This window comes from Streptomyces sp. NPDC042346 (assembly GCF_055581845.1).
In genome coordinates this window covers 761,569-803,957 of record NZ_JBVJEH010000004.1, presented here as the reverse complement: position 1 = coordinate 803,957, position 42,389 = coordinate 761,569, and the positions used below count along the sequence as shown (strand labels likewise).

The 42,389-nt window shown below is 74.0% G+C and carries 30 protein-coding genes, 2 tRNA genes, 1 pseudogene and 1 riboswitch; of the genes and pseudogenes, 12 read left to right on the top strand and 21 right to left on the bottom strand.

What is annotated here, in order from left to right:
• The coding region (locus ACZ6K0_RS21710) for a hypothetical protein (protein WP_469576685.1) at nt 1-279 on the top strand (279 nt) is incomplete at its 5' end.
• A 211-nt stretch (nt 280-490) separates the two neighbouring features.
• Here the strand turns inward: ACZ6K0_RS21710 and ACZ6K0_RS21705 are convergent.
• Nucleotides 491-1,057 (bottom strand): MarR family winged helix-turn-helix transcriptional regulator, encoded by a 567-nt coding sequence (locus tag ACZ6K0_RS21705; protein WP_376398402.1) that lies wholly within the window; start codon nt 1,055-1,057, stop codon nt 491-493.
• 154 nt (nt 1,058-1,211) lie between these two features.
• Between ACZ6K0_RS21705 and ACZ6K0_RS21700 the strand changes: the two genes are divergently transcribed.
• Nucleotides 1,212-2,498: an MFS transporter gene (locus ACZ6K0_RS21700; protein ID WP_469231469.1), complete on the top strand. Its 1,287-nt coding sequence runs from the start codon at nt 1,212-1,214 to the stop codon at nt 2,496-2,498.
• Here the strand turns inward: ACZ6K0_RS21700 and ACZ6K0_RS21695 are convergent.
• Together ACZ6K0_RS21695 and ACZ6K0_RS21690 are read right to left on the bottom strand one after the other, a co-directional pair.
• Nucleotides 2,495-4,165 carry an ATP-binding SpoIIE family protein phosphatase gene (locus ACZ6K0_RS21695; RefSeq protein WP_376398397.1) on the bottom strand — a complete coding sequence of 557 codons (1,671 nt, stop codon included), beginning with the start codon at nt 4,163-4,165 and terminating at the stop codon, nt 2,495-2,497. The two genes, ACZ6K0_RS21700 and ACZ6K0_RS21695, sit on opposite strands and share 4 nt — an antisense overlap.
• 106 nt (nt 4,166-4,271) lie before the next feature.
• Nucleotides 4,272-5,636, bottom strand: a complete 1,365-nt coding sequence (locus ACZ6K0_RS21690; RefSeq protein ID WP_469231468.1) for an NAD(P)/FAD-dependent oxidoreductase — start codon at nt 5,634-5,636, stop codon at nt 4,272-4,274.
• A 351-nt stretch (nt 5,637-5,987) separates the two neighbouring features.
• On the opposite strand from ACZ6K0_RS21690, the gene ACZ6K0_RS21685 reads away from it, so the two are divergent.
• Nucleotides 5,988-6,755: a TetR/AcrR family transcriptional regulator gene (locus tag ACZ6K0_RS21685; RefSeq protein ID WP_376398390.1), complete on the top strand. Its 768-nt coding sequence runs from the start codon at nt 5,988-5,990 to the stop codon at nt 6,753-6,755.
• A gap of 221 nt (nt 6,756-6,976) precedes the next feature.
• Complete coding sequence (locus tag ACZ6K0_RS21680) at nt 6,977-9,172, top strand: sigma-70 family RNA polymerase sigma factor (RefSeq protein ID WP_469231465.1); 2,196 nt, start codon at nt 6,977-6,979, stop codon at nt 9,170-9,172.
• Here ACZ6K0_RS21680 and ACZ6K0_RS21675 read toward each other — a convergent pair.
• The 3 genes from ACZ6K0_RS21675 to ACZ6K0_RS21665 all read right to left on the bottom strand — a co-directional run bounded on the left by ACZ6K0_RS21675 (nt 9,159) and on the right by ACZ6K0_RS21665 (nt 15,521).
• Entirely contained in the window at nt 9,159-12,539 is a 3,381-nt protein-coding gene (locus tag ACZ6K0_RS21675; protein ID WP_469231463.1) for an ATP-binding protein, read from the bottom strand. The two genes, ACZ6K0_RS21680 and ACZ6K0_RS21675, sit on opposite strands and share 14 nt — an antisense overlap.
• 72 nt (nt 12,540-12,611) lie before the next feature.
• On the bottom strand, nt 12,612-13,208 hold the full coding sequence (locus ACZ6K0_RS21670; protein WP_469231507.1) for a Uma2 family endonuclease: 597 nt from the start codon (nt 13,206-13,208) through the stop codon (nt 12,612-12,614).
• A gap of 126 nt (nt 13,209-13,334) precedes the next feature.
• Entirely contained in the window at nt 13,335-15,521 is a 2,187-nt protein-coding gene (locus tag ACZ6K0_RS21665; RefSeq protein WP_469231505.1) for an asparagine synthase-related protein, read from the bottom strand.
• 581 nt (nt 15,522-16,102) lie between these two features.
• Here ACZ6K0_RS21665 and ACZ6K0_RS21660 point away from each other — a divergent pair.
• The 4 genes from ACZ6K0_RS21660 to ACZ6K0_RS21645 all read left to right on the top strand — a co-directional run bounded on the left by ACZ6K0_RS21660 (nt 16,103) and on the right by ACZ6K0_RS21645 (nt 21,405).
• A complete protein-coding gene (locus ACZ6K0_RS21660; RefSeq protein WP_469231461.1) occupies nt 16,103-17,632 on the top strand; it encodes an MFS transporter in 1,530 nt (509 codons plus the stop codon).
• 166 nt (nt 17,633-17,798) lie between these two features.
• Complete coding sequence (gene lhgO / locus ACZ6K0_RS21655; protein ID WP_376398380.1) at nt 17,799-18,983, top strand: L-2-hydroxyglutarate oxidase; 1,185 nt, start codon at nt 17,799-17,801, stop codon at nt 18,981-18,983.
• 318 nt (nt 18,984-19,301) lie between these two features.
• Nucleotides 19,302-20,021 (top strand): tRNA (guanosine(46)-N7)-methyltransferase TrmB, encoded by a 720-nt coding sequence (gene trmB, locus ACZ6K0_RS21650; RefSeq protein ID WP_362252644.1) that lies wholly within the window; start codon nt 19,302-19,304, stop codon nt 20,019-20,021.
• A gap of 70 nt (nt 20,022-20,091) precedes the next feature.
• Nucleotides 20,092-21,405 carry a PrsW family intramembrane metalloprotease gene (locus ACZ6K0_RS21645; protein ID WP_376398377.1) on the top strand — a complete coding sequence of 438 codons (1,314 nt, stop codon included), beginning with the start codon at nt 20,092-20,094 and terminating at the stop codon, nt 21,403-21,405.
• Here ACZ6K0_RS21645 and ACZ6K0_RS21640 read toward each other — a convergent pair.
• The 9 genes from ACZ6K0_RS21640 to ACZ6K0_RS21600 form a co-directional block, all read right to left on the bottom strand.
• Entirely contained in the window at nt 21,402-22,352 is a 951-nt protein-coding gene (locus tag ACZ6K0_RS21640; protein WP_469231460.1) for an aldo/keto reductase, read from the bottom strand. The two genes, ACZ6K0_RS21645 and ACZ6K0_RS21640, sit on opposite strands and share 4 nt — an antisense overlap.
• 65 nt (nt 22,353-22,417) lie before the next feature.
• The gene (locus ACZ6K0_RS21635; RefSeq protein WP_376398371.1) at nt 22,418-23,611 is read right to left on the bottom strand and encodes a M23 family metallopeptidase; all 1,194 of its coding nucleotides are present in this window, start codon (nt 23,609-23,611) and stop codon (nt 22,418-22,420) included.
• 11 nt (nt 23,612-23,622) lie between these two features.
• Nucleotides 23,623-23,769, bottom strand: a riboswitch (cyclic di-AMP (ydaO/yuaA leader).
• Between the two features lie 201 nt (nt 23,770-23,970).
• Nucleotides 23,971-25,185 carry a PP2C family protein-serine/threonine phosphatase gene (locus ACZ6K0_RS21630; protein ID WP_376398368.1) on the bottom strand — a complete coding sequence of 405 codons (1,215 nt, stop codon included), beginning with the start codon at nt 25,183-25,185 and terminating at the stop codon, nt 23,971-23,973.
• A 123-nt stretch (nt 25,186-25,308) separates the two neighbouring features.
• Nucleotides 25,309-26,523, bottom strand: a complete 1,215-nt coding sequence (locus tag ACZ6K0_RS21625; protein WP_469231457.1) for an MFS transporter — start codon at nt 26,521-26,523, stop codon at nt 25,309-25,311.
• Nucleotides 26,520-27,620, bottom strand: coding sequence for a PLP-dependent cysteine synthase family protein (locus ACZ6K0_RS21620; protein WP_469231455.1), 1,101 nt, complete (start codon nt 27,618-27,620; stop codon nt 26,520-26,522). The genes ACZ6K0_RS21625 and ACZ6K0_RS21620 overlap by 4 nt, the downstream gene beginning before the upstream one ends.
• A gap of 74 nt (nt 27,621-27,694) precedes the next feature.
• Nucleotides 27,695-28,078 (bottom strand): hypothetical protein, encoded by a 384-nt coding sequence (locus ACZ6K0_RS21615; protein WP_376398359.1) that lies wholly within the window; start codon nt 28,076-28,078, stop codon nt 27,695-27,697.
• A gap of 123 nt (nt 28,079-28,201) precedes the next feature.
• On the bottom strand, nt 28,202-28,942 hold the full coding sequence (locus ACZ6K0_RS21610; RefSeq protein WP_376398356.1) for a MerR family transcriptional regulator: 741 nt from the start codon (nt 28,940-28,942) through the stop codon (nt 28,202-28,204).
• 128 nt (nt 28,943-29,070) lie between these two features.
• Nucleotides 29,071-29,144 (bottom strand) — tRNA-Met (locus tag ACZ6K0_RS21605).
• A gap of 51 nt (nt 29,145-29,195) precedes the next feature.
• Entirely contained in the window at nt 29,196-29,690 is a 495-nt protein-coding gene (locus ACZ6K0_RS21600; RefSeq protein ID WP_469231453.1) for a rhodanese-like domain-containing protein, read from the bottom strand.
• A 184-nt stretch (nt 29,691-29,874) separates the two neighbouring features.
• Here ACZ6K0_RS21600 and sigJ point away from each other — a divergent pair, with 184 nt between their 5' ends.
• The gene (sigJ, locus tag ACZ6K0_RS21595; protein WP_376398351.1) at nt 29,875-30,819 is read left to right on the top strand and encodes an RNA polymerase sigma factor SigJ; all 945 of its coding nucleotides are present in this window, start codon (nt 29,875-29,877) and stop codon (nt 30,817-30,819) included.
• Between the two features lie 103 nt (nt 30,820-30,922).
• Nucleotides 30,923-32,233 (top strand): DUF1254 domain-containing protein, encoded by a 1,311-nt coding sequence (locus ACZ6K0_RS21590; protein WP_469231451.1) that lies wholly within the window; start codon nt 30,923-30,925, stop codon nt 32,231-32,233.
• Between the two features lie 67 nt (nt 32,234-32,300).
• Here the strand turns inward: ACZ6K0_RS21590 and ACZ6K0_RS21585 are convergent, their stop codons facing one another.
• The 3 genes from ACZ6K0_RS21585 to ACZ6K0_RS21575 form a co-directional block, all read right to left on the bottom strand.
• Nucleotides 32,301-32,894 carry a phosphatase PAP2 family protein gene (locus ACZ6K0_RS21585; protein WP_376398345.1) on the bottom strand — a complete coding sequence of 198 codons (594 nt, stop codon included), beginning with the start codon at nt 32,892-32,894 and terminating at the stop codon, nt 32,301-32,303.
• A gap of 20 nt (nt 32,895-32,914) precedes the next feature.
• Nucleotides 32,915-34,336, bottom strand: a complete 1,422-nt coding sequence (locus ACZ6K0_RS21580; RefSeq protein ID WP_376398342.1) for a diacylglycerol/lipid kinase family protein — start codon at nt 34,334-34,336, stop codon at nt 32,915-32,917.
• Between the two features lie 182 nt (nt 34,337-34,518).
• The gene (locus ACZ6K0_RS21575) at nt 34,519-37,530 is read right to left on the bottom strand and encodes an ATP-binding protein (RefSeq protein ID WP_469231449.1); all 3,012 of its coding nucleotides are present in this window, start codon (nt 37,528-37,530) and stop codon (nt 34,519-34,521) included.
• Between the two features lie 157 nt (nt 37,531-37,687).
• Between ACZ6K0_RS21575 and ACZ6K0_RS21570 the strand changes: the two genes are divergently transcribed.
• On the top strand, nt 37,688-38,047 hold the full coding sequence (locus ACZ6K0_RS21570; RefSeq protein WP_376398336.1) for a VOC family protein: 360 nt from the start codon (nt 37,688-37,690) through the stop codon (nt 38,045-38,047).
• Nucleotides 38,048-38,057: 10 nt separating this feature from the next.
• Nucleotides 38,058-38,510, top strand: a complete 453-nt coding sequence (locus ACZ6K0_RS21565; protein ID WP_469231447.1) for a pyridoxamine 5'-phosphate oxidase family protein — start codon at nt 38,058-38,060, stop codon at nt 38,508-38,510.
• Nucleotides 38,511-38,577: 67 nt separating this feature from the next.
• On the opposite strand, the gene ACZ6K0_RS21560 is transcribed toward ACZ6K0_RS21565, so the two are convergent.
• The 3 genes and pseudogenes from ACZ6K0_RS21560 to ACZ6K0_RS21550 form a co-directional block, all read right to left on the bottom strand.
• Nucleotides 38,578-38,650, bottom strand: a tRNA-Lys gene (locus tag ACZ6K0_RS21560).
• 85 nt (nt 38,651-38,735) lie between these two features.
• The gene (locus ACZ6K0_RS21555; RefSeq protein WP_469231445.1) at nt 38,736-41,858 is read right to left on the bottom strand and encodes an FG-GAP-like repeat-containing protein; all 3,123 of its coding nucleotides are present in this window, start codon (nt 41,856-41,858) and stop codon (nt 38,736-38,738) included.
• Nucleotides 41,859-42,023: 165 nt separating this feature from the next.
• Nucleotides 42,024-42,389 (bottom strand): annotated as a pseudogene (locus ACZ6K0_RS21550) (DEAD/DEAH box helicase); the annotation flags it as partial.

The window sequence follows — 42,389 nt, the reverse complement described above, 5'->3', positions numbered from 1 at the left end:
TCAACTAATCTGGCGTTGATTTTTGGCACGCTGTTGAGTTCTCAAGGAACGGACGCTTCCTTTGTACTCACCCTCTCGGGCTTTCCTCCGGGCTTCCCTTCGTTCCGAAGCTTATCAGATCTTTCCGATCCGATTTCCTCGGTGCTTTCCGGTCCGTTTCGCTTTCGCGTCAGGCCCTTCCGGCGTTTCCGACTCTATCAGATCCTTTCGGCGTCTGACCCCCAGTCAGCGGGGTTTGTCTTTCCGGCTGTTGGGCCGTTCCGACGTCTCAAACTCTAGCGGATTTTCCCCGGCGACTCATAATCGAGTCTTTCGAATTGAATTTCGGCAGCCGAAATTCATCCCGGTGGGGAGATCGTGCTGAGAAGAGGTGCCGCATCAGCGGCGTGAGTGGTCGTCGAAGAACCGTTCCGGCTCCGTGACAACTCGGAGAACATTACGGAGCCGGTGGGGGCGTGTCAACCCCCGGCCGGTGACCGTGGCGGGTGGTTCAGTCCAGGTCCGTCAGGCGGCCGCCGGCGTCCGGCTGGGTGAGTTCCACACGGCGCAGGAGACGGATGAGGACCTCGCCGAGGACTCCCCTCTCTTCTGCCGTGAGGTCCTGGAGGAGCTCCTCCTCGAAGTCCGTGGCCATGCGCATGGCCTCCAGCCACTTCGAGCGGCCCTCGTCCGTGAGCTCGACGATCACGCGCACCCGGTTGTTCTCGTCGCGGTCGCGGGTGACCAGGCCCTCGCCCGCCATGCGGTCGATGCGGTGGGTCATCGCGGCCGGGGTGAGTCCCAGTCGCTTGGCGAGCTCGCCCGGGCCGAGGCGGTAGGGCGCTCCGGCGAGGACGAGGGTCTTGAGGACCTCCCACTCGGCGTTGCTGATGCCGAGGTCGGAGAGCTGGCGACCGTACGCCACGTTCATCCGGCGGTTCAGCCGGCCGAGGGCGGAGACGACCTTCTCGACCTGGGGGTCGAGGTCGCGGTACTCGCGCTGGTAGGCCGCGATCTGCTCGTCGAGGCTCGGCTCCTGCGGGGCCTGCGGGCCGGGTCGCTCGGGGGTGTCGGACATACGGCGAGTATCCCACGGACCTCGTTGGCGTTGAAGTCCTTCGGTGTGTACTGTTAAGGAGTTAACTTTAGGAGTTAAGTCTTCAAGGTTCAGAGCTACACCTCTGAACCTGCGACCGAAGTGGGTGAGTGTGACCAAGGCGAGGGGCGCTGCGATGCGCCGTATTCAGGCAGGCAGCGCGCTGAGCGCGTTCGGACTCGGCTTCACCGTGCCGTACCTCTATGTGTACGTCGCCCAGGTGCGGGATCTGGGCGCGGCGACCGCGGGCATCGTTCTCGCCGTCTTCGCCATGGCCGCACTCGTGGTGCTGCCCTTCAGCGGGCGGACCATCGACCGGCGCGGGCCCGTGCCGGTGCTCGTCGTGGCCTCGGTCGTCGCGGCCGTGGGTGCGGTGGCGATGGGCTTCGCGTCCAGCGTGCCGGCGGCCGTGGGGGCCGCGGCGCTGCTCGGCGCCGGTACGGCGGTGCTCCAGCCGGCGCTCGCCACGATGATCGTCTGGTGCTCGGAGCCGGTGGGCCGGACCCGGGCCTTCGCCATGCAGTTCTTCCTGCAGAACCTCGGCCTCGGTGTCGGTGGTCTGATCGGCGGCCTGCTCGTCGACACGAGCCGGCCGGGCAGCTTCATCCTGCTGTTCTCGATCGAGGCGGCGATGTTCCTCGTGCTCGGCGCGGTCGTCGGGACCGTCCGGATGCCGGGCTCGCCCGCGTTCCGGGGCACCCGTCCCGCCGAGGGCGGCAAGGGCGGCGGTGTCCGCGCGCTGCTCGGGCACAAGGCGATGGTGCAGCTGTGCGTCCTCGGCTTCGTCCTCTTCTTCGCCTGTTACGGACAGTTCGAGTCGGGTCTCGCCGCTTATGGCACCGAGGCCGCCGGGATCGAGCCGTCGACGCTCGGTATCGCGCTGGCCGCCAACACGGCGGTCATCGTGGCCGCCCAGTTCCTGGTGCTGAAGTTCGTCGAGCGCCGGAAGCGGACCCGGGTGATCGCGGCCGTCGGTCTGATCTGGACCGTGGCGTGGCTGATCGCCGGGTACGCGGGGCTCGGGCACGGCAGCCAGACCATGGCGACCGCGGCGTTCATCTCCACGTACGCGCTCTTCGGGCTCGGTGAGGCGATGCTGTCGCCGACCGTGGCGCCGCTGGTGGCCGATCTGGCGCCGGAGTCGATGGTCGGGCAGTACAACTCGGCCTTCGCGCTGGTCAAGCAGCTCGCGCTCGCCGTCGGTCCGGCCGTGGGCGGGCCCATGGGGGCCGCGCTGCACGGTCCGTACATCGTGACGTTCGTGCTCTTCTCGCTCGGCATCACGTTCCTCGCGGTCCGGCTCGGCCGACAGCTGACCCCCGAGCAGAACCAGCCGTCGCTCGCCGGCGCCAAGCCGTCGAAGGTCGTGGCGCGGCACCAGCCGAGCGAGCAGAGCGGGCGGAAGGTCGAGGCCTCGGCCTAGTTCTTCTCGCTCTTGCCGGGCTTGTTCGGCAGGGCGAACTCGCACCAGACCGCTTTGCCGCCGCCGGGTGTGCGGCGGCTCCCCCAGGACGAGGCGATCGTCGCGATGATCGAGATACCGCGACCCGCCTCGTCTTCCGTTTCCGCCCTGCGGCGGCGGGGCAGGTGGTCGTCCCCGTCCGTGACCTCGATGATCAGGCGGCGGTCCGTGCGGCGGAGGCGCAGCCGCATCGGCGGGGTGCCGTGCTGGAGGGAGTTCGCCACGAGCTCGCTGGTGGCGAGGACTCCCAGGTCGCGGAGCTCGACCGGGAAGCGCCAGCTCGACAGGACGCCGGAGGCGAAGGCACGCGCGCGGGGTGCGGCCTCCACCCCGCCGAGGAGCTCCAGGGCGGCGTTGTGGAAGAGCTCGGCGTCGGAGCCCTCGCGGGCGGGGTGCTGGACGACGAGGACGGCCACGTCGTCGTCGTGCTCGGCGGTGACGCCCAGGGCGCGGAGCAGCCGGTCGCAGACGACCTGCGGGGTGCCGCTCGCGCCGGAGAGGGCGCGGGCCAGGGCGGCGACGCCCTCGTCGATGTCCTCGCGGCGGCGCTCGACCAGGCCGTCGGTGTAGAGGACGGCGGTCGAGCCGGGCGGGAGGGCGATGGAGCCCGAGGCGTGCAGCCAGCCGCCGGTGCCGAGGGGCGGGCCCGTGGGGTCTTCGGCGCGGCGCACGGTGCCGTCCTCGTCCCGTACGAGGATCGGGAGATGGCCGGCCGACGCGTACACCAGCTTGCCTTCGCTGGGGTCGTGGATCGCGTAGACGCAGGTGGCGATCTGGCTGGCGTCGATCTCGGCGGCGAGGCCGTCGAGGAGCTGGAGCACCTCGTGCGGGGGCAGGTCCAGGCGGGCGTAGGCCCGGACAGCGGTGCGGAGCTGGCCCATGACGGCGGCGGCGCGCACGCCGCGGCCCATCACGTCGCCGATGACGAGCGCGGTGCGGCCCGCGCCGAGGGTGATCACGTCGTACCAGTCGCCGCCGACGGCCGCGTCCGTGCCGCCGGGCTGGTAGGTGGCGGCGATCCGCAGGTCGTCGGGCTGCTCCAGCTCCTGCGGGAGCAGGGAGCGCTGGAGGGTGACGGCGGTCTCGCGGTGGCGGCGCTCGCTGGCGCGGAGCCGCTCGGCGGCCTCGGCGTGGTCGGTGACGTCGGCGGCGTGGACGAGGACTCCGCCGTCGATGTGGGGGCTGTCGACGGGCAGGCACGTGACCGTGTACGAGCCGCCGTCCTGGGTGCGGCGGGACTTGACCGTGCGGGGCTTGCCGCTGCGCAGGACCTGGTCCATGAGGGGCAGCAGGCCGAGGTCCTCGGCCTCGGGGCAGGTGTCGGCGACGGTGGCGCCCGCGGGGCGGGGTCCGAAGGCGGCGGCGTAGGCGTCGTTGACGTAGGCGATGCGGTGGTCCGGGCCGTACACGAGGGCGACCAGGCCGGGGAGGCGGCCGAGGAGCTCCCGTACGGCGAAGTCCTCCAGGGCGGGTGCGTCGGCGGCGATGTCGGCCTCGGCGGTCTCGCTGCCGGGGTGCTCCAGCTGCTGCCCGTACTCACCGCGGGCGGCGGGCACGGAGCCTTCGGTCCCCCGCGCCGCGCGGCGCTGCGTGCCGGGGAGCCGGGCGCTCCAACGGGTGAAGTTCACGGATCTGTATGCCTCGTGGTGTCGGTGCCGTGCAGAGTCACGCTGTGCAGGTGTGAGCCCACCTATGGTCACACGTCCAGTGTGGACGAGTGCACTGACAGTGATGTCAGGACGACGGCTTGTCGCCGTGGTCGGGTGGCGGTGCGGCGGCGAGTTCGAATTCGGCACGCGGGTGTTCCAGCGAGCCGAGAGAGACGATTTCCCGCTTGAACAGGCCGGAAAGGGTCCATTCGGCGAGGACGCGGGCCTTGCGGTTGAAGGTGGGGACCCGGCTGAGGTGGTAGGCGCGGTGCATGAACCAGGCCGGGTAGCCCTTGAGTTTACGTCCGTAGACGTGGGCCACTCCCTTGTGGAGGCCGAGGGAGGCGACGGACCCCACGTACGCGTGCGCGTACTCCGTGAGCGGGCGGCCGCTCAGGGAGGCGGCGATGTTCTCCGCGAGGACCTTGGCCTGACGGACGGCGTGCTGGGCGTTGGGGGCGCATTCCTTGCCGGGTTCTCCGGAGGTGACGTCGGGGACGGCGGCCGCGTCGCCCGCCGCCCAGGCGTGCTCGACGCCTTCGACGGCGAGGTGGGCGGTGCAGCGGAGCCGGCCGCGTTCGTTCAGGGGCAGGTCGGTGGCGGCGAGGACGGGGGCGGGCTTCACGCCGGCGGTCCAGACGACGGTCCGGGTGGGCAGGCGGGTGCCGTCGCTGAGGACGGCGACCCGGTCCTCGCAGGATTCGAGGCGGGTCTCCAGGCGGACGTCGATGTTGCGGCCGCGGAGCTCGCGGATGGCGTACTTGCCCATCTCCGCGCCCACCTCGGGGAGGATCCGGTCCGAGGCCTCGACGAGGACCCATTTCAGGTCCTCGGGCTTGACGTTGTGGTAGTACCGCGACGTGTAGCGGGCCATGTCCTCCAGCTCGGCGAGGGCCTCCACGCCCGCGTAGCCGCCGCCGACGAAGACGAAGGTGAGGGCGGCGTCGCGGAGCCCGGGGTCACGGGTGGAGGACGCGATGTCCATCTGTTCGATGACGTGGTTGCGCAGGCCGATGGCCTCCTCGACGGTCTTGAAGCCGATGCCGTGGTCGGCGAGGCCGGGGACCGGGAGGGTGCGGGAGACGGAGCCGGGGGCGAGGACCAGCTCGTCGTAGGTGAGCTCGATGCCGCCGGTGCCCTCCTCCTCGGTGGCGAGGGTGGAGAGCGACGCCGTCCGCTTGGCGTGGTCGATCGAGCCGACCTCGCCGATGAGGATCCGGCAGCGGTCGAGGACCCGGCGGAGGGGGACGACGACATGGCGCGGGGAGATGGAGCCGGCCGCGGCCTCGGGCAGGAACGGCTGGTACGTCATGTACGGATCGGGGGTGACCACCACGATCTCGACGGTGCCGGCTCTGAGCTCGGCCCTGAGCTGCCGCTGGAGGCGCAGCGCGGTGTACATGCCGACGTATCCACCGCCGACCACGAGAATGCGCGCAGGTTCGGTCACTGTCCCATGACGCAACGCCGTCCGTTGTTTGTCCACAGGCTCGACAAATTGTGTGACCGGCGGGGTACGGAGGCGCGGGGTGGCGCGCGAGCGGGGTGCGGGGTCAACGGTGCAGGTCACCGTGGGTGTGACGGGTGTGCCGTGGGGTCGGAATCGGGAGTCTTCCGGGCCTTGCTCCGATCGGGGGGCGGACCGTACGGAACTCCCCCTTCTGAATTGACCCGGACTCAACTATGTTCGTACTTCATCGGGGTGGGACGGGAGCGCGTGGACCGAGGCGCTCACGGGCCGGAAGCCCCGTGTCAGGGCGGGGAGTCTCCGGGGGGAGACATCATGAGCGGGGGAACGCTTATGCAGATTCAGGATTCACGGTGGCAGTCGGTCGTCGGGACGGCGACCGCCGACGACGGCCAGGGTGCCGGGGCGCTGTCCCCGTTGGCGGGCGGCAGATCCGCGCCGCTGCGGGTGGACGCCCAGCGCAATCTGGAGCACGTGCTGCGCGCCGCGCGCGAGGTCTTCGGCGAGCTCGGTTACGGGGCGCCGATGGAGGACGTGGCGCGCCGCGCCCGGGTCGGCGTGGGCACGGTCTACCGGCGCTTCCCCAGCAAGGACGTGCTGGTGCGGCGGATAGCCGAGGAGGAGACCTCCCGGCTGACCGAGCAGGCGCGGGCCGCGCTGGGCCAGGAGGACGAGCCGTGGTCGGCGCTCTCCCGGTTCCTGCGGACCTCGGTGGCCTCGGGTGCCGGGCGGCTGCTGCCGCCGCAGGTGCTGCGGGTGGGCGTGGACGACCCCGCGGGGCCGCTCGTCGCCGACGCCGGTGAGGACGCGGCCCGGGTGCCGTCCCAGCGGGGCGTCGCCGATCCCGACACGCGGGTGGTCGCGCCGCGCGCGGTGCCGGCGGAGGAGCGGGACGACGCGGGGGCGGCGGAGCTGCTCGACGTCGTCGGCCGGCTCGTCGACCGGGCGCGTGAGGCGGGTGAGCTGCGGACCGACGTGACCGTGGCCGACGTGCTGCTCGTCATCGCCACGGCGGCTCCGGCCCTGCCGGACGCGGCGCAGCAGGCGGCTGCCTCGACGCGGCTCCTCGACATCCTTCTTGAGGGGCTGCGCTCCCGGTAGGAGTTCCCGGTAGGGAGTTCCCGGTAGGAGACCCGTAGCGAGAAGTTCTTTTGTGGTCCGGGCGGACCAATGAGCATCACACGAACGTGTGAGCGGTTACGCCCGGATACAGGAAGTCGCCCCGGACGAGTGGTAAGTGGACGCGGCGCTTCGGCGTGCCCGCGCTCTGTGGCAGTCTTGGCCGGTGTTCTGGTCTGGGCGTGCGTACGGGGGCTTCCGCGATGAGCGGTGACGGTCGGGACGATCCGCTGGGCAGCGGCGGCGCCGCGGAGACCGGAGGTCCGCCTCCCCGGCAGGTGCCGAGCCAGGGCGGCCCGGGAAGTCTCTCCGGTGGGCCCGCGAGCGGGGCGCCGGGTGCGCCGGCGAGCGCGGCCGGGACGGTCGAGGCGAGCGTCCCGCAGCAGCGTGAGGGCAAGACGGGTGCCGCGTCGGGTGCCGGGGCCGGGGTCGTCGCGGGGGCGACCCACGCCGCGGCGGACCACAACGGGGACGGGGACGGGCTGGGCGACGAGGCCGAGGGGGTCCTTCCGCCGGCCGTCGAACTGCCGCCCTCCGACGCCGAACTCGTCCAGCTCATGCGCGACGGCGACGACTCCGCGTACGAGGAGCTGTTCCGGCGCCACTCCGAGGCCGTCCGCCGGTACGCGCGTACCTGCTGCCGCGACGCGCACACCGCCGACGACCTCACCGCCGAGGTCTTCGCCCGCACCCTCCAGGCCGTACGCGGCGGGGCCGGGCCCGAACAGGCCGTGCGCGCCTACCTCATGACCACCGTCCGGCGGGTCGCGGCGAACTGGGCCAGGACGCAGAAGCGGGAGCACCTCGTCGAGGACTTCGCCGTGTTCGCGGCGGACGCCTCCCGCTCCTCCGATGTCTCCGATCAAGACACCATGGACCTCGGCGCCGACGTACGGGCCATGCACGAGGCCGAGCAGTCGCTCGCCATGCAGGCCTTCCGCTCGCTGCCCGAGCGCTGGCAGGCCGTGCTGTGGCACACCACCGTCGAGGAGGAGTCGCCGAGCGACGTCGCCCCCCTCTTCGGGCTGACCGCCAACGCCACGGCCGTGCTCGCCAGCCGGGCCCGCGAGGGCCTCAAGCAGGCCTATCTCCAGGCCCACGTCAGCCAGTCCCTCACCTCGGGCGGCGACTGCGCCCGGTACGCGGACCGGCTCGGCGCCTACGCGCGCGGCGGGCTGCGGATGCGGGCCGAGCGCGGGCTGCGCAAGCACCTGGAGGAGTGCGCGAAGTGCCGGCTCGCCGCCGGTGAGCTGGCCCATGTGAACGCCGGGATCCCCGCGCTGCTGCCGATCGCCGTCATCGGCTGGTTCGCCGCCGGGTACTCGCTCAAGGCCGCCGGTGTCGTCGCGGGCGGTGCCGTCGGCGCCGCCGGCGCGGGCGCGGCGGCCGCGGCCTCGGGTGCTTCCGGGGGCGCGGCGGGAGGCGCGACCGGGGGTGCCGCAGGCGCGGCCGGGGGCGCTTCCGGGGGCGCTTCCGGGGGCGCGGGTTCGGGTGGTGCCGTCGGCGAGGGGCTCGGCATGCCCGCGAAGGCCGGCATCGCGGCCGGACTGGCCGTCGCCGCGGCCGCCGGGCTCGTCTGGGCCATGGCCGGGGACCCGCAGCCCGTCGCCGCGCCCAAGCCCCCGCAGCCGGTCGTCACCCCCGTCGTCCCGGAGGAGCCCGCTCCCCCGGCGAAGCCGACGCCGACGCCCGAACCGCCGCCTCCGCCCGTACCGTCCGATCCGCCGAAGCCCACGCCGAAGCCGACCCCGACGCCCACACCCACACCCACACCCACACCCAGCCCGGAGAAGCCCTCTCCGCAGCCGAGCCCCACGCCGACGCCCACACCCACGCCCTCGGCGACGCCGACGCCGAGTCCCGAGCCGACGCCCACGCCCACCCCGACGCCGAAGCCGACGCCCAGCTCCGAGAAGCCCTCCCCGAAGCCGACCCCCACCCCGCCGCCGCCCGCTCCGGCCGCCGTCTACCAGGTCGACGAGCTGGAGTACGGGATCTTCGGCGACGGCACCAAGCCCGAGGTGTCCCTCTCCGACAGCAGCTGGATGTGGCCGCGCAACGGCCTCTCGATCAGCGACACCTCGTACGCCCACGGGGTCAGCGTGCACGCGCCGTCCTCGCTGCTCATCAACCTCAACCGGCAGTGCACGAGTTACGACGCGGTCGTCGGCATCGACGACATGAGCGCCCTGTTCGGCCAGGGCGGCGTCCGCTTCTCCGTCTACGGGGACGGCGAACGGCTCTGGCGCTCCGACGTGGTCCGGGCGGGCGACCCGCCGGTCCCGGTGCACGTCGACATCGCGGGCCGCTCCACGATCCGGCTCGTGGTCGAGGAGCACACGCCCTTCGGCCGGGCCGCGGTCGCCGACTGGGCGCAGTCCCGGATCAGCTGCTCCTGACCCGCCCGGGCCGCCCCGGCGGCTCCGGCGGCTCCGGTCGCTCCGGCCGCTCCGGACTCGTACTGATGTAGGCGTCGACGAGGGCCAGGACGTCGTCGAGGGCGAGGCCCGCGCCGGTGGCGCGGGCGGCGGCGAGGCCGGACGCGCCGAGGACGGCGAGCGACCGCGCCGTCACCTCCTCGAGCTCCTTCAGCTCCGGGACCGACCGGGGCAGCCCGCCGCGCCAGGAGTCGACGGCGGCCAGCACCGTCATCGCGAGGGCCGTCTCGTCCGCCTCGGCCAGCGTGACCGCGAGCCCCTCGGCGAGCGCCGCCACGATGAGGTCCGCGCACTGGGCGTCCCGCGCGGCGCGCAGCGCGTCGGCGGCGGCGGCCACGGCGGCGGCGCCCCCGCCCTCGTACGCCTCGACGCGGGCGGCGAGCCCGGCCATCACGGCCGCGAAGTGCGGCGGTGCGGGACCGGTGTCGACCAGGCCGCCCGCCGTCTCCAACCGGGCGCGGGCCGCCGCGATGTCGCCGAGGTGGAAGGCGATGGCGGCGCCCAGGAAGCACACGAACACCTGGGTGTCCCGCACGTGGTAGCGCTCGGCCTCCCGCGAGGCCTCGTCGAGCCCCTTCCGGGCGGTCTCCATGTCACCGGCGCGGTAGGAGAGTTCGGCGAGCCGGGCGATGAGGAACGGGGTCTCGGCGTGGGCGCCGACCTCGCGGGCCAGCCGGAGGGCCTCCTCGTACGCCTCCCCCGCGGCTTCGTGGCGGCCGCGCATCATGTTCGCCTCGGCCGCGGCGCTCGCGATCTGGGCGCCCATCCAGCGGTCGCCGACGCGGCGGGAGAGGATGCGGAGTTCCGCCAGGTCCTCGTCGACGCCGGACATGCCGTCGGACAGGCCGCCGGGCATGTCGACGACCAGGTGCGTACGGAACATCAGGCTGACGCCGACCTCCCAGTCGCCACCGTGGCGGCGGCAGTTGGCGACGGAGGCGTCGAGGAGGGCGCGGATGCGCACCGGCTCCTCGGTGAGGTACGCCGTGAACGGCCACAGCAGGCCCGGGAAGCGGGCGGCCTCGGGGCCGGGCTCGGAGCCGAACGCGGCGCGCACCCGGGCGACCAGGGCGACGGTGTCGGGATCGTCGCGGAACTGGGCGGCCGTGTGGTTCTCGACGGCGAGGAAGAAATGGAGCATGCGGAGGTGCATGCGAGGCCAGTACCGGGGGTCGGCCGGGGCGGTCGGGTCGGTCGGGTCGGTCGGGGCGGCGGGGGCGGTCGGGTCGGCGGGGGCGGTCGGGTCGGCGGGGTCCTCGCCGAGGTCGAGCGCGCGCTCGACCCATGCCAGGCCCTCGGGGCGGTAGTTGCGCAGCCACCAGAACCAGCCCATGGCGAAGACGAGACGGTGGGCGGCGGCCTCGTCGGGGGCGGTGAGGAGGACGCGGTGCAGCGCGGCGCGGATGTTGTCGAGGTCCCGCTCGATCCGGTCGATCCAGGGCAGCTGCTCCCCGGACCGCAGCTTGGGCTCGGCCTCCTCGGCGAGGGCCGTGAAGTGGGCGGTGTGGGCGGCGGCGGTGGCGGCGAGGAGCTCGGGGGTCTCGGTGGCGCGCTCGACGGCGTACTCGTGGATGGTCTCCAGGAGGCGGTAGCGCATCTCGCCCTCGTCGGTGGGCGTGGCCACGACCAGCGACTTGTCGACGAGCGCGCCGAGGGTGTCGGCCGCGCCGGGGGCCAGTGCCTCGGCAGCGGCGAGGTCCCAGCCGCCGGCGAAGACGGAGACCTGGCGGAGCAGGGTGCGCTCGGCGGGTTCGAGCAGGTCCCAGGACCAGTCGACGACGGCGCGGAGGGTCTGCTGGCGGGGGAGGACCGTGCGGGAGCCGGAGGTGAGGAGCCGGAACCGGTCGTCGAGACGGTCGGCGATCTGGCGCGGGGAGAGCAGCCGGAGGCGGGCGGCGGCCAGTTCGATGGCGAGCGGCAGGCCGTCGAGGCGGCGGCAGATCTCGTCGACGGTGGCGGCGTCCGCGGTGGGGTCGAAGGAGGGGCGTACGGCGCGGGCGCGCTCGGCGAAGAGGCGGTGGGCCGGGTCCGGCGGGAGGGGCTCGACGGGGCGGACCGATTCGCCGGGGACGCCGAGGGGTTCGCGGCTGGTGGCGAGGATGCGGAGCTGCGGGCAGTGGGTGAGGAGGGTCTCGGCGAGGGCGGCGGCCGCGTCGATCACGTGCTCGCAGTTGTCGAGGACGAGAAGGAACGGGCGGCGGGCGAGGTGCTCCACGAGGTGGGCGGTCGGGTCGTCCTGGAGGGGCAGGCCGTCGCGGTTGAGCAGGTTGATCTCGCGGAGGCGGAGCGCGGAGAGCACGGCGCCGGGGAGCGCCTCGGGGTCGTCGAGCGGGGCGAGCTCGGCGATCCAGGCGGCGGGGCCCGCGGCGCGCAGCGCGGTCACTTCGGCGAGGCGGGTCTTGCCGGAGCCGCCCGGGCCGGTGAGGGTCACGAGGCGGGAGTGGGTCAGGTCGCCCTGGAGCGCGGCGATCTCGGGCTCGCGGCCGACGAAGGAGGTGAGGCGGGGGCGGATGTTGCCGGGGGCGTGTGGCGTCTCGGACGCGGGATCGGCCTCGGACGCGGGCGCGGGATCCGACTTGGGCTCGGGCTCCGACGCGGGCGCGGGCTCCGGGGCGTACGTGAGGAGTTCGCGGTGGAGGGCGGCGAGTTCGGGGCCCGGGTCGGCGCCGAGGGCGTCCGCGAGGGCGCGGCGGGCCGAGTCGTACGCGGCGAGGGCGTCGGCGTGGCGGCCCTCGGCCCGCAGGGCGCGGATGAGGTGGGCGTGGAAGGCCTCGTCGTACGGGTACGTGGTGGTGAGCTCGGTCAGCTCGGGTACGAGTCCGTCGGTGGCGCCCCGGCGCAGGTCGGCCTCGACGCGGCGGCGCAGGGCCGCGAGCCGCTGGGCCTCGGGCCGGACGCCCGCCGGTTCGGGGAGGTCGGCGAGGGCGGGGCCGCGGAAGAGGGCGAGGGCCTCCCGGAGGAGGGCGGCGGCGGTCTCGGGGTCGTCGGCGTCGAGGCGGGCTCCGGCGTCCCTGACGCGGCGCTCGAACACGTACAGGTCGATGTCGTCGGGACCGGCGACGAGCCGGTAGCCGGGGCCGGGGGTCGAGGCGACGGCCTCCGCGCCGAGGACCCGGCGGAGGCGGCCGACGAGGGCCTGGAGGGCGGCGGGCGCGTCCTGCGGCGGGTCGTCCCCGTACACGTCGTCGGCGAGCTCGGAGGTGGAGGCGGCCCGTCCACCGCGCAGCGCGAGCGCGGCGAGAAGCGCGCGCAGGCGGGCGCCGCCGAGGGGAAGGGGGGTGCCGCGGGGGTCGAGGGCCTCGGTGGTCCCGAGGATGAGATACCGCACCGGCTCATTGTGTCCGGTGGCGTACGGGTACGCCTCGGGGTTTACCCGGGTGGGACCCTGAGGGCGCGACGGTCAGAACTCCGAGGTGTCGAGCTCGAAGCCGAGCGGGTAGGGAAGCGGGACGACTGCCCCCAGCTTGTGGATGGACTTGTGGCCGAAGTCGTCCCCGGAAGGCTCGGAGCACACAACGGTCTCGCCGGCCTCGCGGTCGATCAGGAGGTAGACGGGGATGCCTGCCCGGGCGTAGGCCCGGATCTTCTGGACGCGATCGCGGCTCGCGGTGGAAGTAGAGGTCACCTCGGCAACGAGAAGGACGGCGTCGGGGACGTGCCACTCGTGCTGGTCGTCGAAGCTGCCCTTCGGGGCGATCACGAGGTCGGGAATGACCCGCGCGGTGTCCGTGGCTCCGGGAACGTGCAGGCCGATGCCTGTGAAGTTGCGCAGTTCCTTGTCGACACGACGGGCGATGACCTGTTCGACTACTTCGGTCACGATCGCCTCGTGCTCACCATTGGCCGGAGGTACCACGCAGATCTCCCCTTCGATCAGCTCCACGCGCCAGCCCTTCGGGGCCATTGCGCTGAACAGCTCGAAGGTCTCCTGCACACTCGCGCCCTCACGGTCGGGCATGCCCTCGGAGAACGCATCCTCCGGTGCCGGCGGCGCCATCGCCATGGCAGACCTCCTTCGCTCGGTGAGACGTTCTCAGCGTAGGCCCAACGTGCCGGCAGATCAGGGAGTCGTTCACTCGAACAAGCGTGCTGTGACGTTTCATCCGAAGGCCGCGGCCCAGCCTCACGCCGGCAGTGACCGCGATGCCGGGATCAGGGGGCCCTGGACCGCTCGGTGGGCGCGGGGTTCCGTGGTGTTCGTCCAGCAGGAGCCTCGGCGGGCGAGGAGGCGGTGGAGCCAGAGTTCGGTGGAGACCAGGTCGGCGAGGCCGTCCAGGGGGATCGGGGCGCCGTCGGCCGCCGCGCGCAGGGCCTCGCGGACGACGCGGGCCTCGATCAGGCCCGCGTCCGCGAGGAGCGGGGCGTCGAAGAGGGCCAGGAGGTGGGGGAGGGCGGCGCGCAGGCCCGCGCGGGTGGCGGCGGGCGGGACCGCCGGGTGGGGGGCGCCCCAGCCCGGGGGGAGGTCGTGGACTCCGGCGCCCGCGAGGACCGTGCGCAGGATGGTCGCCCGGGCGTCCGGCTGGACCCTGAGTGATTCGGGGAGGCCGCGGCAGGCCCGTACCACCTGGTTGTCGAGGAACGGGGCGTGGAGGCGCTGGCCGCGGATCTCGGCGGCCTGCTCCAGGACCCGGTGGTCGGCCGCCGCGCGGGCGAGGGCGGCACGCGCGCGTGCTTCGCCCGGGCGCTGGACGGAGGCCGGCAGGGTCGCCGCACGGTTCAGGCGAACCGATACTTCAGCCAGTGCCTCCCCCGTCATCCAGCGCGCCGCCGGCCCCGGACGCGACCAGGTGAGGGCGGAGAGCGAGGCCTCCAGGGGGCCGAAGCCGTCGGGGGGCGTGCGGTTCGCCTCCTGGACGCGGCGGGCCGCCGCCTCCAGACCGGTGCGGTACGGGGTACGGGCCAGCCTCCGCGCCGCCCTGTACACGGTCAGCGGCACCAGGAGCGCGCCCGCCGACGCACCCGACGCCTTGGCGAGCGCCGCCACCGGGCGCACCAGCGAGCGGCGCCTGCGGTCCATCAGGAGGTCGGCGAGGCGCGCCGGGTGCGCGTCCAGGACCTGCTTGGCGCCCATCCCCGTGAAGTGGTCGGCGCTGCCGCCCGCGAGGCGCCTGCGGTGGCGTTCCGCGGTGACGAGCGCGGGGCCCGGTTCGTCGGTGAGCGGCCCGTCGAGGGCGGCGTACGGGAGCGCATCCTCGCCGGCCGCGACGACCACGTGGTGCAGGCGCGGGTCGGCCGCGAGCTCCCCGGCCCGTTTCAGCTCGTCCTCCCGGTCCGCGCCGGTCCGGGTCGCCAGGTCGTTGAAGGTGACCGCGAGCAGCCGCTCCCCCGCGCCCGCCCCGTGGCCGAGGATCGTGCCCGGCCGCCCCGGCAGCCCCGCCGCGAGGAGGGCGAGCGTGCCGGAGGCGCTGCCGCCGGACAGGTCGGCGCCGATGCCGGGCGCCGGGCCGCCGCCCCGGGCCGCGCGCCGGTCGGCGGGCCCCATCCCGGGGACCGGGCCCGGGTCGGGCAGCGGGGCCTCGGGCGCGTGCCGGGGCGCGGTGAGCCGGGCCCGTACGGCCTCGACCAGCGCGTCCCGCACCCCTTCGACGGCCTGCCGGGCGTCGGACTCGGGCGCCGCGACCGCGAGCGAGGCCACCGCCTCGTACCCGGCGATCTCCCGCGAGCCCTCCCGCAGGATCAGCGCGTGGCCGGGCGGCACCCGCCGCACCCCTTCGTACGGGGTGGAGTCGCGGAGCGCCTCAGGGGTCTCGGGGCAGGCGAGCAGGGCGCCGAGGTGGCCGATGTCGAGCTGGGCCTCGACGAGGTCGGCGAGCGGCAGGGCGGCGGTCGCGTAGGCGGTGCCGCCGGCCCACGGAGTGTGGAACACCGGCCGGGCGCCCGCGAGATCACCGGTGACGGTGACGCGGCGGCCGGCCTTGACGACGACGGTGTAACTGCCGGGCCACGCCGTCAGATGCCGCAGTGCGCCCCCGCGCGCGGTGAGCAGGCCGACCCGCAGCTCCTCGTCGGTGGCGGCGCAGCAGCCGAGCACGGCGAGGCGGGTGTGGTCGTCGACGGCCACCACCCGCACCTCGTCGGGGCGCCAGTCGCCGACCGCCCACAGCGGATCGGGGTCGCCCCAGAGGAGTTGCGCGCCCACCGGTTGCACGGTGTGCACCGTGTGCCTGTCAGCCCCCGGGGCATGGCCCGTGCCGTAGCCCGGGTCGTACCCCGCCGTGGAGTCGTAGCCGCCGTTCACCGCTCCCGCCCGGCCCCCCGCGGTCGTTGCGAAGCTCGCGGCGACGCTGCTCCAGCCCACCAGCCATCGCATCGGCGCCTCCACGTCCGTTTCGGTGGAGGCCATGCTGCCACGACAACGGCGCACGGGGCGGAGTCCGGGTGCACGCGTGCGAAAGGTGAATGCGCCCCTGGCATGGGCCAGTTGGGTACCGGCGTCATTCGGCCAAATATCGACCCTCCCCGGAGGGTCGGAGGGGCGTCCGGGGGTCCGGGCGTCCGCCCGGCTCGCCCCCCGTCCTCATGCGTCACCGGCAGCCCGGGAGGCGCTCCCGCCTCCCGGCGCCGTCCGCCGCCCGCGGGGAGCTGAGCGGCGGTGTCCCCCAGCCCACTGGTCCGGGACACCGTTCCCGGCCGAGCGGGCCGACCCACGCACCGTCCATGGAAGCGCTCCCCCCGCCACCCGGACGAGAGCGCACGGCCGGGCGCACGGCCACACGGCGGGAGCACGGGGCGGGCGGGCACCCCCTTCCGCCGACCGGTCACACAACAATCTCGCCATACGGAACACCGCCCCTTAACGGTAGGGATGCGGCGAACTACGCTGTGTTTACGAATGCCGCACGCCTATGCCCGGCGTCGTGGCGGCCGTCTGGGTTGTCGAGGGGTGGCGTGATGTCCAGGGAGCAACGCGGGCCGAACGAAAAGCTCGGCACGGTTCTCGCCCTCGCGGGAATCAGCAACGCCGGGCTCGCCCGGCGCGTCAACGACCTCGGCGCACAACGGGGACTGACGCTTCGTTACGACAAGACGTCGGTCGCCCGGTGGGTGTCGAAGGGCATGGTGCCGCAGGGCGCCGCGCCGCACCTGATCGCCGCCGCGATCGGCCAGAAGCTCGGCCGGCCCGTGCCGCTGCACGAGATCGGGCTCGCGGACGCCGACCCGGCGCCCGAGGTGGGGCTCGCCTTCCCGCGTGACGTGGGCGAGGCGGTCCGCTCGGCCACCGACCTGTACCGGCTGGATCTCGCCGGGCGGCGGGCCGGCGGTGGCGGCATCTGGCAGTCGCTGGCCGGCTCCTTCGCCGTGAGCGCGTACGCGACGCCCGCCTCCCGCTGGCTGATAACCCCCGCCGACCCGTCGGTGGAGCGCGAGGCGCCCCGCCCCGGCGGCGGCCCCGGCTCCGGGACCGGGTCAGGTACTGGCTCCGGGTCCGGGACTGGCTCCGGGTCCGGGTCCGGGTCCGGCGGGTTGGACCCGGGCTCCGCCGCCGCGGTCGCCGCGGAGCACGTGCGCGTGGGCCACAGCGACGTCGCCAAGCTCCGTGAGGCCGCCGAGGACGCGCGCCGCTGGGACTCCAAGTACGGCGGCGGGGACTGGCGTTCGTCGATGGTGCCCGAGTGCTTACGCGTGGACGCGGCGCCGCTGCTGCTCGGCTCGTACTCGGACGAGGTCGGCCGCGCCCTCTTCGGGGCGACCGCCGAGCTCACGCGCCTGGCCGGCTGGATGGCCTTCGACACCGGCCAGCAGGAGGCCGCCCAGCGCTACTACATCCAGGCCCTGCGGCTCGCCCGCGCCGCCGCCGACGTGCCCCTCGGCGGCTACGTCCTCGCCTCCATGTCCCTCCAGGCCACCTACCGGGGCTTCGCCGACGAGGGCGTCGACCTCGCCCAGGCCGCGCTCGAACGGAACCGGGGGCTCGCCACCGCCCGCACCATGTCCTTCTTCCGGCTCGTCGAGGCCCGCGCGCACGCCAAGGCCGGCGACGGGCCGGCCGCGGCGGCCGCGCTGAAGGCCGCCGAGGGGTGGCTGGAGCGGTCCCGGGCGGGCGACGCCGACCCGACGTGGCTGGGCTTCTACTCGTACGACCGGTTCTGCGCCGACGCCGCCGAGTGCTACCGGGACCTGAAGGCGCCCCGCGAGGTGCGCCGCTTCACCGAGCAGGCGCTGTCCCGGCCGACCGAGGAGTTCGTCCGCTCGCACGGACTGCGGCTCGTCGTCTCCGCCGTCGCCGAGCTGGAGTCGGGCAATCTGGACGCGGCCTGCGCGGCGGGCACGCGCGCGGTGGAGGTGGCGGGGCGGATCTCCTCGGCGCGGACGACCGAGTACGTACGGGATCTGCTGCACCGGCTGGAGCCGTACGGGGACGAGCCGCGCGTCGTGGAGCTGAGGGAGCGGGCCCGGCCGCTGCTCGTCGCGCCGGTGTGAGGTCCGGTCGCCGTGTCCGGAGCCGGAGCCGGAGCCGTACGACTGCGACTGCGGCCCGGCGCCGCCCGGATCCGCGTGACCTGCGTCTCGTGCGGTCCCGTGAGGTTTCGCGGGATTGTCAGTGGGCCAGTGCACTATCGGGGGTGGGAGGTGACAGGTGGCGCCGGTGTTTGACTGTGACGTGCTGGTGATCGGCGGCGGGATCGTCGGTCTGTCGACGGCGTACGCGCTGACGCGTGCCGCGCCCGGCACCCGGGTCACCGTCCTGGAGAAGGAGCATGCCCCCGCGCGGCACCAGACCGGGCGCAACAGCGGGGTGATCCACAGCGGGATCTACTACCGGCCCGGCTCGCTCAAGGCGCGGTTCGCGGTCGAGGGCGCGGCCGAAATGGTCAAGTTCTGCGCGGAGTGGGGCATTCCGTACGAGGTGACGGGGAAGCTCGTCGTCGCCACCTCGCGCGACGAGCTGCCCCGGCTGCACGCGCTCGTGCAGCGCGGCAGGGAGAACGGCATCCCGGTGCGGGAGCTCGGCCCGGCGCAGATCAGCGAGTACGAGCCGCGGGTGCGGGGGCTGGCCGCGATCCATGTCGGCACGACCGGCATCTGCGACTACACGGCGGTCGCCGGGCGGCTCGCGGAGCTCTCGGAGGCGCGGATCCTGTACGGGGCCGAGGTCACCGTGATCGACCGGCGCCCGTGGGGTGTCGCCGTGCGGACGGCGGACGGGCGGGTCGTGCGGGCGCGGGTCCTGGTGAACTGCGCGGGGCTGCACTGCGACCGGATCGCGCGGCTCGCGGGCGACGACCCGGGGATGCGGATCGTCCCCTTCCGGGGGGAGTACTACGAGCTGGCGGACCCCTCGCTCGTGCGGGGTCTGGTCTATCCGGTCCCCGACCCGGCGTTCCCGTTCCTCGGGGTGCATCTGACGCGGGGCATCGACGGCGGCGTCCACATCGGGCCCAACGCGGTGCCTGCGCTCGCCCGGGAGGGATACGGCTGGTCCGTCGTCCACCCGCGCGAACTGGCCGCCACGCTGGCCTGGCCCGGGTCGTGGGCGATAGCGCGCCAGCACTGGCGGTACGGGGCGGGTGAGCTGCGGCGCTCCGTGTCGAAGCGGGCCTTCACGGAGGCCGTACGGAGACTGCTGCCGGTGGTGGAGGAGTCCGACCTGCGGCGCGCGGCGCCGGGGGTGCGGGCGCAGGCGGTGCTGCGGGACGGGACGCTGGTCGACGACTTCCTGATCCGGGAGGCGGCCCGGACGGTCCACGTGCTGAACGCACCTTCGCCGGCGGCGACGGCTTCGCTGCCGATCGGGCGCGAGGTGGCGCGGCGGGCGCTGGCGCGGTTGTAGCTCCGCGGGTGGGGGGTGCCGAGCGGTTCGTCTCCCCCACCCCGCCCCTTCCCGAAACCCTGCCGGGGGCTGGTGGGGGGCAGGGGGGAGTTCTTCTTCTCCGGGGGCTGCGCCCCCGGACCCCCGCGGCGGCGGCTTCGCGCCGCGGGGCATCACAGACACCACCGGCACCTGGGTCCGCGACCCTTCCCTCTCCCCCGGCGGACCCCGGTAGTCGTGGGGCGATCGTAGGATTGGGGCATTGTGTCTGAGCAGCCAGAGAACAGCCCGCGTTCCGTCGCCGACCCCGTCCAGCCCGTCGCGCGGCGGGGCAGTCGGATGTTCGCCCCCGGTGAGGGGCCCCTGCCCGATCCCGCCGGGGCTCATCACGAGCGGCGGATCCGGAGCTTCCAGCCGCGCCGCAGCCGTGTCACGTACGGGCAGGCCGAGGCCATGCTGAAGCGGTGGCCCGACTGGGGCCTCGACATCGACGGCAAGCGGGTCCTCGACCTGGGCGAGATGTTCGACGGGCTCCCGGTCGTCCTGGAGATCGGCTTCGGCATGGGCGAGGCGACCGCGCAGATGGCCGCCGCCGACCCCGGCACCGGCATCCTCGCCGTCGACGTCCACACCCCCGGCCAGGGCAATCTGCTGGGCCTCGCCGACCGGAACGGCCTGACCAACGTCCGGGTCGCCAACGGCGACGCGATCATCCTGCTCCGCGAGATGCTCGTCACCGACTCCCTCGACGGCTGCCGGGTCTACTTCCCCGACCCCTGGCCCAAGGCCCGCCACCACAAGCGGCGGCTCATCCAGCCCGAGTTCCTCAGCCTGCTCGCGACCCGGCTCAAGCCCGGCGGCGTCCTGCACTGCGCCACCGACTGGGAGTCGTACGCCGAGCAGATGCTGGAGGTCCTCTCCGCGCATCCGGACTTCGAGAACACCCGCGAGGACGGCGGCTTCGCTCCCCGCCCGGACTTCCGGCCCGTCACCCGCTTCGAGGGTCAGGGTCTGGACAAGGGGCACGTCGTGCACGACCTTCTTTTCCGGAGGAAGTGACCCGGAGGAAGTGACAGGGAGTTCGTTACTCCTTCGCCCGGTGTCGGTGCGGGTCGTTAGGGTCGCTGACGTGTCGAACCCCGTCCTCGCCCCCGTCCCGCACCGGGACACCGAAGAGCCGGCCTTCCCTGTCGCCGCCGACCGGTCCCAGTGGCGCTACCGGCCGCGCCGCGCCTTCTGGCGCAGCCGGCTGGTCCGGGCCGTCGCCGTGATCACCCTGCTCGCGCTCTGCGCCCTGGTCATCCTGGCGCTGGTCCGCGAGCAGACCGGCACCCAGGGCTTCCTCGTCGGCCTGGGCCTCGCGGTGCTTCCCGTACCGCTGCTCATGGCCGCGTTCCGCTGGCTCGACCGGGTCGAGCCTGGCCCCTGGAAGAACCTGCTCTTCGCCTTCGCGTGGGGCGCCTTCGCCGCCGCGCTCGTCGCGATCCTGGCGAACTCCTTCGCGGTCCGCTGGATCGCGACGGCCACCGCCGACCCGGACTCGGCGGACACCCTCGGCGCCACGGTGATCGCGCCGGTCGTGGAGGAGAGCGCGAAGGCCGCCGCGATCCTGCTGCTCTTCCTCTTCCGCCGACGGCACTTCGGCGGGCTCGTCGACGGGGTCGTCGTCGCCGGTTTCACGGCGACCGGCTTCGCCTTCACCGAGAACATCCTCTACCTCGGCAACGCCTTCGGGGAGGACCAGCAGGTCGGCTCCACCGGCATCGGGATGGTGACCGCCGGAACGTTCTTCGTCCGGGTCGTGATGTCGCCGTTCGCGCATCCGCTCTTCACCGTGCTCACCGGCATCGGCTTCGGCTTCGCCGCGCTCGCGCCGCGCGGGAAGCGGCTCCGGCGGGTGCTGCTGCCGATCGTCGGACTGCTCCTCGCGATGGGCATGCACGCCGCCTGGAACGGCGCCGCCACCTTCGGCGGCCCCCTGGCCTTCTACGCCGTGTACGGCGGCTTCATGGTCCCCGCCTTCGGTCTGCTGACCTGGCTCGCGGTGTGGAGCCGGCAGCGCGAGCTGCGCACGATATCCGGGGAGCTCCCGGCGTACGCGGCGGCCGGCTGGCTCTCCCCCGCCGAGCCGCTCGCGCTCTCCTCGATGCGCGCCCGCCAGCTGGCCCGCGCCTTCGCCGCCCGGACGTACGGTCCTCCGGCGGCGCAGGCCGTCGGCGAGTACGAGTCCTTCGCGACGACCCTCGCGTTCCTCCGGGACCGGGCCCGGCGCGGTACGGCCGGGCCCGACTTCCCGGCCCGGGAGGAGGAGCTCCTGCACCACCTCTGGCAGCGCCGGGCGGTCGCCTCCCCCGCGCTCACGTACGCGGCGCGGGCGACGGGCCGGGTGTGGGCGCCGCCGCAGTACCTGGACTACGGCGGCTACAACCCGTACCGAAGCTAGGCGGTGGCCGAGGCCTCCGTGAGGAGCGCCAGGTCGGCCTCCGTCAGGGTGAGGTCCGCGGACGCGACGAGGGCCGGGAGCTGCTCGACCGTACGGGCGGAGGCGATCGGCGCGGCGACGGTCGGCCGGGAGGCGAGCCAGGCGAGGGCGACGGTGGCGAGCTCGGCCTCGTGCGCCTCGGCGACCGCGTCGAGCGCGGAGAGCACGGCCCGGCCCCGCTCGGTGTCCAGGTGGCCGCCGGCCCCGGAGGCGCGGACGCTGTCGACTTCGGCGCCGGGGCGGTACTTGCCCGTGAGGAAGCCGGCGGCGAGACCGTAGTACGGGACGGCGGCGATTCCGGCGCTCTCGACGGTCTCCAGGAGCGGGCCCTCGTAGGTGTCGCGCGAGACCAGGTTGTAGTGCGGCTGGAGCGCGACGTACCGGGCGAGGCCCTCGGCCTCCGCGAAGTCGAGGGAGGCGCGCAGCCGCTCCGGGGAGATGTTGGAGGCGGCGACGGCGCGCACCTTGCCGTCCTTCACGAGCTGGTCGAGGGCGGTGACGATCTCCTCGACGGGGACGGTCTCGTCGTCGAAGTGCGTGTAGTACAGGTCGATGTGGTCGGTGCCGAGGCGGCGCAGCGACTCCTCGGCGCCCGCCTTGATGGTGGTGGCGGAGAGCCCCTTGAAGTGGGGGTGGGCGCCGACCTTGGTGGCGACGACGATGTCGTCGCGGTTGCCGCGGGAGGCGAGCCAGCGGCCGATGACGGTCTCGGACTCGCCGCCTTCGTTGCCCTCGGCCCAGGCGGAGTAGACGTCCGCGGAGTCGACGAAGTTTCCGCCGGCGGCGGCGTAGGCGTCGAGGACGGCGAAGGACTGTGCCTCGTCGGCGGTCCAGCCGAAGACGTTGCCGCCCAGGGCGAGCGGGAAGACGTGCAGGTCGGAAGAGCCCAGCGTGCGGAGAGAAGTCATGGGGTGATCAACCCTCCGCGCCACCGGGCGTATTCCGCTTGGGACGTCCCGAGGCCTTCAGGGCCTCAGACCGGCAGGCCCTTGGAGCGGAGCCAGGCCGCCGGGTCGATGCCGTCGCCGCCCGAGGTGTGGACCTCCATGTGGAGGTGGGCGCCGGTGACGTTGCCGGTGGCGCCGACGCGGCCGATCGTCTCGCCGGTGGTCACGGTCTGGCCCGCGGCGACCGTCATGGAGGAGAGGTGGGCGTACCAGATCTCGGTGCCGTCCTCCATCTCCAGGACGACGCGGTAGCCGTAGGAGCCGGACCAGCCCGCCGACTTGACGGTGCCGCTGTGGACGGCCTTCAGCGGGGTGCCCGTGGGGGCGGCGAAGTCGAGACCGGTGTGGTAGCCGGAGGACCACATCGAGCCGGACTGCATGTAGGTGGCGCTGAGGGAGTACGAGGAGAGGGGCATCGAGTAGCTGGCGGCGAGCTGGGCGAGGCGCTCGGCCTCGGCGGCCGCGGCCTTCCGCTCGGCCTCCGCCTTGGCTTCCGCCTCCGCCTTCGCCTTGGCCTCCGCTTCGGCCTTGGCCTTCGCCTCGGCGGCCGCCTTCTCCGCCGCTTCGGCCTTGGCCGCGGCCTCGGCCGCCGCCTTCTCGGCCGCCGCCTTCTCCGCTGCGGCCTTCTCGGCGGCGTCGGCGGAGGCCTGCTGCTGCTCGGCCTGCTGGAGGATGCGGGCGCGGAGGACCTCGCCGGCGTCGGCGACATCGGCGGCCGTGGCCGTCCCTGCCTGCGGGGTGTACGTGGCCTGGGCGGTCCGGGCGGTCGTCCCGGTCCCGGCCGTCGTGTCGGCTGCCGGGGTGACGTACGTGGCGGCGGTGAGCGGGTGCGCGTTCCCGCCGGTCGCCTCGATGGTGTCGCGGATCTGCTCGTCGGCGTCGTCGGCGAACAGCTCGCCGACGCCGGGGAGGTCCTCGGCGGCCGGGAGGTTCAGGTCGGCGAGGTCCGGGAGGTCGGGGAGCGATATCGCGACCGGCGGCTTCTCCTGCGCGGTGGCGAGGCCGCCCGCGCCGACGGCCGCGATGACGCCGACGCCGAGGACGGTGGAGGAGCGGGCGAAGTTGGAGCGCTGCTTGACGACCCGGTGCCGGCCGCCGGAGCGGCTCTCGGCGCGGAGGGAGCCCTCGGTGGGATTCCACTCGGTGTCCGGAGCGGCAGGACCCGCACCACCACCGAAGGCATCGAAGGGGGCTTCGGGTGCGGGAGTGTTGGACGCCACGGAGGCGCGCTCCTTTCCTTCCTTCTCGCCTACCGGGTTAGCTGACGGGTTCGGAGCAGGAAGGTCTCCTACGGGCACGGTCGCACGGGTGCGAAGGGCCCGATTCACCCCAAGTAGTGGTTCCCCGGTTCCTTTTCAGGATTCGGCGCGTGCGCACGGTGCCGTCTCTTGCGACGGTTGTGACGACCGCGCTGCGTTATCGAACGTTAATAGACAGGGGGGTCCGATTCCAAGCTGTTCCCGGTGATCATTCATTGAATTGGTCGGGAATCGCCCGAGTTGACCCCCCTTCAGAAAGGCGCCGCCAAACCCCCACGATCTGACGTTATGTCAATTGTTATCGGAGTGACACTCCTCGACTACGCCTGGTGACCGGTCCGGTCCGGCGGCACCGGCGGCACCACCGGCATCGTCCTGCGCCTCTCCTGCTGCCCCGCCGCCGGCCGGCTCAGCGCGAGCAGCGCCATGTCGTCCGTCGACGCGCCGCCCGTGTGGAGCCGTACGTCGTCCACGAGCGCGTCGAGCAGCTCCTCGGGCCCCGGGAAGATGCGCCCGGCGAGGCGGGACGCCGGGTCGTAGAAGACGCCCGCCGTGTTCCGCGCCTCCGAGAGGCCGTCCGTGTAGAACAGCAGCGTCGCGCCGGGCGGGTACGGCCGCTCCTCGGCCCGGTCCGGCCACGCCGCCAGCTCGCCCATGCCGAGCGGCAGCGCCGGCTCCGCCGGATCCAGCACGTCCAGGCTGCCGTCCACGTACAGCAACAGCGGTGGCGGATGGCCCCGGTTGACGACCCGTACGGTCCCGGCGCCGCCCTCGCGGACGCGCGGGATCTCCGCCAGGACGGCCGTCGTGAACCCCTCGAAGGCGTCGAGCCCGTCCCTGCGGGTCCCCTCCCGGGTCAGCGCCCGCTCCAGCCGCTGCGCCACCCCCTCCAGGCTCCGCTCCTGCTCGGCCGCCTCCCGGAACGCCCCGATCACCACGGCGACGGCCTCGACCGCGTCCATCCCCTTGCCCCGGACGTCCCCGACGACGAGCCGCACCCCGTGCGGGGTCTCCTGCACGGCGAACAGGTCGCCGCCGATGAACGCGTCGGCCTGCGCCGCCTCGTAACGGGCCGCGCACTGCAGCCCGTCGATCCGCTCGGCGGGCGTCGGCAGCACCGCCTTCTGCGCGGTCTCCGCGATGACCCGCGCGGAGGCCAGCCGTTCGCCGCTGCGCCGCACGACCCGGTTGATGAGGAGCGCGAGCGCGGAGACGGTGACGACGGTGAGGGCCTCGGTGAGGGCCGGGATGCCCGCCGCGGTGTCGTTGTAGAGGTGGAGCCCGACGGAGGCGAGGACGGCGGCGAGCCCGGTGAGCAGGGTCGTGAGCATCGAGAAGAACGGCGCGGCGATCAGCGGGGCGGCGGAGAAGAGCGGCGCGGCGGTGTACGCGGGCGGCGTCAGCACGTCGAAGACGACACCGCCCACGATGATCAGCGGGGGCAGCGCGCGGAGGAAGCGCCGGGCCCCGCCGTACGGGCCGCGGCCCTCGCCGCCCCGCCGCCCGCGACCCGCTGCTCCTAGGGGGTGCCCCACCTGTGCTCTCCTGCCCGGTCCGTACCGGCCACGGTGATCCGTACCGCGCCCTCCCAGGGTGGCCGCCGCCGCACCCGGCGGCGACCTCCACGGGGCCGACTGGCGTACGCCCCCGGACACCCCCTAGGGGGTGTCCGGGGGCGCCGCGAGGCGGCCGCCGCGGGCGAGGAGGGCGACCGCCGCCGCGCACACCAGGCCCACCGCGCACAGCGTCAGCCACGGCACCGCCGACCAGCCGGTGACGTCGAGCAGCGCGCCCGTGCCCAGGTTCCCGAGGGTGATCCCGATCCCGCAGACCGTGTTGTAGAGCCCGTAGTGGGTGGCCACCCAGCGCCCCCGGGAGAGGGCGACGACGGTGTCCATCTCGTACGGGTAGAGCACGGCGTTCGCCACGGCCAGGACCGCCGCGCACAGCAGCAGCCCGGCCACGCCCCGGCCCAGGGCCACCGGGACCAGGAAGGCCCCGCCCATCAGCGCGAGCCCGAGGACCAGACACCGCTCGCGGTCGAGGCGGCGCCGGCACCAGGCCGTGATCCGCAGCTGCCCTGCGAGCGCGACCAGCGCCGACACGACGAACAGCGCCGTCGTGAGCCCCGTGCCCTCCGCCGCGAGCGGCAGCGCCAGATAGACCTGGAAGGACAGCACGTACGAGCCGGTCATGGCGAGCGAGAAGAGCCAGAAGGTCCGGTGGGAGAGGACCGTACGGAACTGCCCCCGCTCCCCCCGGCCCCCGGACACGCCCCGTACGGGCAGATGCCGGAGCTGCACGAGGGTCAGGCCGGCGAACAGGACCGCCGCCACCGTGCACGTCAGCCGGAACGACACCCCGGTGAGCGCCACCCCGACGAGCGGCCCGAGCAGGATGCCCGCCTGGTAGTACGCGTTGAACAGCGCGAAGGCCTGTACGCGCCGCTCCTCCCCGGCCTCGGCCGCGAGGCAGGCCCGGACCGCCGGGTTGAACAGCGCCCCCGCGAGCCCGGTCGCGAGCGAGGCGGCGATCAGCATCGGCAGCGACTGCGCGAAGGCGAGCGCCCCGAAGCCGACGGTCCGCAGCGCGCAGCCGGCCACGATCAGCGGTTTGAAGCCGAGCCGGTCGGCGAGCGCCCCGCCGACCAGGAACATGCCCTGCTGGGAGAGGTTCCGGGCGCCGAGGACGAGCCCGACCGCCCAGGCCGCCATGCCGAGCCCGTCCGCGAGGTGCGCGGCCAGGAACGGCATGAGCATGTAGAAGCCGAGGTTGATGGTGAGCTGGTTGAGGAAGAGCAGCCGTACGGCCGGATCGAAGGTACGGCTCTGCTTCCAGAGGCCTCCCTGCGGAGGCGCGGTCGCGATGCTCACCGGCCCAGCCCCGCCCGGTGCGCGGCCTCGGGGCCCATGACGTCACGGCCCGTGGCCGTACGGCCCGTGGCCTCGCGGTCCAGGACCTTGCGGGTCCAGCCGTCGACGGGCGTGTCCGCCGCGTACGCGACCGGGTCCTCCCGCACCGGCCCGTCGAGGAGCCCGTGCGCCGCGCAGAACTCGTCGTTGAAGACGGTGTCGAAGTACCGCTGCGGCCCGTCGGGGAAGACGGCCGCGATCCGGGTCCCGCGCGGCCGGGTGCGGGCCAGCCATCCGGCGACGAGCGCGACCGCGCCCACGCTCCAGCCGCCGGTGGCGAACTGACGGGAGGCCAGGCGGCGGGCCGCCCGTACCGCCTCGGCGGGCGCCACCCAGTGGACCTCGTCGAACGCCCCGTGGTCCACGTTGGCCGGGTGGATGGAGGAGCCGAGGCCGCGCATCAGCCGCTCCCCGGCAGGCAGGCCGAAGACGGTGGAGCCGACCGAGTCCACGCCGACCAGTTCGAGCGCGGGGCTGCCGGTGGCGCGCAGCGCGCGGGCGATCCCGGCCGAGTGCCCGCCGGTGCCGACCGCGCAGACGAGGACGTCGATCCGGTCGAGCTGCTCGGACAGCTCGGCGGCGAGCCCGGTGTAGGCGTCGCAGTTGTCGGGGTTCCCGTACTGGTTGGGCCACCAGGCCCCGTCGAGGCGCACGAGCAGCTCGGCGACCAGGTCCATCCGGGCCTGCTGCCAGCCGCCCAGCGGGCTGGGCTCGGCGGCGACGTGGACCTGTGCGCCGTGGGCGACGAGCATCCGCTCGACGATCGGTTCGAGGCCGGGGTCGGTGACGACGTGCACGGGGTGGCCGTGCAGCACGCCGGCGAGGGCGAGTCCGAGGCCGAGCGTCCCGGAGGTCGACTCGACGATCGGGGCGCCGGGCCGCAGCTCACCGCGGCGGCGGGCCTGCTCGACCATGTAGAGGGCGGCGCGGTCCTTGATGCCGCCGAAGTTGAAGCCTTCGAGCTTGGCCCAGTAGCCGTCGTCGGTCCGGAGCACCGGGGTGTTGCCGACGGTCGGGACGGCGACGGGCAGGGTCGTGCCGGAGAGCGGATTGCGCATGGGAGATACGTCCTTGAGGTGGTACGCCGGAAGGAACCTGGTCACGCGGGTGCGAGGGCACCCGTGGACCCGGCTCAGTTCCGGTCCACTCCGAGGGCGATCAGCAGACGGCCCGGCTCGGGGCCGGGTCCCGCTCTGCCCCGGACGCAGCGCGCGCGGGGGTCGGTGCGGAGGTCCGCCGCGTACGAGGACGGGGTGACGGCCCCGGCTGAGACGTACGGCGCGGCGAGCTGCGGGGCGACGGTCTGCGCGGGCAGGTGGGCGTCGAAGGACCAGGCCTCCCCGGGCTGGTCGCAGCCGTGCGGCAGGGCGGGGGCGGAGACGACCGCCGTGCCGGAGGCGGGCAGGACGTGCCCGTGCGCTCCGTGGCAGACGCTCATCAGGAGGGCGAGGAGCGCGAGCAGGACGAGGACGGCGGGCGCCCGCCGTCGTACGTCACGCACAGACTCGTCACTCATGGTGTGCGCGAGACTACGGTGGGGTGTCGCGCACCGGCAAAGCGACGGGCGCGGTTTTGGCCACCGTTTACTTCCGACTACTTCGGATTACTTCCGGCTCTCCGAGCACTTCCGGCGCGGTGGCTACAGGTTCCGCTCCGCGTAGACCGCCATCGCGTCCCGCACGAGGAGCGCGGTGCCCTCGCCGTGCTTGTCGTAGTTCGCGGTGAAGCGCGGGTCGTCGACGTACATGCGGCCGAGCCCGATCACGTACTCCTTGGTCGGGGTCGAGGTGGCCGACAGCCAGGCGATCTGGCGCCGCGTGATCGCCTGCACCTCGTCACTGTCGGCGGCCAGGCCGTCCCGTGCCGCCTGCCCGAAGTCGCGGGCGATGCCGGCCTGCTCGTCGAGGAAGGCCTTCCTCCCCTCCGCGTCGAGCGAGCGCCACCAGCGGTCGCCCTTCTCGTACGCCGCGCGGCCCCAGCGTTCGGTGACCTCCTCCTCGTACCGCGTGTGGTCGAAGCCGTCGAAGACTTCCTCTGCCATGAGCTCTTCTCCCTTCTCGGTCTTGTGGAGAGTGGTGCGGACGGCCTCGATCTGCCGGCCGATGCGCTCCCGCTCCTGCTCCAGGAGGAGCAGATGGGTGCGGAGCGCGGCGGACGGGTCGCTCTGCCCCTTCAGGACCTCGGCGATCGCGGGCAGCGAGAGCCCCAGCTCGCGCAGCAGCAGGATGCGCTGCAGACGCACGAGCGCCGCCTGGTCGTAGTACCGGTAACCGTTCGCGCCGATCCGGCTCGGCTCCAGCAGTCCCCGCTCGCCGTAGTGGCGGAGGGTGCGGCTGGTGGTGCCGGCCTTCTTGGCGATCTCCTGGATCGACCACTCCATGCCGACCACGCTAAATCTTGACGTCGCGTCAAGGTCAAGCGGAGAAGTGCGGGGGCGCAGGCGCGCATGTCCGCGGGAACGACGAAGGCCCGGATCCACAAGGATCCGGGCCTTCGTTTGCTACTGAGTAGCGGGGACAGGATTTGAACCTGCGACCTCTGGGTTATGAGCCCAGCGAGCTACCGAGCTGCTCCACCCCGCGTCGGTAAACACGACTCTACGTCATGACCGGGGCAAACACGAAATCGGTTTCTCAGCAGCCGCAGTCGTCGGAGTCCACCGGCGCCGTGAGCGGGTCCGCGGTCTTCTCCGCGGGCCCTTCCCACGTCTCGTACGCAAAGCCCTCGCGCACCCAGTACTCGAAACCGCCGAGCATCTCCTTCACCTGGAAGCCCAGCTGGGCGAGGGCCAGCGCGGCGCGCGTGGCGCCGTTGCAGCCGGGGCCCCAGCAGTACGTGACGACCGGCACGGACTTGTCGAGCAGCTGCTCGGCCTGCTCGGGGATGAGCGCGGTCGGCAGGTGGAGCGCGCCGGGGACGTGCCCCTGGTCCCAGGAGGCGGTGGAGCGCGAGTCGATCACGACGAAGCCCGGGTCCGTGCCCTCGGCGGTCGCGGTGGCCAGCGCGGAGGCCACGTCGGAGACGTCGGCGTGGAAGGCGAGGCTGGCGGAGAAGTACGCGGCAGCGGCGGCGGGGGTGGCCGGCGGGGTGCGGAGTACGGGGTTGACCTGCGTCGTTGTCGTCGTCATGGTGATCAATCTACGGACGAGGATCATGGTCCTGAAGTGGTGATTCACGGTGGTCGGGGGGCTCGGCCGGGGAATCCCGGGCGTTCGCCACGGGGCGGCGGGGATCTCACGCAACGAGACCGTTCGGGCCGCCGGAGCGCCGCGGATCGTGTCACATCGGCAGGGTTCCATCCGTCATGACGACATGACGGGACGCGAAGGGGGAGATCGACGAGTGAACGCCGAACTGGACCACGGCAAGGAAGCACTGGCCCGGCGGTTCGAGGCCGACCGCGGCCACCTGCGGGCCGTGGCCTACCGGATGCTCGGCTCGCTGAGCGAGGCGGAGGACGCCGTCCAGGAGGCCTGGTTCAAGCTCAGCCGCACCGACGTCAGCGCGGTGGAGAACCTCAGCGGCTGGCTGACCACCGTCGTCGGCCGCGTCTGCCTCGACATGCTGCGCTCGCGCGGCTCGCGCCGCGAGGACCCGCTGGAGTACTACGTCCCCGACCCCGTCGTCCGTCCCCACGACGCCACCGACCCCGAGCACACGGCGGAGCTGACCGAGTCCGTCGGTCTCGCGCTCCTCGTCGTCCTGGAGACGCTGTCGCCGGCCGAGCGGCTCGCGTTCGTCCTCCACGACATGTTCGCCGTCTCCTTCGACGAGATCGCGCGGATCGTGGACCGCACCCCGGCCGCCACCCGCCAGCTCGCCAGCCGGGCCCGCCGCCGGGTGCAGGACGCCTCGCCCGCCGCGGGGCCGGACGCGCGCCGCCAGCGGGAGATCGCCGACGCCTTCCTCGCCGCCGCGAACGGCGGCGACTTCGAGGGCCTGCTCGCCGTCCTCGACCCCGACGTGGTGCTGCGGGCGGACGGCGGCCGGATCCTCGCGGCCGCGTCCAAGGTGGTGCGGGGCGCCGAGGCCGTCATCTCGCAGGCGCTCCTGTACGCGAAGTTCCGGCAGGCGTCGCTGCCGGTCGTGGCCAACGGCTCGCCCGCGTTCGTCGCGGTCGTCGACGGCCGCCCCACCGTCCTCATGGCGTTCACGATCGCCGAGGACCGGATCGTCGGTCTCCAGATCCTGGCGGACCCGGAGCGGCTCGCCGCGCTCGGCCTCTCGGAGGAGGACCTGGCCCGCGCGACGTTCTGAGCCGGGAGCCCCGCTCGGGGCACACGGCATGCGGGAGGGGATCTTTCGTGCGATTTTGTACGAGTTGATCCCCTCCCGTCCGCCGACCGCGAAGGTGGCCGCTGTGCAACCGACCCCCGAGGAGGCCCGCCGGACGGCGGCCGACGCCTGGATCTGGGGCTACCCGGTCCTCGAGAACTACCGCACGATGTACCCGCAGGCGATCGACGCCGACGACCCCCGGTACGTGGGCGGCTTCGGGCGCTTCCGGCACTACTCGGAGCCGTTCACCGCGGCCAACACCGACGTCGTGACCCCGAACAACGACACCCCGTACTCCTGGGCCTGGCTCGATCTGCGCGCCGAGCCCGTCGTGATCTCCGTCCCGGCCGTCGACCGCTACTACGTCCTGCCGTTCCACGACCTCGACACCGCGTACGTCGGCTACGTCGGCGCCCGGACGACCGGCCAGGAGGCGGGCGACCACCTCCTCGCCGGACCCGGCTGGAACGGCACGGTCCCCGAGGGCATCACGAGCGTGCTGCGCGCCGACACCTTCCTCGTCGGCGTCGTCGGCCGCACCTACCTGTCCGGCCCCGAGGACGTCCCCGCCCTGCGCGCGATCCAGGAGCGGTACCTGCTGCGCCCCCTCTCCACGTACACGGACACGGCCGCGCCGCACCCCGCCGACGAGCCGGTCTGGCCGGTCTGGCGCGAGGAGGACCTGGAGAACATCGAGTTCTTCACGCTCCTCGACTTCCTGCTCCAGTTCTTCCCCGCCCTGGACGCGGACCGCGAGCTGCGCACCCGGCTCGCGGCGCTCGGGGTCTCCGGCACGGGCGAGTTCGAGCCGTCCGCGCTGAGCCCCGAGCTGCGCACGGCCGTCGAGCAGGGCATCGCCGACGCCCGGGCCCGTCTGGAGGAGGCCGAGAGCACCACGACGGACTCCACCAGCCTCTTCGGCACGCGGGCGGAGCTCGGCGACGACCACCTCGGGCGGGCGGTCGCCGCGGCCATGGGGCTGTACGGGCTCCCCGCGGCCGAGGCCTGGTACGGCGGCTGGGTGGCGGACGACCGCCACAACCGGCCGCCGAACGCCGCCGAGCACGACCACGTCATCCACTTCCCGGCGGGCCACCTGCCCCCGGCCCGCTTCTTCTGGTCGGCCACGATGTACCGGCTGCCCGACCGGCTCCTCGTCGACAACGAGATCGACCGGTACTCGATCGGCGACCGCACCCCCGGGCTCGTGTACGACGACGACGGCGGCCTCACCCTGTACGTACGGAAGGACCGCCCGGCCGAACCCGAGCAGGCCGCGAACTGGCTGCCCGCGCCCGACGGGCCCTTCACCGTCGTCGTCCGGATGTACGGCCCCGATCCGTCGGTCCTGGACGGCGGCTGGCATCTCCCGCCCCTCACCGTCGCGGACTGACGCCGGGCCGCCTCACCCGGGGGCCGCCTCGCCCGAGGCCCTCACCCCCGGGTCGCCTCGCCCGGGGTCACTTCTCCTTGGCGGTCAGCCAGTTCGTGACCGTCAGGGAGACGGCCGCGCTGGCGACGCCGAGGACGGCGCCCGCGACGACGTCACCCGGGTAGTGCACCCCGGTGTGCACCCGGGAGTAGCCCACGGCCGCCGCCAGCGCCCCGAGCGGCACGGCGACGCCGGGCAGCACCACCCCCACGGCGGCGGCGAACGCGACCGCCGACGCGGTGTGCCCGGACGGGAACGAGGCCGAGTCGGGCATGCGGACGTGCCGGCTCACCACCACCCGGGCCGCCTCCCGGTCCGGCCTCGGCCGGTGGACGAGCCGCTTGCCCAGGAGGTTGGCCGAGGCCGAGGCCACGGCGATCGCCCCGGCGCCCGCGATCGCCGCCCGGCGCGGCCGGCCGGGGACGAGGGCGAGCGCGGCGGCGACGGTGAGCGAGATCTTGGAGTGGTTCGCCGCGGTGGAGAGCCGGCGCAGGCTCGTGTCGAGCGTGGGCGTGGGCGTGGCGGCCACGGCGGCGTACACGGCGCCGTCGACGGCCCGGAGGTCGCGCAGGACCGCCCGGAGGGTCTCGGGCTCCGCCGTCTCCGCTGTCATGTCCGTCATGCGCCGCTCCTTGGGGAGGTTCAGGGGGTACCAGGGGTGGGGAAGGCGAGCGTGGTGATCCGCCGCCAGTCGAGGGGCGGCAGGGGAGGCACGGTCCCCGGCCGGTCGCGGGGGACGAGGACCCGCAGGGCGCCGGGGCGGAGCGTGCAGACGACGGGGGTGGGCAGGGTCAGCGCCTCGCCGTCGACGGCGACGGCGATGGTGCCGGCACTGCCGCCATGGCCGCTGCCGCTTCCGTTGGAGCTTCCGTTGGGGCTTCCGGGGTTTCCCACGACCTCGACCCTACGGGCCGTCAGCACGTTCAGGCCGGCCGCCTGGGTCCCCCGTACCGCCAGCTCGGCGGCCTGCGCCGCGCCGTCCACGCGGACGCCGATCACCCCGAGCTCGCCCCGGTCGAGGCGCGGCCGGTGAGCGGAGGCGACGCCGAAGGGGTCGGGCGCCGCGTAGGCGTTGTTGCTGACGAGGAGCGCCTGCTGCGCCGCGAGCCGGACGGTGTCGACGGTCGCGTCGAGGCGCGCGCCCTCGCCGCCCTGGAGCAGATCGGGCAGGACGTCGACCGCGGTGCCGGCCTTCGCGTCGCGGTACTCGGGGCGCTGGACGACGTCCGCGTACACCCCGAAGGAGACGGTGTTGACGAAGGGCCGCCCGGCGACCGAGCCCAGGTCGACCCGGAGCTCCTCGCCGTCGGTCAGCGCCTTCAGGCAGGTCGCCGGGTCGGTGCGGTCGAGGCCCAGGTCCATGGCGAAGTGGTTGCGGGTGCCCGCCGAGATGACGAGGAACGGCAGGTCGTGCTCGGCCGCCACGGCGGCGACCAGCGCCTGGGTGCCGTCGCCGCCGGCCACCCCGAGGAGGTCGGCGCCGTCGGCCACGGCCTTGCGGGCGAGCGCGGTGACGTCGGTCTCCGCGGACAGGTCGAGCAGGACGACCCGGGCGCCCAGCGCCTCCGCGCGCGCGACGAGCCCGAAGCGGCCGACCTTCCCGCCGCCGGACTTCGGGTTCATGATCAGGACGGGCCGCCGGGGACGGGGCACGCGTACGCCGCGCATCAGCGCGTTCCGCTCGTGGTCGGGGCGGCGCAGGGCGGTCCGCGCGCAGCCGAGCGCCACGCCCCAGAAGGCGAGGGCCACGAGCGCGTTGCCCCAGACGCCGCCGACGACGTACAGGACGAGGACGGCGATCGGCGCGCCCACGGCGAGCAGCGCGCCGAGCACGCGCACCGGCCCGCGGTGGGCGAGGAACCACCAGACGCCCATGGCCGCGGCGGCGAGCCCCACGAGCCCGGTCAGGAGGATCAGGATGCCGCCCGTCAGCGCGGTCAGGAGCGCCACGACCGCCGCGGCGGCCGCCGCCAGCGCGCACCGGGCCAGCCGCCGGGCCGTCTCCGCCGGATCACCGGAACCGCTCGCCGCCACCGACTCCACCTCCACGCTCCGGATCCACATTCCCTCACGCTCCCCCATCTCGCGCCCCGGAAGGACCCGTTCGAAGGAAAAAGATCACGGCGGACGATCAAGGATCGAGACCAAGGATCGGATCGAGGATCGGATCGAGGATCGGATCGAGGATCGGATCGAGGATCGGGATCAAGGATGAAGACCTTCGAACGGGCGCCGCGGTTGCTCCCTCACTGCCCCGGACGCAGGCCGAGACCGGTGAGTTCCGCCCGGCCGGCGGCGGCGTGCTCGCCACCGGCGAGCAGCAGCGTGCGCGCCGACTGGTAGCGGCTGCCGGCCGCGCCGAACGCCCGTGCCGCGGCGAGGAGTCGTGGCAGGTCGCCGTCGAGCAGGGCCTCGGCCCGGTCCACCTGGGCGGTGGCGACCGGGTTGCCGGCGACCAGGGTCCGGGCGGCGGCCGTCCGGGCCCGGGCGTCCGGGTGCCCGGCGAGCACGGACGCCTCCGCCCTGAGGGCCACGTACCAGTGCAGCCAGATCCAGGTGACCCACTTCCACACCCGCTCCGGCTCCGGTGCGACCCGGTCGAGGGCCTCGGCGGCGTCCCCGTCGTGGAGCAGGACCATGGCGTCGAGGATCGCGCCGTAGCCGTGGCGGTACTCCTCCGCCGTGCCCGCCCGGTCGACGATCGCGAGCCACTCCGCCCGGGCCGCGCGGTCGCCGCGCAGGCCGTGGACCATGGCGACCGAGGCGGCCGCGGGGCCGAGGGAGAAGGACTGCTGACGGCCGCTCCGCTCCCACGCGTCGAGGAACCGCGCGCTGCCGGTGAGCACCTCGTCGACCCGGCCGGCGAACGCGTCCGCGACCAGGAGCCAGGACGTGGCGTGGTGGCCCACCTCGGCGAGCAGCGGATGCCCGGCGAGCTGCCCGCCCCAGCGGCGGGCCTCCGACAGCCTGCCCGCGCCGAGGGCGGTCCCGGAGGCCATGGCGAGGGCGTCGAGGAGTTCGTGCGTCCGCGCGGGGGTCGGCGGCAGGGGGGTCAGGAGGTCGATCCGGCGGCGCGCGGCGGCCGCGGCGGCGAAGGTGTCACCGGCCCAGCTGCGGGCGCCGGAAAGCGCGTCGAGGGCGGCGGACTCCGCCACCGGGTCCCCCGCACGCAGGGCGAGCGCGACGGCCCGCTCGGCGAGGGCGACGGTCTCCTCCACGGTGTTGTCGGTGGCCCCCTGAACGGCCCCGAAGGCATCCGCAAGCACGGCGGCCTCGGCCAGCGCGACGGCGGCGGAGGCGGCGGGGTCGGCGGCAGCAGCAGCAGCACCGGGGCCGGAGGCGGAAGCGGCGGGGCCGGAGACGGCACGGTCGGAGGCGGCGGGGCCGGAGACGGCAGGGTCGGAGGCGGCGGGGTCGGAGGCGGAGGCGGCAGCGCCGGGGGCCGCCGGGGCGGTGTCCGACAGTCGGCGGGCCTCCGTGAGCAGCGTCGCCGTCTCCTCCACCGCCGGGATCCGCGTGAACTCGCTGGAGAAGCGGTACGCGACGGTGGCGGCGGCCGCCAGGTCGCGGCCCGCACCGGCGCGGTCCCCGGACCGCCGGGCGGTCTCGGCGGCGGCCCTGTGCAGGCGGAACATGTCGTCGCCGAGCCGCCGGCACCCGGCCACCGCGGCGGCGAGCCGCAGGGACTCCCCCGCCTCGGCGTCGGCACCGGCGAGCGCGGCGGCCTGTTCGTACCGCTGCTGTGCCTCGCCGAGCAGGTTGCGGGTGAAGGCCGACTCCGCCAGGGACAGGGCGAGCCGGTGGGCGTCCGCGCGCAGCTCCGGCCGCTCGGCGGCCCAGGCGAGGGCGGCCCTGAGGTCCTCCGCCACGGCGTCGAAGCGGGCGCGCCAGTCCGCGCCGCCGGCGTCGAGGAGGTCGGCCGCCCGGTCCCGGCACCACGTCACGTGACGCGAGCGGACGACCGCCGACTCGCCGGCGTGGGCGAGGCGCTCGGCGCCGTACTGCCGGATGGTCTCCAGGGCCCGGTAGCGGGTGCCGGCGGCGGACGGCGTCACGGTGAGCAGGCTCTGCTCGGCCAGTCTGCCGAGCCCGTCGGCGACCGTGCCGGGATCGAGCGGGGCGAAGCCGGCGAGTTCCCCGGCCGCCTCGGCGGTGAACGGCTCCACGAAGACCGACACCCGGCGCAGCAGCGCCCGGTCCGCCGGCTCAAGCAGGTCGTGGCTCCAGTCGAGGACCGCCCGTACCGACCGATGCCGGTCGGCGGCGCGGGGCCCGCCGGCGAGGATCCGCAACTGGTCGGAGAGCCCGGCGACCAGCCCGTCGAGCCCGAGCGTGGGGCAGCGCGCCGCCGCCAGCTCGATGGCCAGGGCCATGCCGTCGAGCCGCTCGCAGAGGGCCACGACCGTGTCCCGTGCCGACGGGTCCGGCGACAGGCCGACCGCCGCCGCCCGCTCCAGGAAGAGCTCCACGGCCTCCGAGTCCGCGCCCCCGGCCCGCGACAGCGGCGGGACGGGGAAGACCCGCTCGAACGGGACCACCAGCCGCGCCCGGCTCGTCACGAGCACCCGCACGCGCGGGCAGGCCGCGAGCAGCCGCTCCAGGAAGGGCGCGACCCCGTCGCGTATCTGCTCGCAGTTGTCCCACACGAGGAGGGCCTGACGGTCGGCCAGTGCCGCGAACACCGACTCGTCGACGCCGCGCCCGGGCTGCTCGCCCACACCGACGGCGGCCGCGACGGCCGCTCCGACCCGGCCCGGATCGGTGACCGGGGCCAGGTCGACGAACCACACCCCGTCGGCGAACTCCCCGGCCAGCTCCGCGGCGACGGCCAGCGCGAGCCGCGTCTTCCCCACGCCCCCGGGACCGACGGCGGTGACCTGCCGGTACTTCTTCAGCGCCTCCGTGAGCTCCCCGCGCTCCCGGACCCGTCCGACGAACGCCGTCAGCGGCGCGGGCAACACGGGCACAGGCAGCCCGACGGCCCCGACGGCCCCAGCACCCCCACCGGCAGCCCCAGCACCCCCAGCGCCCCCGGCAGCCCCGGCCGCCCCGGCGCCCCCCGCGGGAGCGAACTCGGCCGCCCGCCGCGAGAGCGCCCGCCGGTCCGGCACCGCGAGCTTCCGCAGCAGCGAGGAGACGTGCGACTCGACGGTCCGCACGGAGAGGAACAGCCGCGCGGCGATCTCCGCGTTGCTGAGGTGCTCCCCGAGGAGGGCGAGCACGTCGGCTTCCCGGGACGAGATCACTGAAGTGGACACGCCGTCATTATCGGCGCGTACGGAGCCCGTTCCGTGGTCGTTCCGTAGTCCGTTCCGTGGTCACCACGGAGGCGCCGGACGCCCGGCTGCCCGAGAGTGGAACCACGGCGAACGAACGCCACGGAAAACACCAGCCCCGCACACCACAGGAGTGACCATGACCGGCACGACCACCACCCAGGGAATCAAGACCGTGCTGCACCCCGTGTCCGACCTGGCGAAGGCCAAGGCCGTGTACGCCGCCCTGCTCGGCGTCGAGCCGCAGATCGACCAGCCGTACTACGTCGCCTTCGAGGCCGCGGGCCAGCACATCGGCCTGCTGCCGGGCGGCGGCCCGCAGGGCCTGACCTCGTCCCTCGCGTACTGGCACGTGCCGGACATCGAGGCGAAGGTCGCCGAGCTGACCGCCGCGGGCGCCACCGTGAAGGACGCGGCGCAGGACGTCGGCGGCGGCCGCCTGGTGGCCACCGTCGTCGACCCCGACGGCAACCTCCTCGGCCTCCTCCAGGACAGCTGAGCGACCGACGATGGCCGCCGCACCCCGCACCCGCGCCCAGCGCCGCCACGACACCGAGGAACGGCTCGCCCACGACGTCGACGTCTGGGTGGCCACCGCCTCACCGGACGGCGCGCCGTATCTCGTACCGCTGTCCTTCGACTGGGACGGCGAGGCCCTGCTCGTGTCCACGCCGGCGGCCAGCCCGACCGGCCGGAACCTGGCCGCCACCCGGCGCGCCCGTCTGGCCCTCGGTCCCACCCGGGACGTGTCGATGATCGACGGCACCGTCGAGGTCCTGGAGATCGACGCGCTGCCACGGGACCGCGGCGACCGCTTCGCCGCGCGCACCGGCTTCGACCCGCGCACGGAGGAGACCCCGTACCGCTGGTTCCGCATCACCCCGCACCGCATCCAGGCCTGGCGCGAGGCCGACGAACTCCCGCACCGCGAACTGATGCGGGCCGGCCGCCCGGTGGCCTGACACCCGGCCCGGGACAGGAAAGCGCCCCGACCGGTCGAAACCGATCGGGGCGCTCCCAGCAGGTCAGTAGGCCGTGTGGGACTCGAACCCACAACCAATGGATTAAAAGTCCACTGCTCTGCCAATTGAGCTAACGGCCCGTGGACAAGCACACCCGAGCAGCATAGCCCGAGAGCTCCCCGGAACCGATCGGGTATCCGACACGAGGCGCGGTTCGTCAGGTCGTCAGTGGAGGCTCCTGAAGGCGTTCCAGCCGCCGCCGATCAGCACGCGGGAGCCGTACGGGCCGCGGCACGTGCCGTCGTAGTCGTAGAGCCGGCCCGCCGTGTCGCGGGCGACCAGGTCCGCGCAGCCGTCGCCGGAGATGTCGCCGACCCCCACCAGGGAGGTGTAGACGCCCCAGCCGCTGCCGACCCTCACCCGCGCGGTCACACCGCCGGTGGCCGTGCCGTAGTAGCGCCACAGCACGCCCGCCGCGTCCACGCCGAGCAGGTCGCCCCGCCCGTCGCCGTTGAGGTCGCCGGCGCCGACGACCTTCTTGTACAGCTTCCAGTCGGTGCCGATCCGGACCCGGGTCTTCACGCGGTGATCGGCCGTGCCGGCGTAGAAGTACATGTCGCCCGTCGACGTCTGGCGTGCGATCAGATCGGTGAACCCGTCACCGTTCGCGTCGCCGGGGGACGTCAGGACGTCGTACTGCCCCCAGCCCGAGCCGATCGGCGTGTACGGCGACGAGGCCGAGACGACCTTGCCGCAGCCCGGCCGGTAGGCCCGCAGCTGATCCCCGACGCGCACCAGCACGTCCGCGCACCCGTCGCCGTTCACGTCACCGAACGGCACCAGGACGGACGTCGTCGGGAACTTCGCACCGGTGCCCGCGATCCGCGCCGACAGACCGCTGTACCCGTTGCCCCGGTACATCGACACCAGGCCCGCCGTGTCCATCACCAGGAGATCGCCCTGCGTGTCGTTCCCCGCCATGTCGCGCCAGGCCGGCCGGCCGCCGGAGACCGTGACCGTGCCGGTCAGGGACAGGTCCCTGCCCTGCCCGTCCGCCGTGTTCGCCTGGAGGTGCCAGGTGTACCGGCCGTTCGCGACGGGCTTCCCCGCCGTCGTCCTGCCGTCCCAGGAGACGTCGATACGGCCCAGGGTCTCGCCGCCCCCATAGGCGCGGACCGGATCCCCGGAGTACGGGTCACGCAGCGTCAGCTGCCAGTACGACGAGGGCTTGGACAGCGCCCAGGACGCCTTCCAGCCGTCCTGGAGCCGCATGCCCGCCGGCACCTTCGCCGAGGCGGCGGTGAGGTCGGAGGTGGGCACGCCGGGCCACACGACGTGGACGCGGCTCTCGCGGTCCTTGTAGGCGACGGCCCCGCCGAAGCGGTCGACGGTCCAGTACTCGCGGCGGGTGCCGCGCACGGGTGCGGAGTCGACGAGCCTGCGCACCGCGGGCTTGCCGGAGGTGACCTTGGTGAGGTCGGTGAGCCGGAGGTACGCGTCGGAGTCCCGGTCGACGACGTAGCCGTCGCCCAGCAGGGCGTTGCTGTCCACGCCCATGGACAACGGCAGCCTCGTGTTCGTCCTGAGGTCGACCACACCCCGCTTCTGGGTCGGCCCGCACGCCCAGTACAGCCAGCGGCCGGCGGACACCTGGAGCTCCGTCGGGGCGCACGCCGTCCCGGTCGTGACCTTGCCGAGGTCCTTGCCGGTGGCCAGGTCGGTCCGCGCCACCTCGCCCACCGTGGCCGTGCCCGCGTACAGGGTGTCGCCCCAGAGGGCCGCCGGAGCGGTGGATGCCTTGTTGCTGACGACGGTCTGCGCGTCGAGGTCCACGACGAGCGTCCTGCCGCGGCCCTGGAAGACCGCCCACCGGTGGAAGACGTCGGCGATCCGTCCGTCCGTCTCGCCGGTGGAAACCCGGCTCACCCGACCTCCGGAGGTACGGGCGGTGACCTCCACCGGCTTGAAGTCGTCATGGGCCAGATAGACCGTACGGCCGTCACCGCTGTCGAACAGCGGTGTGTCGCTCTCCAGCCGCTTCGACTCGGCTCCCGCCCACACCGGCTGCGGACGGCCGGTGTGCACCGGACCGACCGGCAGCGGCGTCCATCCGTAGAAGTCGCTGCCCGACGACGTGCCCGGCTCCAGGGTGGAGAGCCGGCCCGCGCCGAGGGCGAGCGACCGCACCTCGGCCGTCATCGGCTCCACCCGGTCCAGCTTCTCCAGGACCGGCGCGCCGCCGGCCTTGCCCGGGACGGCCTTGAGGACGGACCAGTCGGAGGAGGACGTACCGCCGACGACGGCCACGCCCCCGCCCGCGATCTGGGCGACGTCCGCCTCGGCCTTCGCCAGGAGGGTCTGCGAGCGCCCGTCGGGGTGCAGCGCGACGAGCCTCCGCTTCAGGGAGGCGTCGGCGCCGGAGGCCTCGCCCAGGGCGAGGACCCAGTCGCCGACGAGGCCGATACGGGCGGTGCTCAGGCCCTCGGGGAGGACGAGCGTCTGCTCGGGGCCGGTCAGGTCCGACCGCTGCCGCACGCGCACCGTACGGTCCGTGCCGATCCAGGCGATGCGGTCGGGGCTCACGGCCACCGGCACGCCGCGCCCGCTCCCTTGCGGGGTGGGGGCCGGGATCACGGTCATCTGCCCGGTGCGCAGGTCGACGACACCGAGGTCGGACCAGCCGTACGCGGCCGGGTCGCCGGACCGGCCGAAGCGGATCACGGCGGCGGAGTCGTCCCCGGCCACGAGCGGCGCCGTGTTCAGAGAGGCGCCCTCGGGCCAGCCGGTGACGGGCGTGCGGGTCCCGTTCGGGTCGTCGGCGCTCACCAGGTAGTAGCCGGTGGTCGTGGAGTGGTCCTCGGCGGAGACGTACTGCTGGAAGAGCAGGGTGGAGCCGAGCAGCCCCCGGTAGCTCGCGTCCCCCGGCACGTCGAGCGCCCGCTCGGTGCCGTCCTCCAGGTCGCGGACGGCGTGGCCGCCGCTGCCGCGCTGGACGTACAGATAGCGCCCGCCGGTGCCGGATTCGGCGAAGGGCAGGGCCGCCGTCGTCCCGTACCCCAGCGGAACGCTCTTGGTGGGGTCGGTGACGTCCGTCCACTCCAGCTGCCCGCCGGAGGACCGGTCGGGGTCCTCCGTCTCGTGCACGTAACCCGTGGGTCCGGCCGCGGTGACGGTCACCTGCCGGGGTACGGCCCGCCAGTTCGGCGCGACGTCGAGCTGGTCGACCCCGACGATCGGCGACGCCTCGGCGACCACGGCGGGCGAGAGGCCGACGGCCGAGGCGAGGAGCGCGGTGGCGAGGACGGCGGTACGCGTGCGGGGCCGCCGCGCGCGTGCGATACGAGACAAAGAGAGGTCCCTCCCCAGGGCAACCTGATGACCGGCTGAGCGTATCCGCCCGAACGGCCGAGCGAGTCCGGGAAACGAGCGGGGCATCCGGGTCCGGGAAACGAGACAGGGCCCGTACCAGCACCGAAGTGCTCGTACGGGCCCTGCTCAGGGTGTTACGCGGACTCAGCCGTTGCGCTTCCAGCGCGGCTTGTCGTCACGGCGGCCGAAGGTGCCGCCCGTCGAACCGGTCGAACCGGTCGAACCGGCCGAACCGGTGCCACGGTGCTCGTCACGACGGCCGTACGGGCGGTCGCCGCCACCGGCGCGGAAGCCGCCGGCGGGGCGGTCGTCGCGACGGTCACGGTTGAACGGACGGTCGCTGCCGCGGTGGCCGCCGGCCGGACGGTCGTTGTCGCGGCGCTCGAAGGGGCGGCCGCCACGGTCGTCACGGTTGAAACCGCCCGACGGACGGTCGTCACGGCGGAAACCACCGGAGGACGGACGGTCGTTGTCGCGACGGAAGCCACCACGGTCGCCACCGCGGTCCGT

Coding starts and splice junctions, on each gene's coding strand:
- ACZ6K0_RS21565 (WP_469231447.1), top strand. CDS start 38,058: ATGGCCGCCGCACCCCGCACCCGCGCCCAGCGCCGCCACGACACCGAG.
- ACZ6K0_RS21615 (WP_376398359.1), bottom strand. CDS start 28,078: ATGAGTGACGAGTCTGTGCGTGACGTACGACGGCGGGCGCCCGCCGTC.
- ACZ6K0_RS21665 (WP_469231505.1), bottom strand. CDS start 15,521: ATGCGATGGCTGGTGGGCTGGAGCAGCGTCGCCGCGAGCTTCGCAACG.
- trmB (WP_362252644.1), top strand. CDS start 19,302: ATGTTCGCCCCCGGTGAGGGGCCCCTGCCCGATCCCGCCGGGGCTCAT.
- ACZ6K0_RS21685 (WP_376398390.1), top strand. CDS start 5,988: ATGCAGATTCAGGATTCACGGTGGCAGTCGGTCGTCGGGACGGCGACC.
- ACZ6K0_RS21705 (WP_376398402.1), bottom strand. CDS start 1,057: ATGTCCGACACCCCCGAGCGACCCGGCCCGCAGGCCCCGCAGGAGCCG.
- ACZ6K0_RS21580 (WP_376398342.1), bottom strand. CDS start 34,336: ATGTGGATCCGGAGCGTGGAGGTGGAGTCGGTGGCGGCGAGCGGTTCC.
- ACZ6K0_RS21640 (WP_469231460.1), bottom strand. CDS start 22,352: ATGACTTCTCTCCGCACGCTGGGCTCTTCCGACCTGCACGTCTTCCCG.
- ACZ6K0_RS21660 (WP_469231461.1), top strand. CDS start 16,103: ATGTCCAGGGAGCAACGCGGGCCGAACGAAAAGCTCGGCACGGTTCTC.
- ACZ6K0_RS21585 (WP_376398345.1), bottom strand. CDS start 32,894: ATGACGGACATGACAGCGGAGACGGCGGAGCCCGAGACCCTCCGGGCG.
- ACZ6K0_RS21680 (WP_469231465.1), top strand. CDS start 6,977: ATGAGCGGTGACGGTCGGGACGATCCGCTGGGCAGCGGCGGCGCCGCG.
- ACZ6K0_RS21570 (WP_376398336.1), top strand. CDS start 37,688: ATGACCGGCACGACCACCACCCAGGGAATCAAGACCGTGCTGCACCCC.
- ACZ6K0_RS21610 (WP_376398356.1), bottom strand. CDS start 28,942: ATGGAGTGGTCGATCCAGGAGATCGCCAAGAAGGCCGGCACCACCAGC.
- ACZ6K0_RS21670 (WP_469231507.1), bottom strand. CDS start 13,208: ATGGCGCCGCCGGCACCGGAGGATGCGTTCTCCGAGGGCATGCCCGAC.
- ACZ6K0_RS21700 (WP_469231469.1), top strand. CDS start 1,212: ATGCGCCGTATTCAGGCAGGCAGCGCGCTGAGCGCGTTCGGACTCGGC.
- sigJ (WP_376398351.1), top strand. CDS start 29,875: ATGACGGGACGCGAAGGGGGAGATCGACGAGTGAACGCCGAACTGGAC.
- ACZ6K0_RS21600 (WP_469231453.1), bottom strand. CDS start 29,690: ATGACGACGACAACGACGCAGGTCAACCCCGTACTCCGCACCCCGCCG.
- ACZ6K0_RS21620 (WP_469231455.1), bottom strand. CDS start 27,620: ATGCGCAATCCGCTCTCCGGCACGACCCTGCCCGTCGCCGTCCCGACC.